At 64.8% G+C, this 44718-nt stretch carries 34 protein-coding genes, 3 pseudogenes and 2 riboswitches; of the genes and pseudogenes, 8 read left to right on the forward strand and 29 right to left on the reverse strand.

Translation table 11 applies throughout. From position 1 onward, the window contains the following. Positions 1–175: 175 nt before the first annotated feature. Positions 176–1414 (reverse strand): bifunctional glutamate N-acetyltransferase/amino-acid acetyltransferase ArgJ, encoded by a 1239-nt coding sequence (gene argJ, locus ACKOED_RS16525; RefSeq protein WP_408917727.1) that lies wholly within the window; start codon positions 1412–1414, stop codon positions 176–178. 38 nt (positions 1415–1452) lie between these two features. Then, positions 1453–2367, reverse strand: coding sequence for a peptidylprolyl isomerase (locus ACKOED_RS16530; protein WP_408917728.1), 915 nt, complete (start codon positions 2365–2367; stop codon positions 1453–1455). 415 nt (positions 2368–2782) lie between these two features. On the opposite strand from ACKOED_RS16530, the gene secA reads away from it, so the two are divergent. Continuing rightward, a complete protein-coding gene (secA, locus tag ACKOED_RS16535) occupies positions 2783–5506 on the forward strand; it encodes a preprotein translocase subunit SecA (RefSeq protein WP_408917729.1) in 2724 nt (907 codons plus the stop codon). 33 nt (positions 5507–5539) lie between these two features. On the opposite strand, the gene rnhA is transcribed toward secA, so the two are convergent. Beyond that, on the reverse strand, positions 5540–5995 hold the full coding sequence (gene rnhA / locus ACKOED_RS16540; protein WP_408917730.1) for a ribonuclease HI: 456 nt from the start codon (positions 5993–5995) through the stop codon (positions 5540–5542). Then, positions 5992–6954 carry a 4-hydroxy-3-methylbut-2-enyl diphosphate reductase gene (ispH, locus tag ACKOED_RS16545; RefSeq protein ID WP_408917731.1) on the reverse strand — a complete coding sequence of 321 codons (963 nt, stop codon included), beginning with the start codon at positions 6952–6954 and terminating at the stop codon, positions 5992–5994. The genes rnhA and ispH overlap by 4 nt, the downstream gene beginning before the upstream one ends. Before the next feature lie 113 nt (positions 6955–7067). Beyond that, positions 7068–7155, forward strand: a riboswitch (glycine riboswitch). Next, positions 7156–7275, forward strand: a riboswitch (glycine riboswitch). Between the two features lie 47 nt (positions 7276–7322). Between ispH and gcvT the strand changes: the two genes are divergently transcribed. Genes gcvT through gcvP form a run of 3 tightly spaced genes read left to right on the forward strand, consistent with a single transcriptional unit; the run spans position 7323 to position 11732 of the window. Further along, positions 7323–8441 (forward strand): glycine cleavage system aminomethyltransferase GcvT, encoded by a 1119-nt coding sequence (gene gcvT / locus ACKOED_RS16550; protein ID WP_408917732.1) that lies wholly within the window; start codon positions 7323–7325, stop codon positions 8439–8441. A 9-nt stretch (positions 8442–8450) separates the two neighbouring features. Beyond that, positions 8451–8819 (forward strand): glycine cleavage system protein GcvH, encoded by a 369-nt coding sequence (gene gcvH / locus ACKOED_RS16555; protein ID WP_408917733.1) that lies wholly within the window; start codon positions 8451–8453, stop codon positions 8817–8819. Between the two features lie 9 nt (positions 8820–8828). Beyond that, complete coding sequence (gene gcvP / locus ACKOED_RS16560) at positions 8829–11732, forward strand: aminomethyl-transferring glycine dehydrogenase (protein ID WP_408917734.1); 2904 nt, start codon at positions 8829–8831, stop codon at positions 11730–11732. 91 nt (positions 11733–11823) lie between these two features. Here the strand turns inward: gcvP and ACKOED_RS16565 are convergent. The 13 genes and pseudogenes from ACKOED_RS16565 to ACKOED_RS16625 all read right to left on the reverse strand — a co-directional run bounded on the left by ACKOED_RS16565 (position 11824) and on the right by ACKOED_RS16625 (position 28677). Continuing rightward, positions 11824–12995, reverse strand: a pseudogene (locus ACKOED_RS16565) (Gfo/Idh/MocA family protein). A gap of 22 nt (positions 12996–13017) precedes the next feature. After that, positions 13018–14076, reverse strand: coding sequence for a sugar phosphate isomerase/epimerase family protein (locus ACKOED_RS16570; RefSeq protein ID WP_408917735.1), 1059 nt, complete (start codon positions 14074–14076; stop codon positions 13018–13020). A 25-nt stretch (positions 14077–14101) separates the two neighbouring features. Further along, positions 14102–15418, reverse strand: coding sequence for a xylose isomerase (xylA, locus tag ACKOED_RS16575; RefSeq protein WP_408917758.1), 1317 nt, complete (start codon positions 15416–15418; stop codon positions 14102–14104). Continuing rightward, a complete protein-coding gene (gene xylB / locus ACKOED_RS16580; protein ID WP_408917736.1) occupies positions 15415–16872 on the reverse strand; it encodes a xylulokinase in 1458 nt (485 codons plus the stop codon). The genes xylA and xylB overlap by 4 nt, the downstream gene beginning before the upstream one ends. 76 nt (positions 16873–16948) lie before the next feature. Further along, on the reverse strand, positions 16949–18274 hold the full coding sequence (locus ACKOED_RS16585; protein WP_408917737.1) for a flavin reductase: 1326 nt from the start codon (positions 18272–18274) through the stop codon (positions 16949–16951). Between the two features lie 12 nt (positions 18275–18286). Continuing rightward, on the reverse strand, positions 18287–19927 hold the full coding sequence (locus ACKOED_RS16590; RefSeq protein WP_408917738.1) for an ABC transporter ATP-binding protein: 1641 nt from the start codon (positions 19925–19927) through the stop codon (positions 18287–18289). Beyond that, positions 19917–20819 carry an ABC transporter permease gene (locus tag ACKOED_RS16595; protein WP_408917739.1) on the reverse strand — a complete coding sequence of 301 codons (903 nt, stop codon included), beginning with the start codon at positions 20817–20819 and terminating at the stop codon, positions 19917–19919. The genes ACKOED_RS16590 and ACKOED_RS16595 overlap by 11 nt, the downstream gene beginning before the upstream one ends. Beyond that, a complete protein-coding gene (locus ACKOED_RS16600; protein ID WP_408917740.1) occupies positions 20816–21787 on the reverse strand; it encodes an ABC transporter permease in 972 nt (323 codons plus the stop codon). The genes ACKOED_RS16595 and ACKOED_RS16600 overlap by 4 nt, the downstream gene beginning before the upstream one ends. Before the next feature lie 137 nt (positions 21788–21924). Further along, complete coding sequence (locus ACKOED_RS16605; RefSeq protein WP_408917741.1) at positions 21925–23529, reverse strand: ABC transporter substrate-binding protein; 1605 nt, start codon at positions 23527–23529, stop codon at positions 21925–21927. A 210-nt stretch (positions 23530–23739) separates the two neighbouring features. Further along, entirely contained in the window at positions 23740–25335 is a 1596-nt protein-coding gene (locus tag ACKOED_RS16610) for an ABC transporter substrate-binding protein (RefSeq protein ID WP_408917742.1), read from the reverse strand. A 266-nt stretch (positions 25336–25601) separates the two neighbouring features. Continuing rightward, positions 25602–26552, reverse strand: coding sequence for an Hsp33 family molecular chaperone (locus ACKOED_RS16615; protein ID WP_408917743.1), 951 nt, complete (start codon positions 26550–26552; stop codon positions 25602–25604). Beyond that, a complete protein-coding gene (gene argF / locus ACKOED_RS16620; RefSeq protein WP_408917744.1) occupies positions 26552–27481 on the reverse strand; it encodes an ornithine carbamoyltransferase in 930 nt (309 codons plus the stop codon). The genes ACKOED_RS16615 and argF overlap by 1 nt, the downstream gene beginning before the upstream one ends. Before the next feature lie 11 nt (positions 27482–27492). Then, positions 27493–28677, reverse strand: coding sequence for an aspartate aminotransferase family protein (locus tag ACKOED_RS16625; RefSeq protein ID WP_408917745.1), 1185 nt, complete (start codon positions 28675–28677; stop codon positions 27493–27495). Between the two features lie 423 nt (positions 28678–29100). Between ACKOED_RS16625 and ACKOED_RS16630 the strand changes: the two genes are divergently transcribed. After that, positions 29101–29634: a GcrA family cell cycle regulator gene (locus ACKOED_RS16630; RefSeq protein WP_408917759.1), complete on the forward strand. Its 534-nt coding sequence runs from the start codon at positions 29101–29103 to the stop codon at positions 29632–29634. A gap of 5 nt (positions 29635–29639) precedes the next feature. Here the strand turns inward: ACKOED_RS16630 and phoB are convergent, their stop codons facing one another. From phoB to ACKOED_RS16675, 9 genes and pseudogenes are all read right to left on the reverse strand, one after another. Continuing rightward, the gene (phoB, locus tag ACKOED_RS16635) at positions 29640–30338 is read right to left on the reverse strand and encodes a phosphate regulon transcriptional regulator PhoB (RefSeq protein ID WP_408917746.1); all 699 of its coding nucleotides are present in this window, start codon (positions 30336–30338) and stop codon (positions 29640–29642) included. A 4-nt stretch (positions 30339–30342) separates the two neighbouring features. Beyond that, positions 30343–31065 carry a phosphate signaling complex protein PhoU gene (gene phoU / locus ACKOED_RS16640; RefSeq protein WP_408917747.1) on the reverse strand — a complete coding sequence of 241 codons (723 nt, stop codon included), beginning with the start codon at positions 31063–31065 and terminating at the stop codon, positions 30343–30345. 16 nt (positions 31066–31081) lie between these two features. Continuing rightward, positions 31082–31849: a phosphate ABC transporter ATP-binding protein PstB gene (pstB, locus tag ACKOED_RS16645; protein WP_408917760.1), complete on the reverse strand. Its 768-nt coding sequence runs from the start codon at positions 31847–31849 to the stop codon at positions 31082–31084. A gap of 72 nt (positions 31850–31921) precedes the next feature. Continuing rightward, positions 31922–32737, reverse strand: a pseudogene (gene pstA, locus ACKOED_RS16650) (phosphate ABC transporter permease PstA); the annotation flags it as partial. Between the two features lie 525 nt (positions 32738–33262). Beyond that, positions 33263–33745: pseudogene (locus ACKOED_RS16655) on the reverse strand (DUF3333 domain-containing protein); the annotation flags it as partial. Then, positions 33738–35105, reverse strand: a complete 1368-nt coding sequence (pstC, locus tag ACKOED_RS16660; protein WP_408917748.1) for a phosphate ABC transporter permease subunit PstC — start codon at positions 35103–35105, stop codon at positions 33738–33740. The gene pstC and the pseudogene ACKOED_RS16655, both read right to left, overlap by 8 nt. A gap of 91 nt (positions 35106–35196) precedes the next feature. Continuing rightward, complete coding sequence (locus ACKOED_RS16665; RefSeq protein ID WP_408917749.1) at positions 35197–36237, reverse strand: substrate-binding domain-containing protein; 1041 nt, start codon at positions 36235–36237, stop codon at positions 35197–35199. A gap of 102 nt (positions 36238–36339) precedes the next feature. After that, a complete protein-coding gene (locus ACKOED_RS16670; protein ID WP_408917750.1) occupies positions 36340–37428 on the reverse strand; it encodes a sensor histidine kinase in 1089 nt (362 codons plus the stop codon). A gap of 79 nt (positions 37429–37507) precedes the next feature. Continuing rightward, positions 37508–38116 (reverse strand): L,D-transpeptidase, encoded by a 609-nt coding sequence (locus ACKOED_RS16675; RefSeq protein WP_408917751.1) that lies wholly within the window; start codon positions 38114–38116, stop codon positions 37508–37510. A gap of 171 nt (positions 38117–38287) precedes the next feature. Between ACKOED_RS16675 and ACKOED_RS16680 the strand changes: the two genes are divergently transcribed. Further along, a complete protein-coding gene (locus tag ACKOED_RS16680) occupies positions 38288–40306 on the forward strand; it encodes a CocE/NonD family hydrolase (protein ID WP_408917752.1) in 2019 nt (672 codons plus the stop codon). A gap of 75 nt (positions 40307–40381) precedes the next feature. Here the strand turns inward: ACKOED_RS16680 and argE are convergent, their stop codons facing one another. Then, positions 40382–41539 carry an acetylornithine deacetylase gene (gene argE, locus ACKOED_RS16685; RefSeq protein ID WP_408917753.1) on the reverse strand — a complete coding sequence of 386 codons (1158 nt, stop codon included), beginning with the start codon at positions 41537–41539 and terminating at the stop codon, positions 40382–40384. Between the two features lie 6 nt (positions 41540–41545). Next, positions 41546–41938 (reverse strand): Co2+/Mg2+ efflux protein ApaG, encoded by a 393-nt coding sequence (gene apaG, locus ACKOED_RS16690; protein WP_408917754.1) that lies wholly within the window; start codon positions 41936–41938, stop codon positions 41546–41548. A gap of 79 nt (positions 41939–42017) precedes the next feature. On the opposite strand from apaG, the gene ACKOED_RS16695 reads away from it, so the two are divergent. Further along, on the forward strand, positions 42018–43130 hold the full coding sequence (locus ACKOED_RS16695; protein WP_408917755.1) for a 2'-deoxycytidine 5'-triphosphate deaminase: 1113 nt from the start codon (positions 42018–42020) through the stop codon (positions 43128–43130). Positions 43131–43386: 256 nt separating this feature from the next. On the opposite strand, the gene ACKOED_RS16700 is transcribed toward ACKOED_RS16695, so the two are convergent. Further along, entirely contained in the window at positions 43387–43758 is a 372-nt protein-coding gene (locus tag ACKOED_RS16700) for a GFA family protein (protein ID WP_408917756.1), read from the reverse strand. Between the two features lie 132 nt (positions 43759–43890). Between ACKOED_RS16700 and ACKOED_RS16705 the strand changes: the two genes are divergently transcribed. After that, positions 43891–44718, forward strand: an 828-nt coding sequence (locus ACKOED_RS16705) for a transporter (RefSeq protein WP_408917757.1), incomplete at its 3' end; no start/stop codon positions are given.

A 44718-nucleotide genomic window follows, 5' to 3' on the forward strand; every position in this document is an offset into this window, starting at 1 on the left:
GAGAGGATGGGGCCCCCAGGATGTGGGGGGAGGTGCGGGCGCCGGGAGGCAGCAGGAGAAGTGTCCCCTCCTCTGCCCCATTGCTTCGCAATGGGTCCCCGTCTTCTCCCGCAAGCGGGAGAAGACATAGGGGCCGTGAGAAGTAGAACCGCAAGTTCAACTCACCGCCCACAGCTCAGCTGCGGTAGGAGCCGTTGATATCGATGTAGCGGTGGGTGAGATCGCAGGTCCACACCCGGGCCTTGCCCTTGCCGACGCCAACATCGGCCTCGATCACCACGTGGCGGCCCTTTATGTGCGGCATGATGTCCGCCTCGCGGTAGCTGGGATCGCGCATGCCATTGCGCGCCACGGTGACGCCGCCGATCCTGATCCTCAGACGGTCGCGGATGGCTTTCTCGCCAGCCTTGCCGATGGCCATGACCACCCGGCCCCAATTGGCGTCCTCGCCGGCCACCGCCGTTTTGACCAGCGGCGAGTTGGCGATGGTCATGGCGATGCGGTGCGCCGCCTTGTCATTCTCGGCGCCGGTGACGGCGATTTCGATCAGCTTCTCGGCGCCCTCGCCGTCCCGCGCCACCTGCTGGGCGAGGTCCAGGCACAGGGCATCGAGCGCCCTGGCGAAGGGTTGAAGCCGCGGATCGGCGGCGCCGCGCAAGCCCGTGAGAGCGCCGCCGGCCGCCCCGGTGGCGAACATCAGCACCGTATCCGAGGTCGAGGTATCGCCGTCGACGGTGACGCAATTGAAACTCCGGTCCACGGCCTGCGACAGCAGCTTCTGCAGAATGCGATGCGGCAGCGCCGCGTCGGTGAAGATGAACGAGAGCATCGTCGCCATGTCCGGCGCAATCATGCCGGAGCCCTTGGCGATGCCGTTGATGGTGACCGTCTTGCCACCCAGTTTCACCCTGGCGGTCGCCACCTTTGGAAATGTGTCGGTGGTCATGATGGCACGGGCAGCCATCGCCCAGCGGTCCGCCCCGGCCTCGGCGGCAAGCTGCGGCAGCGCCCCGGTGATGAAGGACGGATCCAGCGGTTCGCCGATCACGCCTGTCGAGGCCTGGAAGATTTCGCCGGGCTTGCAGGAGAGGAGCTTGGCTGCCGCCTTCGCAACGGCCGTTACCGTTGCAACGCCAGCCTTGCCGGTGAAGGCGTTGGCGTTTCCGGCGTTGATCACCACCGCCCGCGCCGTGCCGCCCCAGAGATGCGCCGCGCACCAGTCAACGGGCGCGGAGCGCGACTTGGAGCGGGTGAAGGTTCCGGCGACCGTGGTGCCCGGCGGCATCACCGCCAGCAGCACGTCCGGCCGGTTCTTGTAGCGGATGCCGGTCTCGGCCGCCGCCAGCGCGACGCCACCCACCGGCGGCAGTTCGGGAAACGCTTGCGGCGCCAAGGGCGATACCCGATGTGCCATGATCTGACCCCTCCGCCCGTCCGGTGTGCCCTGCTTTGTTACTGTGCGGGAAGCTGCAGGTCGCCCTTGCCATCGCCCGCGGCGCCGCCGCCGGACCCATCCATAACAGAGCCGTCGGACTGGTCGAGCGTCTTCTGCTGTTTTTCCTGGAAAGTCTTGGCGGCCTTGGCGGCCTCTTCGGCATACGTCTTCAGATCAGGATCGACAATTTCGACCTTGGAGGCCGCACGCAGCTTCTCCATCACATCGCCAACCTTGCGGCGCAGCAGGACGTTGCGGATCGCCGGCTTCACCTGATCATAAGGCTGCGCCACGCCCTGTTTGCGGTCGTCAACACGGATGATGTACCAGCCCAGGTCGGTCTTCACCGGCGGCGAAACCTCGCCCAGCTTCAGCGCGAAGGCGGCCTTGGAGAATTCCGGCACCATGTCTTCGGCGGTAAAATAGCCCAGATCGCCGCCCGCTTCCTTCGACCCGTCGAGGCTATATTTCTTTGCCAGATCCTCGAAGGTTTCGCCTTTGGCAAGGCGGTTCAGGATGTCATTGGCCTCCTGCTCGGTGGCGACCTGGATCACCCGGGCGCGGATGCGCTCGGTTTGCTGCAGTTTCGCCGCCTCTTCGTCATAAACCTTGCGGATCTCCTCTTCCGTCACCATCGGCCTGATTTTCTGGAAGAAGTAAGCGTCGCGCAGCGCCTTGGCCTGGTAAAGCGCCAGGCGGCGCTTGTATTCCTCAGTGTCGGCAATCCCTTCCTTCACCGCATACTGGGCCAGCAAGTGGCGCTCGATCAGATATTCGACAACATAGGGAAAGCGCACCTTCGGCGGCAGGTTGGGCAGCTGGCCGATAATGTCTTCGGTGGCCATCTGGACTTCGGAGACCCGTATCTCATGACCATTGACGATGGCCACAACCTTGTCTTCCTTGCCGGCGGCCTCTTCTTCCTGCGCCATGACAGGCACAGACAGCGCCAGGCCGAGTATTGCTGTCGCAACGCAACTCTTTAAAATCATTCGAGAAACTGACATGAATTCCATCGTTCCAGAGCCTTTGCCCCGCCCTGGCTCCCACAGGCTTCGGGCTTGCTCATTGTCCTCGAAACAAGGCAAGAATAAGCCTTTTGCTCCGCCCGCCGGGCGATCACATTGAAAAATCACTTTGATCCGGGCATGATCAGGTTGCAAGTGGGCCTTCCACAGTTTGGCGCCTCTGTTGCGCATTGGCCACACATTGAAAAGCCGTGGCCGGGAAACCATTTGCCTGTTGCCCGGAAAATGATTTCGTCTGCGCGTTGCTCCGGCGCGGCAAACTGATTAGAACGCGCCTCGACCGGAGGCTTCTCCGGCCTGCGCCTGAAGGAACGAATCAATGCTCGGATTGCGCGGCCTCGCCGCAAAGATTTTTGGCTCCAGCAACGACCGCCGGATTTCCAAGTACCGCAGCCGCGTCGACGCCATCAACGCGCTGGAGCCTGAACTGGAAGGCCTTTCCGACGAGGCACTGCGGGCGCGTACGGATCTGTTCCGGAACGAAGTGGCGGGCGGCAAGGACCTTGACGATCTCCTGGTGCCGGCCTTCGCCACGGTGCGCGAGGCAGCCAAGCGAACGCTGGGCCAGCGCCATTTCGATGTGCAGCTGATCGGCGGCATGGTGCTGCATGAGGGCCGCATCGCCGAAATGAAGACCGGTGAAGGCAAGACCCTGGTCGCCACCCTTCCCGTCTATCTCAACGCGCTCGCCGGCAAAGGCGTGCATGTGGTGACCGTCAACGACTATCTGGCCCGCCGCGACGCCGCCTGGATGGGTCAGATCTATTCCTTCCTGGGCTTGAAGACCGGCGTGATTGTGCACGGGCTCAGCGACGAGCAGCGCCGCCAGGCCTATGGCTCCGACGTCACCTATGCCACCAACAATGAGCTGGGCTTCGACTATCTGCGCGATAACATGAAGTATCATCTGGCCGAGATGGTGCAGCGCGGCCACAATTACGCGATCGTCGACGAGGTGGACTCGATACTGATCGACGAGGCGCGCACGCCGCTCATCATCTCAGGGCCGGTGGACGACAAGTCCGACCTCTACAATGCCGTGAACCAGTACATACCGGCGCTGACGCCGGAGGACTTTGAACTCGACGAAAAGCAGCGTTCGGTGACCCTCACCGAAAAGGGCAACGAGCATCTGGAGCAGGTGCTGGGCGGCGCCGGGCTGCTGCGCGGCACCAACCTTTATGACGCCGAGAACGTCACCATCGTGCATCATGTGCAGCAGGCGCTCCGGGCGCACAAGCTCTTCCAGCGCGACAAGGACTATATCGTCAAGGACGGGCAGGTCGTCATCATCGACGAGTTCACCGGCCGCATGATGCCGGGGCGGCGCTACTCGGAAGGCCTGCACCAGGCGCTCGAGGCGAAGGAGCATGTGGCGATCCAGCCGGAGAACGTGACCCTCGCCTCGATCACCTTCCAGAACTATTTCCGCCTCTACGCCAAGCTGGCCGGCATGACCGGCACGGCGGCCACCGAGGCCGAGGAGTTCATGGACATCTACAAGCTCGAGGTGCTCGACATTCCCACCAACGTGCCGGTGGCGCGCAAGGACGAGGATGACCAGGTCTACCGCACCGCGAAGGAAAAATACGCGGCCATCATCGAAACCATCGAGGAGGCCCGCGGCCGGGCCCAGCCGGTGCTCGTCGGCACTACGTCGATTGAAAAGTCGGAAGTGCTGTCCTCGCTGCTCAAGGCAAAAGGCATCCCGCACAGCGTGCTCAATGCCCGCTACCACGAGCAGGAAGCGGCGATCGTGGCGCAAGCGGGCGCCGCCGGCGCCGTGACCATCGCCACCAACATGGCCGGCCGCGGCACCGACATCAAGCTGGGCGGCAATCCGGACATGCGGATCGCGGTTGAACTCGCCGGCGTTCCGGACGGGCCAGAGCGCGAGGCCCGCATCCGGGCGATCCGCGAGGAGACCGAAACCGACAAACAGAAGGTGCTGGACGCGGGCGGGCTCTTTGTGATCGGCACCGAGCGCCACGAAAGCCGCCGCATCGATAACCAGCTGCGCGGCCGCTCCGGCCGCCAGGGCGACCCCGGACGCTCGCTGTTCTATCTCTCGCTCGAAGACGATCTGATGCGGATCTTCGGTTCCGAGCGGCTGAACACCATGCTGACGATCAGCGGCCTCAAGGAGGGCGAGGCGATCGTGCATCCGTGGATCAACAAGGCGCTGGAGAAGGCCCAGCAGAAGGTCGAGGCGCGCAACTTCGACATCCGCAAGAACCTGCTCAAGTTCGACAATGTGATGAACGACCAGCGCAAGGTGATCTTCGACCAGCGCATCGGCATCATGAAGGGCGAGGAGGTGTCGGAGACCATCGACGACATGCGCAAGACGACCGTCGACGATCTGGTCAAGAAGCATATTCCGCCGGGCTCCTATGCCGAGCAGTGGGATGCCGCGGCCTTGCGTGAGCGGCTGCAGGAGGTTCTGGGCCTTGATTTCCCGGTCGAAGACTGGGCCAGGGAAGAAGGCATCGCCGAGGAGGAAATCCTCGAGCGCGTGGAACAGGCGGCCGACAAGCACTATGCGGAAAAGCGCGCCAAATACGGGCCGGAGATCATGGGCCAGGTGGAGAAGACCTTCCTCCTGCGAACTCTTGACCAGCTGTGGCGTGACCACATCATCACGGTCGAGCAGCTGCGCCAGGTGATCCATCTTCGCGGTTATGCGCAGCGCGACCCGCTCAACGAATACAAGACCGAGGGCTATAATCTCTTCGAGAGCATGGTGAACAAGCTGCGCGAGAACGTGACCGCGCAGGTGATGCGCGTCGAGGTGCAGATGCGCGATGCCTCGGAACTGACCGAGCTGCCGGATGAAGACGAGCTGCCGCAGATGGAGGCTCACCACATTGATCCGGTGACCGGCGAGGACGAACTCTCGGCGCTGGCCAGCACAATGATGGCGGTACAGAAGCCGGGCCCCGACCCGAAGGACCCCAAGAGCTGGGGCAAGGTCGGCCGTAACGACCCCTGCCCCTGCGGCTCCGGCAAGCGCTACAAGCACTGCCACGGGAAGTATGCCTGACCGTGCGCAGCTACCGTCTGTCGTGCTGGACGTTCAAGTGCGGCTATTCCGCCTGAACGGCGCCATGCCTTCGCGGGCCAGCTCGTCGGCGCGCTCGTTGTCGTCGTGGCCGGCATGGCCCTTCACCCAGTGCCATGACACCTGGTGACGGGCCAGCGCCGCGTCCAGCCGCTGCCAGAGCTCGACATTTTTCACGGGCTTCCTGTCGGCGGTTTTCCAGCCGTTCTTCTTCCAGCCGTGAATCCATTTGGTGATGCCGTCCTTCACATAGCTCGAATCGACATGCATCGCCACCGCGCAGGGCCGGGTCAGCGCCTCGAGCGCCATGATGGCGGCCATCAGCTCCATGCGGTTGTTGGTGGTCTCGGCTTCGCCGCCTGAAAGCTCTTTGCGCGTGCCGTTATAATCAAGGATGGCGCCCCAGCCGCCCGGGCCAGGGTTGCCGGAACAGGCGCCATCGGTATGCACGACGACCTTCTGTGCGCTCATGCCTGGGCTGGCGCATCGCGCAATTCGCGCGGCAGCTTGAAGGCGACGTTCTCCTCGCGCAGCGTCACGGTTTCCACCGTCACGCTGTAATGGGCGCGGAAGGCATCGACGATTTCATTGACGAGGAGCTCCGGCGCCGAGGCCCCGGCGGTGACGCCGATCACCGACAGGCCCTGAAGCGACGGCCAGTCGAGATCGCCGGCGCGCTGCACCAGCAGGCTGCGCGGCGCGCCATATCGCTCACCCACTTCAACGAGCCGCCGCGAATTGGAGGAGTTGGGCGCACCGACCACCAGCAAGAGCTCGATGCGCGGCGCAATCGCCTTCACCGCGTCCTGGCGGTTGGTGGTGGCGTAGCAGATGTCTTCCTTGTAGGGGCCCTTGATGTCCGGGAAGCGGCGGCGCAGCGCTGCGATCACATCCTGCGTGTCATCCACCGACAGCGTGGTCTGGGTGATATAGGCAAGTTTGGCTGGGTCGCGCACCGCGATCGCCTCGGCGTCCTCCACGGTCTCGATCAGGCGCACCGCACCCTCGGGCAGCTGGCCCATGGTGCCGATCACCTCGGGGTGGCCGTGATGGCCGATCAGGATGATCTCAAAACCCTCGGCATGATGGCGCTGCGCCTCCATATGCACCTTGGTGACCAGCGGGCAGGTCGCGTCGAGCTGGAACATATGGCGGGCGGCGGCCGCGGCCGGCACCGATTTCGGCACGCCATGGGCCGAAAACACCACCGGCCGGCTGGCGTCCGGAATGTCATCGAGCTCCTCGACGAAAACGGCACCCTTGGCCCTGAGATCGTCGACCACGAATTTGTTATGCACGATCTCATGGCGCACATAGACCGGCGCCCCATACAGGGCGAGCGCGCGTTCCACGATGTCAATGGCGCGCACCACCCCGGCGCAGAAACCGCGGGGGGCGGCCAGCAGAATGGTGAGAGGTGGCTTGGCCATGCGAAAGAGATGCGGGGCGCGGCGGCGCTTGTCAACAAGGGCTTGGTAACCGCTCTGTCAGCCCCGCTTGACTTGGGCCGCGATCGGCCTAGTGTGCGAAACAGTTCAGCACAGCGCCCAGCGCGGAAGAGACCGGTTGAAGCCGGCGCCGAAGGAGCAACCGCCCCGGAAACTCTCAGGCAAAAGTACCGCCTGGGCGTGAGTCAGAACTCTGGAGAGCAGCAGGCTTGTAACGAAGCCCGCTCACCGAAGGAGCCAAGCGGGCCCGTGCCGGAGTGACGGCCCCGCGAAATCTCTCAGGTCTCGTACAGAGGGGGCAGATTCGGCAGCCGCCGGGTCTGGCCCAGCTTTGTCCGGAGACCGGTATTTTGAACGATGACACCCCCAAACGAACCCCGCTCCATGCCGAGCATGTGAAGTTCGGCGCCCGCATGGTGCCCTTCGCCGGCTATGACATGCCGGTGCAATACCCCACCGGCATCATTGCCGAGCACAACTGGACGCGCGCCAGCGCCGGGCTGTTCGATGTTTCGCACATGGGCCAATGCGTGATCGCCGGGCCTGATTTCGAGACCACGGCCCGGGCCATGGAACGCCTCGTTCCGGCGGATGTGCTGGGCCTCAAGCCAGGCCAGCAGCGCTATTCGCAGCTTCTGTCGGAAACCGGCGGCACGCTCGATGACCTGATGATCACCCGCCACCGCCAGGACGGGCTGCTCTATGTGGTGGTCAATGCCGGCCGCAATGAACATGACTATGACTGGATCGATGCCCGCCTGTCGCGCGGCGTCAGCCTCAGGCGGCTCGATGGGCTGGCGCTGGCAGCGCTGCAGGGCCCCAAAGCCGAGGAGGTTCTGGCCCAGCATGTGCCGGACATCGGCGGGCTTTCCTTCATGCATTACCGCGATGCCGCCCTGGGGCCGGTCCGCGCCCAAGTCTCGCGCTCCGGCTACACCGGCGAGGATGGATTCGAAATCTCGGTGGCCAGCGCGGATGCGCCGCGGCTATGGAACCTGCTGCTCGCCGACCCGCTGGTGAAGCCCATAGGGCTGGGGGCGCGCGATTCGCTCCGTCTCGAGGCCGGGCTTTGCCTTTATGGCCATGAGCTTGATGAGACCATCTCGCCGGTCGAGGCCGGCCTCCTATGGTCGATCGGCAAGCGCCGCCGCACCGAGGGTGGCTTTACCGGCGCGGCGCGGGTCCAGGCGGAACTCGCCGATGGCCCGCCCCGGCGGCGGGTCGGCATCAGGCCCGAGGGCCGCGCCCCGGCGCGTGAGGGCGCGCCCATCACGGATGCGGAAGGCCAGGAGATCGGCAAGGTCACCTCGGGCGGTTTCGGCCCCACCGCCGGCGGCCCCATCGCCATGGGCTATGTGACGCCGGCATCCGCCGCGCCAGGAACCAAAGTCAACCTGATCGTGCGTGGAGCGCCGCTTGCCGCCACGATCGTCCCGCTTCCCTTCGTTGCCAACCGCTTCAAACGCTAGGAGACCGCCATGACCGTCAAATACAGCAAGGACCACGAGTGGGTGAAAGTCGAGAACGGCATCGCCACCGTGGGCATCACCAACCACGCGCAGGAGCAGCTGGGCGATGTGGTGTTCGTGGAGCTTCCCGCCATCGGCAAGACGGTGACGCAGCACGGCCAGGCGGCGGTCGTTGAAAGCGTGAAGGCCGCAAGCGAGGTCTATGCCCCGGTGTCCGGCGAGGTCGTGGACGTCAACAAGGATCTGGAGGGCGACCCCGCGATGGTCAACCGCGCCGCCGAGGGCGAAGCGTGGTTCATGAAAGTGAAGCTCACCAATCCTTCGGAACTCGATGGCCTGATGGACAAGGCCGCCTACGACAAGTTCATCAGCGGATAAGGACCTGACATGACCCACCGCCCCAGCTTCGCCGAGCTTGAACCCGGCGCCAATTTCATCGCCCGCCACATCGGGCCGGACCCCGCCGACACCGCCGAGATGCTGCGCAGCCTCGGTTCCTCTTCGCTTGAGGATTTCATCGCCCGCGTGGTGCCGGAACCGATCCGCGCCAAGCGGCCGCTGGAACTGCGCAAGCCAATGCCGGAGCGCACCGCGCTCTCCTATCTGCGCAAGATGGCGGACCGCAACGACGTGTTCGTGTCGATGATCGGCATGGGCTATTACGGCACCGTCACGCCCAAGGTGATCCTGCGCAACATTCTCGAAAATCCCGGCTGGTACACCGCCTACACGCCCTACCAGGCGGAGGTGAGCCAGGGCCGCCTCGAGGCGCTGCTCAATTTCCAGCAGATGGTCATCGACATGACCGGGCTGGAAATCGCCAATGCCTCGCTGCTCGACGAGGGCACGGCGGCCGCCGAGGCCATGGCCATGGCGCGGCGCGTGGTGAAGACCAGCTCCAACACCTTCTTCGTCGACCGCGACACCCACCCGCAGACCATCGGCGTGATCGCCACCCGCGCCAGGGCCTTCGGCTACGATCTGGTGATCGGCGATCCCGCCACTGATCTGAAACCTGAGTCGGTGTTTGCCGCGCTGTTCTCCTATCCCGGTTCTTCGGGAGAGGTGCGCGACTGGCGCGGCCTGATCTCGAAGCTGCACGGCGCGGGCGCGCTGGCCATCATGGCCACCGACCTTCTGGCGCTGGCGCTGCTGACGCCGCCCGGCGAGCTTGGCGCCGACCTCGCCATCGGTTCGGCCCAGCGCTTCGGCGTGCCGATGGGCTATGGCGGGCCGCATGCCGCCTTCTTCGCAACACGGGACGAATACAAGCGCGCCATGCCGGGCCGGGTGATCGGCGTGTCGGTCGATGCCGAGGGCCACCGGGCGCTGCGCATGGCGCTGCAGACCCGCGAGCAGCACATCCGCCGCGAGAAGGCGACCAGCAATATCTGCACCGCGCAGGTGCTGCTGGCCGTGATCGCCTCGATGTTCGCCGTCTACAACGGCCCCAAGGGCATCCAGAAGATGGCCGAGCGCACCCACCGCATGGCGCAGATCTTCGCCGCCGCAGTGACCGGCTTCGGCTATGAGGTGCCGACAAAGTCGTTCTTCGACACGGTGACGGTCACCGCGCCGGGCCGCGCCCATGCGCTGTGGGCGCGCGCCAAGGAGCAGCGCATCAACCTGCGCTTTGTCGACGCCGATCATCTGGGCGTCTCCTTCGACCAGTCGGTGCGGCGCGAAGAGCTCGAACGCCTGCTCAGCGTGTTCAAGACCGACGCGCTGGAGCGGATATCGATCGACGCCGTGGACCGCCAGGTGAAGGACAACATCCCCGAGCCGTTGCGCCGCACGTCCAGCTATCTCACCCATCCGGTGTTCTCGATGTATCACTCGGAAACCGAGATGCTGCGCTATCTCCGGCACTTGCAGGTGAAGGACATCGCGCTCGACCAGTCGATGATCGCGCTGGGCTCCTGCACCATGAAGCTCAACGCCACGACCGAGATGATCCCGGTCACCTGGCGGTCGTTCTCGATGCTGCATCCCTTCGCGCCGCTCGAGCAGGCGCAGGGCTACATGCAGCTGTTCGAGGAGCTGGAGGACATGCTGGCCGAGATCACCGGTTTCGACGCGGTGTCGCTGCAGCCCAATGCCGGAAGCCAGGGCGAGTATGCCGGGCTTCTCGCCATCCGCGGCTATCATGAATCGCGCGGGGACACGCAGCGCGACGTCTGCCTGATCCCGGTTTCGGCGCATGGCACCAATCCGGCCTCCGCCATCATGGCCGGCATGAAGGTGGTGGCGGTGGCCTGCGACGCGCACGGCAACGTCGATGTGGGCGATCTCGCCAAGAAGGCGGTGGAGCATGCGCCGCATCTGGCGGCGCTGATGATCACCTATCCGTCCACCCACGGCGTGTTCGAGGTGGCGGTGAAGGAGATCTGCGCCATCGTGCATGCGCATGGCGGCCAGGTCTATCTCGACGGCGCCAACCTCAACGCCCAGGTCGGGCTGGTGCGGCCGGCGGAGCTCGGCGCCGACGTCTGCCACATGAACCTGCACAAGACCTTCTGCATCCCGCATGGCGGCGGCGGCCCGGGCATGGGGCCGATCGGCGTCAAGGCGCATCTGGCGCCGTTCCTGCCGGGGCACTCCGTGGTGACCGGCGTCAACCCGGCGGCGGGCCGCGACCAGTCGCAGGGCGCGGTGTCGGCCGCACCCTGGGGCTCGGCGTCGATCCTGCCCATTTCATGGACCTACATCGCCATGATGGGCGGCGACGGCCTGCGCAAGGCAACGATCATGGCCATCCTCAACGCCAATTACATCGCCAAACGCCTCGATCCGCATTTTCCGGTGCTCTACAAGGGGCCGGGCGGCTTCGTCGCGCATGAATGCATCATCGACCTGCGCTGGCTCAAGGAGCGCACGGGTCTCGGTGTGGAGGATGTGGCCAAGCGGCTGGTGGATTATGGCTTCCACGCCCCCACCATGTCGTTCCCCGTGGCGGACACGCTGATGATCGAGCCCACCGAATCGGAATCGAAGCGCGAGCTCGACCGCTTTTGCGACGCGATGATCGAGATCAGGCGTGAGATCGCCGAAGTGGAGGAGGGCAAGGCGGACCGGCTGGACAATGTGCTGAAGAACGCCCCGCACACCCACCGCCTGCTGCTCGGCGACTGGAAGCACCCTTATTCGAAAGAGAAGGCGTTCTTCCCGCTCAAAGGCTATCCCAACAGCAAATACTGGCCGCCGGTGGCGCGCGTCGACAATGTGTTCGGCGACCGCAACCTGGTCTGCACCTGCCCGCCAATGGCGAACTACATGGAGGCGGCGGAGTAGGCAGACGCGCCCCGCCGCCTCTCCAGCGCCGTATGCAAGATGCCGCGGTCAAGCCGTCGGATGATGAAACGTTGAGTTATGTGGCGCCCAGTCAGGCGAGCTTCACCCATTTGCCGTTCTTCGCCGCGGATGCAACGCAGGCCTCGATGAAGGCCATGCCCGCTACGCCGTCGGCGATGCCGGGGAAGGTCACGTCCTTCTCCGGCTTCTTGCCGGCGCGCTTCGCCTTGATGGCGCGGGCCACCTCCGAATAGATATTGGCGAGCCCTCGAGATAGCCTTCCGGATGGCCTGGCGGCACGCGCGTCATGCGGCCCGCCGCGGCGTTCGCGCCGGCGCCGCCGCGGGTGATCAGCCGCTTCGGCTCGCCAAACGGCGTGAACCACAGATAATTCGGGTCTTCCTGCTTCCATTCAAGTCCGCCCCTGGTGCCGTAGATGCGGATCTTGAGGCCGTTCTCATTGCCGGGCGCCACCTGGCTGGCCCAGATCATGCCCCTGGCGCCGCCCTTGAAGCGCAGCATCACATGGGCATTGTCATCCAGCACCCGGCCCTTCACGAAGCTGGTGAGATCGGCCGCCAGTTCAGCGCCGGAAAGGCCCGATACATCGCATAGCAACTGATAGGTATGGGTACCGATGTCACCCACTGAGCCGCCAGCGCCTGAGCGTTTGGGATCGGTGCGCCAGGCCGCTTGTTTCTGGCCGGTCTTTTCCAGCGCGGTGGTAAGCCAGTCCTGCGGGTATTCGCCCTGCAGCACGCGGATGTCGCCAAGCTCGCCCGCGGCGATCATCGCCTTGGCGTGGCGGATCATCGGATAGCCGGAATAATTGTGGGTGAGCGCAAAGATCACATCCTTGCGCCTGGCCAAAAGCTTCTCCAGCGCCTTCGCCTCCTTGAGGCTGAGTGCCAGCGGCTTGTCACAGATCACATGGATGCCAGCCTCGATGAAAGCCATGGCGGCCGGCACATGCACATGGTTCGGCGTGACGATGGCCACCGCCTCGATGCCATCGGCGCGCTTTGCCTCGGCCCGCGCCATCTCGCGGAAATCAGCGTAGACGCGGTCCGGCGCAAGCCCAAGCTCCGCGCCCGAGGCCCTGGCCCTGGCGGGGTCCGCCGAGAGTGCGCCCGCCACCAGCTCATACTGGTCATCCATCCGTGCCGCGAGGCGGTGCACGGCGCCGATGAAGGCTCCCTGGCCACCGCCCACCATGCCAAGCCTGATGCGGCCCGTGTTCGCATCGCTCCGTCCCGAAACCATGTGCTGTCTCTCTCCCTGAGCGTTACTTGATGCCGAGGATGCGGCGAATCTTCGCCTTGTCCGCCGAACCGGCCACGAAATCATCGAAGCTCTTCGCGGTCGTCTTGATGATGTGGCTTTCGATGAAGGGTGCGCCTTCGATGGCGCCCTGCACCGAGTCCTTGATGCAGCATTCCCATTCCAGCACCGCCCAGCTGTCATAGTCGTAGGCGGCGAGCTTGGAGAAGATGGCCCCGAAATCGACCTGCCCGTCACCCAGCGAGCGGAAGCGGCCGGCGCGGCTGATCCACGGCTGGAACCCGGAATAGACGCCCTGCTTGCCGGTGGGGTTGAACTCCGCGTCCTTCACATGGAAGGCGCAGATGCGCTCATGATAGATGTCGATGAAATCGAGATAGTCGAGCTGCTGCAGCACGAAATGCGACGGATCGTAATTGATCATGCAGCGCGGATGATTGTTGAGGCGCCGGAGAAACATCTCGAAGGTCGCCCCGTCCATCACGTCCTCGCCGGGGTGCAGTTCGAAGCCGCAATCGACGCCATTTTCCTCGAACACATCAAGCAGGGGTTTCCAGCGCCGCGCCAGCTCGTCGAAGCCTTCCTCGATGAGGCCCGGAGGGCGCGGCGGCCAGCCATAAAGGAACGGCCAGCACAGCGCGCCCGGGAACGACACATGTGAATCAAGCCCCAGGTTGCGCGAGGCCTTGGCGGCGTATTTCACCTGCTGCACCGCCCATTTCTGGCGTTCCTTCGGCTTGCCGTGGAACTCCGCAGGCGCGAAGGCGTCAAACGCCTCGTCATAAGCCGGATGCACCGCCACCAGCTGGCCCTGAAGATGGGTCGAAAGCTCGGTGATCTCCACGCCATTGGCCTTGGCTGTGCCCTTGATCTCGTCGCAATAGGTTTTCGACGAGGCGGCTTTCTTGACGTCGAACAGCCGCCCGTCCCAGCTTGGAATCTGAACGCCCTTGTAGCCCAGCGAGGCGGCCCATTTGGTGATCGCGTCCCAGGAGTTGAAGGGCGCGGCATCGCCCGCGAATTGCGCCAGGAATATCGCCGGGCCCTTGATGTTTGTCGGCATGGTTGGTCCTCCCTTGTCGAGTTTTCTAGAGATAGGAATTGATGAGGTTTTCGAGGCGTTCCTGGCGGCCCGATCTGGGCGTGGGCTCAAGGCCCTCGGCATGAACGCGCGCCGCGATCTGCTCCAGCGTCTGCTTGCCCTCCAGCATCGCCCGGTTCGCGGGCTCGCTCCACTTGCCGTAGCGCTCCGCCACCACCGCCGCCAGCTTGCCGTCCTCGATGATCTTCGCCGCCGCCAGAAGGGCGCGCGCGCAGGCGTCGATCGAGCCTACATGGGCGTGGAGAATATCGTCAGGATCGATCGACTGACGCCTGATCTTGGCGTCGAAGTTGAGCCCGCCGGTGGTGAAGCCGCCGGCTTTCAGGATTTCAAGAAAGGCAAGCGTCATCTCCGGCACATTCATGGCGAACTGGTCGGTGTCCCAGCCGGATTGATAATCGCCGCGGTTGATGTCGATTCCGCCGAAAATGCCGAGCGCCGAGGCAAGCGCGATCTCATGCTCGAAACTGTGCCCCGCCAGGATGGCGTGGTTCTGCTCGATATTGACCTTCACATCCTTCTGCAGCCCGAGCGAGGAGATGGTGGCATAGACGGTGGCCACGTCGTAATCATACTGGTGCTTGGTGGGCTCCTGCGGCTTGGGCTCGATCAGGATCGGGCCCTTGAAGCCGATCTTGTGCTTGTAATCCACCACCAGCGACAGGAAGCGCCTGGCCTGTTCCAGCTCATGGCCGATGTTGGTGTTGAGCAGCGTTTCATAGCCTTCGCGGCCGCCCCACATCACATAGTTTGCGCCGTCCAGGTCCTTGGTCACGTCCATGCAGTGCTTCACCTGCGCGGCGCAATAGGCGAACACATCCGGATCGGGGTTGGTGGCGGCCCCCGCCATGAAGCGGCGGTTGGAGAACATGTTGGCCGTGCCCCACAGCAGCTTCTTGTTGCCGGCCGCCATCTTCTTCTCGAAGATGCGGGCGATCGCGCTGACATTGGCATTGAACTCCTTCAGCGAGTTGCCTTCGGGCGCGATGTCGAGATCATGGAAGCAGAAGAAATCGACGCCGAGCAGATCGAGCGTCTCGAACATCACGTCGGCCTTGAGGCGGGCGGCGGCCATGCCGTCGGCCATGTGGTGCCATGCGCGCTGAAACGTGTCGCCGCCGAACGGGTCGGTGCCGGGCCAGCACAGCGTGTGCCAATAGGCCAAGGCGAAGCGCAGCTGTTCGCGCATCGGCTTGCCGAGCACCATCCGGTCTGGGTTGTACCAGCGATAGGCCAGCTCGCTGGTGCTGGCGGGGCCTTCATATCTGACCGGCTCGCGGCGCGAATAAAACTGCGGCATCAGCGGTAAATCTCCTTGATGGCGGGATAGATTTTCGCATAGCGGCGGTAGTGTTCCTCATAGGCCTCGCGGGCGCGGGCTTCCGGCCTGATGGTGCGGGCGGTCTTGGGCGCGGTCAGCACTTTCCGGAAATCAGCTCCCGTCGCGGCGATAAGGCCGAGCCGCGCCGCGCCGAACGCGCCGCCCACGTCGCCGGCCGCCGGCAGGTCCACCGGCACGCCCAGCACCGTGGCGATGATCTTGAGCCAGAGCTCCGACTTGGAGCCGCCCCCCACCGCGGTGACGCGCTTCACCTCGGTTCCCGCACCTTTCAGCGCCTCGAGCGAATCGCGGAAGGCGAAGGCCACCGCGTCGAGCGCGGCATGGGTCAGCGTCTTGTGATCGCTCTCATGGCCCAGCCCCATGATGAGGCCCCTGACCTGCGCATCGCCCACCGGCGTGCGCTCGCCCGAGAGATAGGGCAGGAACAGCGCCGGCGATGGACCGGTCAGCGTCTTGCCCAGCGCCGCCGTGAGCTTGGGCGCGGGCGCGCCGAGAATGCCGGCCAGCCATTCGAGGCTCGCCGCTGCCGACAGGATCACGCCCATCTGGTGCCAGGTTCCCGGCACGGCGTGGCAGAAGGCATGCACCATGCGCCCGGCATTGGGGCGGAACTGGTCGTTGGACACGAACATCACGCCCGACGTGCCGATCGACACCAGCGCCGCATTGTCGGTGACCGCGCCGATGCCGCAGGCGGCGGATGCATTGTCGCCGCCACCGCCCGCCACCACGGGCCGCTTCGGCATGCCCCAGGCCTTGGTGACCTGCGCGGTGAGGCGGCCGGTGGCGTCGGTGCCCTCATAGAGCTTCGGCATCTGGTCGATCGACATATCAGAAGCATCGAGCAGCGTTTTCGACCAGTCGCGCCTGGCGATGTCGAGCCAGAAGGTGCCGGATGCGTCCGACATGTCGGAGGCGTATTCGCCGGTCATGCGGAACCGGATATAGTCCTTGGGCAGCAGCACCTTGGCGACCCTGGCGAAGGTCTTGGGCTCATGCTTCTTCACCCAGACGAGTTTCGGCGCGGTGTAGCCGGCCAGCGGGATATTGCCGGCCACGGCCACCGCCCTGGGCTCCCGGTTCATGATGTCGTCGCATTCCCGGAAGGAGCGGGCATCGTTCCACAGGATGCAGGGGCGGAGCACCTTGCCGTCCTTGTCGAGCAGCGTGGCGCCATGCTGCTGGCCGGAAAGCCCGATGCCTTCGACGGCGGCCACCGCCTTGGGCTTCAGCTTGCCCAAGGTTTTCACCACCGTGTTGCAGGCCTTCCACCAATCCTCGGGGTTCTGCTCCGACCAGCCGGGATGCGGCCGCGAGACCTTCAGCGGCGCGCTGGCGCTGGCGAGGATCTTTTGGCGGGCATCTATCAGCACGCCCTTGACCGATGAAGTTCCGAAATCCAGTCCGAGATACATGCGTCCCCCCGGTATGTTCCGTATTGGCGGATATTGGCCGCGTGAGCAAATATCAAAGCCCGGTCTCGATTTCCCGTCAATCGACGGCTTTCACCGTGCCCTGGCGGTGGTCGCCGGAATAGACCTTGAAGCGCCCGATCTTGCGTTCGGCGGCGAAGCGGCGGAGCATCGAGCGGGTGGCCTCGTCGGGAAGCCGGTCCCAGGGAATGTCCTCGAAATCAGCCAGCACAGTGCGGCCACGGGCATGCAGCAGCGCCTCGCCGCGGTAATAGATGCACTGCTCGCGCGTTTCCGGATTTTCGAACACCGCGAACAGAAAGCCAAGCGTGGCGTCCATGCCCTCGCGTACCAGCAAATGATGCAGCTGCGAGGCGCTGCCGTTGGGGCCGGTGCGGCCGGCCTCCGGCAGGATGAGCCCATCGGGCCGCGCCGGATCGGGGAGCAGCACCAGCCGCCCGTCGCTTTCGAGAATGGCCCCCACCACGGTGCGGCTCGCCGAGGACGCGGCATTGACCGCCGCCTGTTCAAGCCCCAGCGTGATGTAATGCCCGCGCGCATAGCCCAGCGGATTGGCATCGGTATAGGCGAAGGCCTCGACATGGCCCATCAGGATGATGTGATCGCCGGCGTCGATCACCTGATAGCGCGCGCAATCGAACCAGGCGGCGGAGCCCTCGATCAGCGGATTGCCGAACGGGCCTGGCCGCCAGCGCGCCGCCTCGAATTTGTCCGGCCGCTTGGAGGCGAACAGCACCGAGGTGTCTTTCTGCTCCTCCGACAGAATGTTGACGGCGAAACCGGCGGCATGGCGGAACACATCGACGCTTGCCGCCGCCTTGCCCACGCAGATCAGCAGCAAGGGCGGCTCCAGCGACACGGAGGTGAAGCTGTTGGCGGTGAAGCCGCGCGGCTGGCCATCCACGCCGGCAGTGGTCACGATGGTGACCCCGGTGATAAAGCTGCCGAAAGCGCTGCGCAGTTCGCGATTGTCGAAACGGCTCAGCCGTTGGCCGAGAAAGCCCGCAAGGGCGCCATTGATCGCCTCTGGACCGCCGTCCGCGCGGGTGCGCAGCACCGGGCACAGCAGCCGGGTGTTTTCGGGTGGCTCGAAATCGACAAAGGCCACGCGCCGCACCCGCTGCGGATGCGCCGCCGCGAGGTCCAGGGCGATGAGGCCGTCATCGCCACAGGCCACCACATTGACCGAAGGGATGGCGAGATCATCGAGGAGCCGCCGCGCCTCCGCCACCGGATCATCGCCCTCGACATCGAGCGCCACGACGCGGTGGGTAGCTGCAAGAATTTCGATCTGCGGCGCCCAGAGGCGGGCGGCCTGCCGCTTGCCGCGGATGAACAGGATGGCCTCGCCGGTGGCGCGCGGCCCGTGACCTTCTGACGCCATGAACCGCGGCCCTCAGGCCTTTGCCCTGGCGCCGGTGCGCTGGGCCAGGAGATTGGTCAGCCAGTCCGGATCCATCTGCGGCACCGAGGACAGCAGCAGCTCGGTGTAGGGCGGATAGGGCGGGTTCAGCACCTGGGACTTCAGCCCCTGCTGCACCACCTTGCCCTGATGCATGACCACGATCTCATCAGCGATTGCCCGTACCGTGGCGATGTCATGGGTGATGAACAGGTAGGAGACGTTGGTATCCTTCTGCAGCTTCATCAGAAGCTTCAGGATTTCCTCCTGCACGATCTGGTCCAGTGCTGAGGTGACTTCGTCGCAGATGATGATGTCGGGCTCGGCGGCGAGCGCGCGCGCAATGGCGATGCGCTGCTTCTGGCCGCCTGAAAGCTCGGTGGGAAGCCGGTCGATGTAGCTTTCATCGAGCTCAATGGCGGTGAGCAGGTCCGCCACCCGCCGGTCACGCGCCGCGCCCGAGACGCCATGATAAAATTCCAGCGGGCGGCCAATGATGTCGCGGATCGTCTGGCGCGGGTTGAGCGCGGTGTCGGCGGACTGGTAGATCATCTGGATGCGGCGCAGCGTATCCTTGTCGCGGTCCTTGAGTGCCGGCGGCAGTGGCTGGCCGTTGAACAGGATGTCGCCGCGGCTCGGCGGCAAGAGACCGGTGATGACGCGCGCCAGCGTCGATTTGCCCGAACCCGACTCGCCCACCACCGCCACGGTGCGGCCGCGCGGCAGGATGACCGAAACATTGTCCAGCACCTTGACCACGCCGGAATAGCTGGCGTCTGCATGGCGGACATTCAACACCGTTTCGCTGCCGGCTTGTTCCGGCTTGGCCAGCTTGCGCACCGCCCACAGCGTCTTGGTGTAGTCCTGCTTCGGCTCCTTCAGCATGACGCGGGTGGGCGCTTCTTCCACTTCGCGCCCGTGGCGCAGCACCATGATGCGGTCAGCCATCTGCGCCACCACGGCGAGGTCATGGGTGATGTAGATCGCGGCGGTGTGGAATTGCTCGACGATGTTGCGCATGGCCGCCAGCACCTCGACCTGGGTGGTAACGTCAAGCGCGGTGGTGGGTTCGTCGAAGATGATCAGGTCTGGCCGGCAGGACATGGCCATGGCAGTCATGGCGCGCTGCAATTGCCCGCCTGACACCTGGTGCGGATAGCGCTCGCCGATGTGGGCAGGGTCTGGAAGCTGCAGGCGGCGGTAAAGCTCGATGGCGTCGGAAACCGCCTGGTCGCGATCCATGACGCCGCGGCGCACCGCCGTCTCGACCGTCTGGTCGATCAGCTTATGGGCGGGGTTGAAGGCCGCCGCGGCGCTCTGCGCCACATAGGCGATGCGCGAGCCCCAGAGCAGGCGTTTTTCTTCTTCGCTTGCGGCGCGCAGGTCGATGCCGTCGAACATGATGCTGCCATGGGTGATGCGGCAGCCCGGCCTGGCGAAGCCCATGGCGGCAAGCCCGATCGTCGATTTGCCGGCGCCCGATTCCCCGATCAGCCCCAGCACCTCGCCGCGCTTCAGGCTGAGGTCGACGCCCTTGACGATGGGGTGCCAGACGCCGTCCGAATTGCCCTCGATCTTGAGGCCGCGGATTTCGAGAAGGGTTTCGCCCTTGATGCGCTGCTTGTCACTTTTCATCGCGCAGCCCGCTGGTCTTGTGAAGGAACCAGTCCACCACGAAATTGATGGCCACCGTCAGCAGCGCGATGGCGATGGCCGGGTAGAAGGGCGCTGGTATCCACGGGAATTTCGCCACCGGGAAGGTGATCAGCGTCTTGCTTTCGGCCACCATCGAGCCCCAGTCAGCGGTGGGCGGCTGGATGCCGACGCCGAGGAAGGACAGCGCGGCGATGGTCAGGAACACGAAGCAGAACCTGAGGCCGAATTCGGTGATGAGCGGCGGCAGGATGTTGGGCAGGATTTCGCGGAAAATGATCCAGCCCGTGCCCTCGCCGCGCAGCCTGGCGGCTTCGACATAGTCCATCACCACAACATCGAGCGCCGTGGCCCGCGCCAGGCGGTACACGCGGGTCGAATCGAGCAGAGCGAGGATCAGGATCAGGTTGACGATGCCCTTGCCGAACACCGCGAGCAGCATCAGCGCGAAGATCAGCACCGGTATGGCCAGGAAGGCGTCGACCAGGCGCGACAGGATCTGGTCAAGCCAGCCGCGCCGCAACGCCGTGAACACACCCAGCGTGCCGCCGAAGATGAATGACAGGAGCGTGGTGAAAAAGGCGATGCCGATGGTGTTGCGCGCGCCATAGATCAGGCGCGAAAACAGGTCTCGTCCGATCTGGTCGGTACCGAGCCAGAACTCCGCACCCGCCGGCTGATAGGCCTTGCCGACGATTTCCGCTTCGCCAAAAGGCGCGATCAGCGGCGCGAATACCGCGGCGATGACGTAAATCAGGATCACGACCATGCCGAACCAGGCGCTGAGTGGCGCGGTGGCCAGTGCGCGCCGGGTGTTTTCCCAGAGCGTTCTCCGGGCGCGGATGTTCCTGATGTCCGGTGCCTGGGCGGTCATTTGGGGTGCAAGAGCCGCGGATTGGTGATGATCGACACGATGTCGGCCGTCAGATTGAGCAGGATATAGGTGGCCGCGAAGATCAGCGCGCAGGCCTGCACCACCGGCATGTCGCGGCTGGAGACCGAGTCCACCATCAGCTGCCCGATGCCGGGATAGACGAAGACGACTTCCACCACCACCACGCCCACCACCAGATAGGCGAGGTTGAAGGCGATCACCGTGGCGATCGGCGCCCAGGCATTGGGCAGCGCGTGCTTGATGATCGCCTCGCGCCGTGGAACGCCCTTGAGCTGGGCCATTTCCATATAGGGGCTGGCGAGCAAATTGATCAGTGCCGCCCTGGTCATGCGCATCATATGCGCCACGATCACCAGTGTCAGGGTGATGGCGGGGAGCGCCGCGCGATAGACGTGTTCGATGAAGCTTGTTGTGTCGGATACGGTCGACAGCGTCGGAAACCACTTCAGCTTAAGCGCGAAGAAGAACATCAGGAGATAGGCGATGAAAAACTCCGGCGTGGCGATGGTGGTCAGCGTCACGGAGTTGACGATCCGGTCATACCAGCTGTTCCGGTAAAGCGCCGCCATAATGCCAAGAAACAGCGACAGCGGCACCGCGATGATCGCCGTCATAATGGCCAGGAAGAAGGTGTTGTAGAGCCGCGGCGCGATCAGATCCGTGACGCTGCGCTTGATCGAGCCGCCGAGGCCTGCGTAGGAATAACCGAAATCGCCGTGAAAAATATTTGCGATCCATTCGACGTAACGCACGGTGGCCGGACGGTCGAGGCCGATCTCGCGGTTGAAGGCCGCCACGGTTTCCGGCGTGGCGCTCTGGCCCAGAATGGCTTCGGCAAAGCCGCCCGGCAGCATTTCAAGCGACGCAAAAATAACGACCGACACCACGAACAGCGTCAGCAGTCCCAGCCCCAAGCGCTGCAGAACGGTTCTGAGAACCGGATGCATGAAACTCCCCGTTGAGCCTCTTTGCGGGCTCCGACTGTCCATAGCCGCCGCCGCGGCCGCATTCCACCCTAAAGTGCCAGGGACGGGGCCACGGCGGCGCGGCCCCGTCCCTGGGCAGTCATGTATTCGTCAGATCATTACGTGAACCACCAGCGCTCGGCGATGCGCATGCCATCCAGCTGCCAGTTGGCCGCCACCTTGCCATGGCCCATGTTCGCGGCGTGCGCCTCGACATAGGAGTTGAACAGCATGTTCACCAGGCCGCCGTCATCATGCAGGATCTGCTGCATCTCGGCATACATGGCGGCGCGCTTGGCTTCGTCGGTTTCGGACCGCGCGGCGACGAGCAGCTCGTTGAAGCGCGGGTTCTTCCAGAAGGTGTCGTTCCAGGCGGCATCCGCGGCATAGGCGGTGGTCATCATCCAGTCGACGGTCGGGCGGCCGCTCCAGTAGGAAGCGACGAACGGCTTCTTCAGCCACACATTGTCCCAGTAGCCGTCATCGGGCTCCCTGATGACATTGATGTCGATGTTGCAGGCCTTGGCATGCTCCTTCCACAGCAGGGCGGAGTCGACGGCGCCCGAGAAGGCGGCATCCGCCACCGAGAGATCGAAGGAGAGGCTGTCGAGCCCGGCCTTCTTGAGAAATTCCTTGGCCTTGTCCGGGTTGTAGCTGTGGCGCGGCTGCGGATCGACGGCGAATTTCACCGTGGGCGCGATCGGGTTGTCGTTGCCCACCGTGCCATGACCCAGGACTACCTTCTCGAGCACTTCGTCGCGGTTCATCGAGTGCTTGATGGCGAGCCGCACATTAACGTCGTCGAAGGGCTTGGCGGTGACGTTCATCACATAGATGTAGTGGCCGTAGCCGGTGATCTCTGAAACATTGATGGCCGGATTGGACTTCAGCATGTCGAGGGTCTTGAGATCGCAGCGGTCCATATAGTGGATCTCGCCCGAGAGCAGCGCATTGGTGCGCGCCGCCACATCCTTGATCGAATAGAATTCGACCCGGTCGAACCAGCCCTTGCCGGGCTTGTAGTAGTTCTCGTTCCTGGTGAAGCTTGCCTTCACGCCGGGCTCGAACTTCTCCAGCTTGTAGGCGCCGGTGCGGATGCCCGATTCCCAGTCGACCGAGCCGTCGTCCTTCTTGGGCATGATCGGCATATGATAGTCGGACACCGTGTAGGGGAAGTCGGCGTTGCCGCCGGAGAGTTCGAACACCACCGTGTCCGGACCGTCGGCCTTGAGGCTCACGATTTCCTTGAGCAGCGACTTGGCGGCCGACTTGGACTCCTCGCCGCGGTGATGCTGGAGCGAGGCCACCACGTCATCGGCGGTCACCGTGCGGCCGTCATGGAAGGTGATGCCCTTGCGCACCTTGAACACCCACTTCTTGGCGCCGTCCGAGGCCTCGAAGCTCTCGGCCACGTCACCGACCACATTGCCGTCGGCGTCGATCTCGGTGAGGCTGTTGGCGAGCGTGCCCCACAGCGCGGTGCCGGTGAACTGGTCCGGGTAGGTGCCGGGGTCCATCGAGTCGGTGGTGGCGCCATGTCCGACGCCGATCTTGAAGGTGCCGCCCTTCTTGGGCTCATCCGCATAGGCCTTGGTCAGCATGCCGTTGGCGGCAGCGAGGCTCACGCCGGAGGCCAGCGCCAGCTGGGTGAATTCGCGCCGCGAGATGCGGCCGCGCACCGCCTGTTTCAACGCTGCCTGCAGCTTAACCTGAGTGTCTTGCATCGTCTCTACTCCCTGATGCCGGCGGTGCCGGTCATGATTTGTATGTGGCCACTGTGCGGCGATCGCCGGTTCCGGTCGCGCGTACCTCAAAGTTTTATTCGTGGCACGGGCGGAAGCTCTACTGGCCAGATTAAGGTTCCCACGGAGAAAGGGCCCCGTCAATCCTTGACGGGGCCCTCAAGCACAAAATTACCTAATGGGTTGGCGCGATCACGCCATCCACCAGCGCTCATACATGAAGCCGCCGTCGTGGTCGAAATCGGAGTTGAAGTCGCCGTGGCCGATCTTGTTCGAGAGCGCGCCGACATAGTTGTTGAACATCAGCACGATCTGGCCGCCATCGTCATGGACGAGTTGCTGGCACTCGGCGTACATGGCCTGGCGCTTGGCTTCGTCGGTCTCGGCGCGCGCCGCGACGAGCAGCTCGTTGAAGCGCGGGTTCTTCCACCGTGTGTCGTTCCACGCCGCATCAGCCGCGAGCGAGATCGACAGGAACGCATCCGCCGTCGGGCGGCCGCCCCAGTAGCACAGGGACCACGGCTTCTTGAGCCACACATTGTCCCAGTAGCCGTCGTTGGGCTCGCGGATCACGTTGATCTCGATGCCCGCCGCCCTGGCGTGTTCGGCCATCAGCAGCGCCGCATCGACACCGCCCGGGAAGGCTGCGTCCGCGGCCGAGAGGTCGACCTTCAGGTTTTCCATGCCGGCCTTCTTGAGCAGCGACTTGGCCCTTTCCGGATCGTAGCTGTAGACCGGCTCGGCATTGATCGCATACTTGAGCGCCGGAGACAGCGGGTTATCGTTGCCCGGCGAGCCGTAGCCATAGACGATCTTGTCCACCAGATCCTGGCGGTTGATCGCCCACTTCAGCGCCTGGCGCACCTCGACCTTGTCGAACGGCGCCGTGTCGCAGTGCATCGGCGCCGTGTAATGCGCGAAACCGGAGACGTTGTAGAGGCCGGTGTCGGGCGCACTCTTCAGCATGTCGATGGTCTTGACGTCGGCGCGGTCGATGAAGTGCACCTCGCCCGAAAGATAGGCGTTGGTGCGGGCCGCCACGTCGAGGATCGACAGCACCTCGATGCCATCGAACCAGGTGGTGCCGAAGTAGTTCGGGTTGCGCTCGGCAACCAGTTTGACGCCCGGCTCAAGCGACTTCAGCACATAGGGGCCGGCGCCGATGCCCTTCTCCCACTGGATCTTGCCGCCCTCGGACGGGTACATCGCCAGGTGATAGTCGGAGAGAAGGTAGGGGAAGTCGGCGTTGCCGCCGTTGAGTTCGAAGATCACCGTGTCAGGGCCATCGGACTTGACCGCGGTGACGTTGGACAGCACGCCCTTGACCGGCGACTTGGAGTCGGGCCCGATGTGATAGTTGATGGTGGCCACCACGTCGTCGGCGGTCAGCGTCTTGCCGTTGTGGAAGGTGATGCCCTTGCGCAGCTTGACGATCCACTTCTTGGCGCCATCGGCTGGCTCGAAGCTCTCGGCCACATGGGGAACGACTTCGTTCTTCTGGTTGATCTGCACCAGCGGCGCGCCCATCACGGACTTGCCCCAGGAGAAGGTGAAACCGTTCGACCAGGTGGCGGGATCAAGCGAGTCGGTGGTCTGGCCATGGCCGACAGCGGCCTTGAACACGCCGCCCTTCTTCGGCTCGGCGCGGGCCGCGGTGGCGAACAGCGCGCTCGCCGCCGGCAGGGTCATGCCAGCCGCCAGCGCGAACTGGATGAAATCGCGGCGCGACAGCTTGCCGAGCCCCACGGCCTTCTGGGCCGCTTTCATCTTCATGTCGAATTCGGTCATGTGTCTTTCTCCTTCAGTGACCGGTGAAATCGTTGTGGAGACTGGGCATGCCGATGACGGAACTGTCCAGTTCGCTCCGCTCTCCGTTCCGCGCCAGCGTTTCCACGTCCGTTGTTTTTGCCAGGGCGCAAGCGCCTAACTGGAATTTCCGTGAAACTGTCACGGGGGCTTTTCTCCGTCAACAACTCTTGCACGGGCCGGAGCACGCCACCACTAACGAATTAGACAGGTTTGCGCAGGAATACGACAGGCCGGCGGCGACCGCGTCACATTCCCAGATCTTCGGGGCGGAGCCGATAGACACTTGAGCAAAACTCACAAGTTACTGTTATTTCACCATTTTCTGTCATTTCATCACGGTCGGCGGCGGGAAAGCGCCGCAGCATGCGGGCGATCCCGTCCTGCGAACAGCTGCAATAGCGGTGAACCGGGGTTGCCGGGTAGGCGGTCACCCCGTCCTCGTGGAACAGCCGGTAGAGCAATTGCTCGGCGGAAAGCCGCGGGTCCAGCAGTTCGTGGTCTTCCACGGTGTCGAGCAACAGCCGGGCCTTGACCCAGTCATCATGCTCCTCGGGCGGGGCATCGCCGCCGTCGGGGGCATCGCCCGCGTGGCTCGGAAGCGGGCTCGACCCGCCCTCCCGCGGCAGGTGCTGCACCATGATGGCCCCGGCCCGCCAGGCCTCTGGCCTTCCGCCCCGCTGCATGAGCGGACCCGCCGCCAGGCGGATGCGGCTGGGGATCTGCTCGGATTTCTCGAAGTATTCATGGGCGGCGGCCGTGAGGCTGGAGGCCTGCAGCGGCACGATGCCCTGGTAGCGCTCCATGTCAGGGCCCTGGTCCACCGTCATGGCCAGATAGCCGTTGCCGAGCAGCGCCGCCTGGGTGGGGTTTGCCTCCGCCGTCAGCCGCGCCGCGTCGAAGCGCGCATAGCCCCTGATCTTGCCCGGCGCCACGTAATCGGCAACCAGCATGTCAACGGGTCCGTCGGTCTTGGTCTGCAGGATGAACTTGCCGTCGAATTTGAGCATCGCCCCCAGCATGGCGGCAAGCGCCACCGCCTCCGCCAGCAGGGCGGACACGGGAGGCGGATAGGCGTGGCGGTGCACGATGTCGTCGGCCGCCGCGCCAAGGCGCACCAGACGGCCCCTCACCCCCAGCGGCTTGACCTCGAACGGCAGAACCAGATCGTCACCCGCGAGGCCGGGAATGTCCGTCATCATGCCCCCAGGCAGTGGAGCAGGATGCTCTTCTGCACATGCAGCCGGTTTTCAGCCTCGTCGAACACCAGCGAGGCCGGCCCGTCCATCACCTCATCCGTCACTTCCTCGCCGCGGTGGGCGGGCAGGCAGTGCATGAAGCGCGCGCCGGGCTTGGCCATGCCCATCAGCCTATCGTTCACCTGATAGGGACGGAGCAGATTATGGCGGCTGGCGGCATCGGTGTCATGCATCGACACCCAGGCATCGGTGATCACGCAATCAGCGCCGCGCACCGCCTCCTCGGGCGATTCCATAACTTCGACGGCGGCGCCCTGTGATCTGGCCCAGGCAAGAACCTCCGGCGCTGGCCGCAACGGCCGTGGCGCCCCGATCCGCAGCCTTCCCCCGAGCCGGCCGGTGGCATGTATCCACGACGCGGCGACATTGTTGCCATCGCCCACCCAGCTCACTGTGAGGTCCTTCAGCGGCCCGGCATGCTCCTCCAGCGTCATCAGATCGGCCATCACCTGGCAGGGGTGGGAGAGATCGGTGAGGCCGTTGATCACCGGCACGCTGGCCGCCGCCGCCAGCTCCGAGAGGTTGGAATGGCGCGACGCGCGGATCATGATGGCGTCGACATAGCGCGACAGCACCCGTGCCGTGTCGGCGATGGTTTCGCCGCGGCCCAGCTGCATGTCATTCGCCGTCAGCACCAGCGTTTCGCCGCCCAGCTGCCGCATGGCGACTTCGAAAGACACGCGCGTGCGCGTCGAGGGCCGCTCGAAGATCAGCGCCAGCATGCGGCCCTTCAAGGGTTCGCCCGCTTCGCGCTGGCCGCGCGGCTGGCCCTTGCGGCCATCCTTCATGGCGCGCGCCCGGGCGATGATGGCGTTGAGCGACGCGGAATCAAAATCGCAAATATCGAGAAAATGCCTCGGGCTCGTCATGTCGCGCGTCCTCAGGCTGCGGACTTGGCTGCGATCGCCCGGCAGGCGCGGTCGAGCTTGTCCACGGCCTCGGCGATGTCGGCGTCGCTCACGATCAGCGGCGGCAGCAGGCGTACCACATTGTCGCCCGCGCCGATCACCAGCAGATGCTGGTCGAGCGCCGCCTGCTGGAGCGCGGTGTTGGGCACCTTGCATTTGAGGCCCATCATCAGCCCCTCGCCGCGCACCTCCGCGATGACTTCCGGGTGGCGGTCCTTGAGCGAAGCGAGCTTCTGTTTCAGGGTCAGCGCGCGCTGCTGCACGCTCTCAAGGAAACCCGGCGCGAGCATCACGTCCAGCACCGCATTGGCCACCGCGGTCCCCAGCGGATTGCCGCCGAAGGTGGAGCCATGGGTTCCCGCCGTCATGCCCTGCGCCGCTTTTTCAGTGGCGAGGCAGGCGCCGATCGGAAAACCGCCGCCAATGCCTTTGGCGATCGCCATGATATCGGGCTGTGCTCCGGACCATTCATAGGCGAACAGCTTGCCGGTGCGGCCGATACCGCATTGCACTTCGTCATAGATAAGCAGCAGCCCATGCGCGTCGCACAGCGCGCGCAGGCCGCGCAGGCATTGCGGCGGCACCGGGCGGATGCCGCCTTCGCCCTGAACCGGCTCGATCAGTATCCCCGCGGTGGCGGGCCCGATCGCCGCCTTGAGCGCCTCATGGTCGCCAAACGGCACCTGGTCAAAACCATCGACCTTGGGTCCGAAGCCTTCAAGATATTTTGCTTGGCCGCCAGCTGCGATGGTGGCCAGCGTCCGGCCATGAAAGGCGCCCTCGAAGGTGATCAGGCGGTATCTCTCCGGGTGCCCGATGGCCGATTGATATTTGCGCGCCATCTTGATCGAACACTCCAGCGCTTCGGCGCCGGAATTGGTGAAGAACACCGTATCGGCGAAGCTGTGCTCGATCAGCCGCCTGGCAAGCTTTTCCTGGCCCGGCATCTGGTAGAGGTTCGAGGTGTGCCAGATCTTGCTGGCCTGTTCGGTGAGTGCCGCCACCAGATGCGGGTGGCAGTGGCCGCAGCTGGTCACCGCGACGCCGGCGCCGAAATCGAGATAGCTTTCGCCCTCCGCCGTGTAGACGCGCGTCCCCTCGCCCCGCTCGAAAGCGACTTTGGCCCTGGCATAGGTGGGCAGAACCGGAGAGATCATGGCGGCAATCCTGGCTGTCGAAATCAAAAGGCGCCCGCCGCGAAGGACGGGCGCCTGAGCGCTGTCATCTTATACTTCCGGCCTCGCCCTGCGTCAACCATGCCGCGCCAACCTCATGATTCACGGAATGATTCACGCTTATCCACCCTGAGTCAAAACAGCGCATGGACGCTGGATTCCTCGCCTTGATAAGGTTTTGTTAACCATGAGTAAGGCGCGGGAAACTGGGGAAAACGCATCCGCGCATGGTTTGGACGGTTGCGGGCCTACCACCGCGTATTGTAGTTTCCGCGCCATTGGCTACGAGATGTAGCGTCCAACAGTCAGTGTTGCGGCTTAACACGGCGGACAAATCGTGAGTCCGGCGGCAGATGAGGGATTCGATTGTTCGAAGCCATGGAAGACGACCGGGGAGGGGCGAAATTGTTCTGGACAGACGAACGCGTCGAGATGCTCAGGAAGCTCTGGGCCGAAGGGTTGAGCGCCAGCCAGATCGCCGCCCGGCTAGGTGCCGGCGTCACCCGCAACGCGGTGATCGGCAAGGTCCACCGTCTCGGTCTTGCGGGCCGCGGCCAGCCGCAGCGCAGCTCAGAGCCGCGCGCCCCGCGGAAGCAGCGCGAGCCCAGCCTCGCCCCGCGGGCGGGAGGCAGCCTGCCGCGGCTTCCCAGCGCCGGCAACACCGCCCTGAAGCCGATGATGCGCGCCGCGCCACAGCCGCGGCCGCAGGCGGTGCCGGAACCGCAACCGCTGCGCATTGTCGATCCCTCGCAGGATGGCCGCGTCACCATCCTGCATCTCTCCGACAAGACCTGCAAATGGCCGATCGGCGATCCGGGCAGCGAGGAGTTCTGCTTCTGCGGCCACAACCCGCGCGACGGCTCGCCTTATTGCGAGTATCACGCCCGGCTCGCCTACCAGCCGGTCCAGGACCGCCGTCACCGCAAGATCGCGATGTGAGCTGATCAGGGCTTCCCGAAGCGTTCGTCGAAAGAATAGCCCATGCCGCGCACCGTGCGGATGGGATCGGCCTCGCGGCCGCGGCTCAGCGATTTGCGCAGCCGCCCGACATGCACGTCCACGGTGCGCTCGTCGACATAGACGTCATGGCCCCACACCGTGTCGAGCAGCTGGGCGCGCGAATAGACCCGGCCCGGATTCTGCATCAGGTGCTCGAGCAGGCGGAATTCGGTGGGCGAGAGATTGATGTCGCGGGTCGCCCGTGTCACCCGCCTGGTCTTGCGGTCGAGCGAGAGATCGCCGGCTTTCAGCTGTTCGGCCACCGCTTCCGGATTGACCCGGCGCAGGATGGTGCGGATACGGGCCAGGAGCTCCGGCACCGAGAACGGCTTCACCATGTAATCATCAGCGCCCGTGGCGAGCCCGCGCACCCGTTCCGCCTCTTCGCTCCGCGCGGTGAGCATGATCACCGGAATATCCCGCGTCTCGGGCCTGGTGCGCAGCAGGCGGCAGACCTCGATTCCGGAAATGCCGGGCAGCATCCAGTCGAGCAGGATCAGGTCAGGCCGCTCTTCGCCGATCAGCTGCATGACGGCCTCGCCCTCGGCGCTGTGGCGCACCCGGTAGCCCTCCGATTCCAGATTGTAGCTCAGCAGGATCTGGATCGGTTCTTCGTCTTCGACGATGAGGATGGAGGCGCTCATGGCTCTATTCGTCCGAGGGATTGATGCCTTCGATGCGCAGCGAGCTGGTCATGTCCTTCTTCGGGCGGCCCTCGGCCAGCGGCTTGCCATGAACCAGATAATGGATGTTCTCGGCGATGTTGGTGGCGTGGTCGCCGATGCGTTCCATATTCTTGGCGCCGAAAAGTAGATGCGTGCACAGGCTGATGTTGCGCGGGTCTTCCATCATGTAGGTGAGAAGTTCGCGGAAGATGGAATTGTAGAGCGCGTCGAGGTCTTCGTCGGAGCGCCACACCTCCAGCGCCATGGCGGCGTCGGACCGGGCATAGGCGTCGAGGATGTTCTTGAGCTCGGCCTGGGCCATGCGGCCCATGCGGGTGACACCCGCCATCAGCTTGCGCGGCAGTTGCTCGGACATGGCATGGGCGCGCTTCGCGGTGTTCTTGGCGAGGTCACCGATGCGCTCAAGGTCGGAGGCGACGCGGATCGCCACCATGATCTCGCGCAGGTCGCGCGCCATGGGCTGGCGCTTGGCGATGGTGAGGATCGCCTTCTCCTCGATCTGGTGCTCCAGCGCGTCAACGCGCTCGTCGTTGTGGATGACCACGTCGGCAAGCGCGGTGTCGCGCCGTGAGAGCGCGTCGATGGCGTCGTCGAGCTGCTGCTCGACGAGCCCGCCCATCTGCGCCAGCATCGTCTTGATCTGCGCCAGATCCTCGTCATAGGACTTCACGATATGCTCAGACATGGGTGCCTCCCGGGGCTCAGCCGAAGCGGCCCGTAATATAGTCCTGTGTGCGCTTTTCCTGGGGCGCGGTGAACATCTCGTCGGTGTCGCCATATTCGACGAGCGTGCCGAGATGGAAGAAAGCCGTGAGCTGCGACACCCGCGCCGCCTGCTGCATCGAATGCGTGACGATCACGATGCAGTAGTTCTGGCGAAGCTCGTCGATCAGCTCCTCGATCCTCGCGGTGGCGATCGGGTCGAGCGCCGAGCACGGCTCATCCATCAGGATCACTTCCGGATTGACGGCGATGGCGCGCGCGATGCACAGCCGCTGCTGCTGGCCGCCCGACAGGCTGGTTCCGGGCTGGGCGAGGCGGTCCTTCACCTCCTCCCAAAGTCCGGCCTTGCGCAGACTCTTTTCGACAATCACGTCAAGCTCGGCCTTGTTTTTCGCCATGCCGTGGATGCGCGGGCCATAGGCCACATTCTCGTAGATCGCCTTGGGAAACGGGTTGGGCTTCTGGAACACCATGCCGACCCTGGCCCGAAGCTGCACCACGTCGAGCCTGGGGTCGTAGATGTCCTCGCCGTCGATCACGATGCCGCCGCTCACGCGCGCCGTGGGGATCGTGTCGTTCATGCGGTTGATGACGCGGAGGAAGGTGGACTTGCCGCAGCCCGACGGCCCGATGAAGGCCGAGACGGCGCGGTCCGGAATGTCGATCGACAGCTGCTTGATGGCGTGCTTGTCGCCGTAGAACACGTCAACGCCGTGTGCCGCGATCTTCACGGGCCGCTCCGCCATGATGCGCGGATTGGGCGGGGTGACAATGGTCTCGAAGGCGGTGGGGGCGTTCATGCTCTCATTTCCTTGTGGTCACCAGCGGCGCTCGAAGCGCTTGCGGGTATAGATGGCGAGGGCGTTCATGACGAACAGGAATGCCAGCAGCACGATGATCGCCGCCGCGGTCTTGGCCTGGAAGGCGAGTTCCGGCAGATCGGACCACAGATAAATCTGCACTGGCATCACGGTTGCGGCATCGGTGATCGCCTGCGGCACGTCGACGATGAAGGCCACCATGCCGATCATCAGCAGCGGCGCGGTTTCGCCCAGCGCATGCGCCATGCCGATGATGGTGCCGGTCATGATGCCGGGTACGGCGAGTGGCAGTACGTGGTGGAAGATCGCCTGCTGGTGGGAAGCGCCGACGCCGAGCGCTGCCTCCTTGATCGAGGGCGGCACCGCCTTGAGCGCGGCGCGCGAGGCAATGATGATGGTGGGCAGCACGAGCAGCGCCAGAACCAGTCCGCCCACCACCGGCGCCGAGCGCGGCATGCCGAAGAAATTGAGGAACATGGCGAGGCCGAGGAGACCGAAGACGATCGACGGCACGGCCGCCAGATTGTTGATGTTGATCTCGATGATATCGGTGAAGCGGTTCTTGGGCGCAAACTCTTCAAGATAGATCGCCGCGCCCACCCCCAGCGGCAGGCAGATGATCAGCGTCACCAGGAGGGTGAGCGCCGAACCGACCAGAGCGCCCTTGATGCCGGCCAGTTCCGCCTCGCGTGAATCCCCCGAGGTGAAGAACCGCCAGGCGAAGCCGCTCTCGACCATGCCCTGGGCCTTGAGGGCTTCAAGCCAGATCGCCTCGCGGTCGGAGGTGCGGCGGCTCGACTCGGGGGTGGCGAGCATCAGCAGCGTCCAGTTGCTCGCTGAAGTGGCGGTGGGCGGGATCACCGCCTCGGCCAGCGCGCCGCCCTCGGCGATCTCGGTGATCCGGAAGGCGCCGCCCGCCGCCTCGACGATCAGGCTCGGCAAATTGGCGTCCAAGGCTTGTGGCCCGGCCGCGGCGTCCAGCCGGACGGCCAGCGCGTCAAGCTTGGCCTTGAGCGCGTCACGCTTCGCGGTCAGGCCGGCAAGATCGCCGTCGAGCTTGGCGATATCGGCGGTGGCCGCCGCCGCGGCCTCGCCATCGCTTCCGGCGGCGGCGAGCCGCTGCGCCGCCAAGTCCTTGTTGCGGGTGGCGTCGCTCAGCGCCTGATCAAGACGGGTCAGTTCCGGCTGGCCCCACTCCAGTTCGCGGCTGGCGTAGCGGCGCACCAGCTCCAGCGCCGGCGCGAAGGATTGCCCCTGCGCCGAAAGCCGGAACAGATCGCCTTCGGGCGCGATGGCCAGAGGACTGTCGATGGCCCGGCGCTCGATCCGGGACTGGTAGCCTTTCAGAAACTGGTCAGCGTCGTCCGAGAGCAGCGCGGTGATTTTCACATTCTTGCCGATCAGCGCCGGGTCGGCCACGATCAGATTGCGGAAGTCATCGGCGGCGCCGGCGCTGAGCAGGCCGTTCAGCAGCTTGCGATCGGCGCGGGTGCTGACGCTGGGAAGGGCAGCGCGCAGCGCATCGCGGATCAGCCCGTCATAGTCGCCGGCGCGGATTTTCGCGGGCTCGCCGCTGTTGCCCGGGTCCAGCGCTTCCGCCGCGGCGTTGACATCGAGCACCAGCCGGTATTCGAAAAATCCGGGCAACCCCTTGATCACGATGTTGATGAGCAGAGCGGCGACGAACAGCGCCGTCGCCAGGATGGCCGCCAGCCCGTAGAGCCGGAACCGGCGTTCCGCGGCGTAGCGTTTTGCAATGCGCGGATCCCGGGTTCTTGTGCTGGCTGAACTGGCGGCGCTGGTTGCGCTGATGTCAGTCATATTGCTCCCTGTACCGCTGCACGATGCGGAGCGCGATGAAGTTGAGGATAAGTGTGAAGAAGAACAGAACGAACCCCAGCGCGAAGGCGGAGAGCGTCTTGGCCGAGTCGAATTCCTGATCGCCCACCAGAATGGTCTTGATCTGGACCGTGATGGTGGTCACCGCTTCCAGCGGATTAAACGTGAGGTTGGCGGCGAGCCCCGCGGCCATGACCACGATCATGGTTTCGCCCACGGCGCGAGAAACCGCCAGCATGAAGGCAGAGACGATTCCGGGCAGCGCCGCCGGCAGCACCACCCGCTTGATGGTTTCCGACTTGGTGGCTCCCAGCGCGTAGGAGCCATCGCGCAACGATTGCGGCACGGCGTTGATCACGTCATCCGACAGCGAGGATACGAAGGGGATGATCATCATGCCCATGACGAGGCCGGCCGCCAGCGCTGACTCGGAGGCCACCGAAAGCCCCAACGCCTCGCCCCAGCCGCGGATCAGCGGCGCCATGGTCAGCGCCGCGAAGAAGCCCAGCACGACGGTCGGGATGCCGGCCAGAATCTCCAGCACCGGCTTGGCCCAGGCGCGCACCCGCTCGGAGGCGTATTCGGCCATGTAGATGGCGGCCAAAAGGCCGATCGGCCCCGCCACCAGCATGGCGATGACAGTGATCAGGAAGGTGCCGGCCAGCAGCGGAACGATGCCGAAGGCGCCGGAGGATCCAACCTGATCGGCCCGGATCGCTGTCTGCGGCGACCATTGCAGCCCGAACAGAAAGTCGGTGACAGGAACTTTGCTGAAGAACCGCAGCGTCTCGAACAAGACCGAGAACACAATGCCGATGGTGGTCAGCACCGCAACGCCCGAACAGGCGAGCAGCACGATCGCCGTGATGCGCTCAAAGCTGTTTCGGGCGCGGAAATCGCGGCTGATGCGGCGGAGCGCCAGGGAAAGCCCGCCCAGTCCGGCGGCAACCCCCAGCAGCAACAGGCCCCAGGAGCTGACGGAGCGCGCGGAGGACATGGCCTGAGCCGAGGCGGCGAGTTCCGGGGCTGGCGTCCCGGAATACTGGCCAGCCATCAGATTCTGCACGTCGCGCAGCGCCGCCGCGCGCTGCAGCGGATCCGCGATGGCGGCCGCGTTAAAGCCGGAGAGCCCCGCCGTCTCCACGTATCGCGCCGCCAGCGGACTTCCGACAGCGACTACCGCCAGCATCGGAAACAGCACGAGGCTGGCGGCGAACAGACCGTGATATGCGGGTAGCGAGTGAAGCTGAGACTGGCCGCCAACGCCCGCGGCGCGCGACTTGCCGGTGAAGAAGGCGGCGGCGGTAAGCACGGCGAGCAGGAGAAAGTAGATCGCGGTCATGCGTGCCCCGTGGGTCCTGGCCTTCCAGAATTCTTGACCGGGGCGGGCCGGTACATCCGCGGCTCCGCCCCAGCCTGTGATGGACGAGAGCTTACTTGAGCCCTTCGCCCGTCATGGGTGTCATCGCCGCGACGGCGGCGGCCATCTCCTTGTGCCGGTCGGCGGGAAGCGGCACCAGGCCCTTGTCGCCAAGGTAGCCGTCCTCGCCGGTGGCGGCGTCGGAAACATATTCGGCCGCGAATTCGGCAAGCCCCGGAATCACGCCAACATGCTGCTTCTTGAGGTAGACGAACATCGGACGCGAGGCCTTGTAGTCGCCGCTGGCAATGGTCTCGAAGGTCGGCGCGACACCGCCCAGCTCCACGCCCACCAGCTTCGCGGCGTTCTCCTCGAGGAACGAGAAACCGAAGATGCCAAATGCGCTCGGGTTGGATTCCAGCTTCTGCACGATCACGTTGTCATTCTCGCCGGCTTCCACATAGGCGCCGTCCTCGCGCACCGACTTCCACACCTTTTCAAAGGCCTTGGCGTCATCCTTCTTGAGCTTGGCGAGCGACTCGATCTCGAGCGCGCCGCGCTCCATCATCAGTTCGTGAAAGGAGTCGCGCGTTCCGGAGGTGGGCGGCGGCCCCAGCACTTCGATCTTCACGGCGGGCAGCGACGGGTCGATCTCGTTCCAGTTCTTGTAGGGATTGGGGATCAGCGCGCCGTCCGGGCCCGGAACATCCTTGGCAAGTGCCAGGAAAATGTTCTTGAAAGAGGTGTTCATCGGCGTGCCGGCCTTGGAATGGGCCAGCGTCAGGCCGTCGAAGCCGATCTGGATTTCGACGATTTCGGTCACGCCATTCTTGTTGCAATCCTCGAATTCGCCCTTCTTGATGCGGCGCGAGGCGTTGGAGGCGTCAGGCGTCGCTTCGCCAACGCCTTCACAGAACATCTTCATGCCGCCGCCGGTGCCGGTCGACTCGACGACCGGGGTCTTCATGCCGGTCTTCTTGCCGAACTGCTCGGCCACCGCGGTGGTGAAGGGATAAACCGTCGAGGAACCGACGATGCGGATCTGGTCGCGCGCGGCGAGGGCCGGCACGGCGGTGAGCGCCACGAGGCTGGCGGCGACAAGCAAGCGTTTCATAAGATGTCTCCTGTTTGAGGGCAGGCGCACGCTAGGGAGTTGGCAAAACGCTTATGTGACGTTGATATTACAGAATTATGACAAGTTAAGAATTTGAAATATCTATGATTTTAATGGGAGTCTGATCGAAAACTCACTGCCCAGGCCAGGTTCTGAGACAATCGTGAGCTTGCCCCTGTGACGGTTGACGATGTGCTTGACGATGGCCAGCCCCAGCCCGGTTCCGCCGCGCGAACGGCTTTCCTGCACATTCACACGGTAAAACCGCTCGGTGAGGCGCGGCAGATGCTCCTCGGCGATGCCGGGGCCATGGTCGCGCACGCTGAGCTCGGCGGCGTCGTGCTGGCGGCGGAGTGTGATGTCAACGCGCTTTCCGGAACTGCCGTATTTCAGGGCGTTCTCGAGCAGGTTCTGCATGACCTGCACGAGTTCGTCACGGCTGCCGGTGACCATGAGCGAGCCGGGGCCGTCGAGCACAACCTCGCAGTCGAAGTCCCGCGCCATGCCGGAAAGCACGTCGCGCACATGGCCGGCCACCTGCACCAGGTCCACCTCGCCGGAAGGCCGCAGGTGCTCGTTCATCTCGATACGCGACAAGGAGAGCAGATCATCGATCAGTCGGCGCATGCGGTCAGCCTGGCTGCGCATCAGGCCGAGAAACTTGGTTTGCGCCTTCTCATCGTGCCGCGCCGCGCCCATGATGGTGTCGAGAAAGCCCGACAGGGCGGCCAGCGGCGTGCGCAGCTCATGGCTGGCATTGGCCACGAAATCGGCGCGCATGCGTTCGATCTGCTGTTCGCGCGTCAGGTCGCGCAGCACGAGGAGCGCGCCCTTGCCGGGACCGAGGCTGGAAACATGGGCGCGGAAGGAGCGCGGCACCGGCACGCGGATTTCATAATCGACACTGGCCCCTTCTTCGCCGCGCGCCGCGGCGGCAACCGCCTCAAGCACCGCGGGCACCCGGATCGCCGACGACAGGTGCCGCCCCGCTGGCTCAGCCTCAAGAATTTCAGCGGCCTGGGCATTGGCGGCCACCACCACGCCCTGGCCATCCACCGCCAGCGCCGGATCGGGCAGCGCATTAATGACCTCGGTCAGCGCCGGCGCCAGCGGCGCTTCGGCAACAGCGGTTTCCTGCGGTTCCTGCGGAACCGGGGTTTTGAAGAAGGGCCACATGAACGTGTTGGTCATACGGGGGATTGGGCAACAAAGATCTCAAAACCGTATGACAGATTTATCGGGCCTTCACCAGCCGCGAGGCCCGTTGCTGTCACAGCACCGTGACACGCGCACCGATCTTCACATGCGGGTAGAGCTCGCTCACGTCCTCGTTCAGCATCCGGATGCAGCCCGAGGAAGCGGCCTTGCCGATCGAGTCTGGCTCATTGGTGCCATGGATGCGGTAGATCGACGAGCCGAGGTAAAGCGCCCGCGCGCCCAGCGGGTTGTCCGGTCCGCCGGCCATATAGGCGGGCAACGCGGGCTTCCGCTTCCGCATGGACTGCGGCGGGCGCCAGGACGGCCACTTGGCCTTGGCCGTCACCTCATGCGCGCCCCGCCACGTGAAGCCCTTGCGGGCGGTGGCCACGCGGTAGCTGACCGCCTTGCCATCGCCCAGCACGAAATAGAGCCGGTTCTCGGCCGTATTGACGATGATGTCTCCGGCCGGGGCCGTGGTTTCGAAGTCGACGATCTCGCCGCGGGTGAAGCCGGGGCGCTCCTCCAGTTCTTCGGCGTAAGAGGCCGAGGCTGGCACGATGACCATGCCGGTGGACGGCGACCCCTCCTGGCTGGGCGCCAGCGATCCGGCGCTGGCCGCGGTGCAGAGCAGGCCGAGGCCCAGGGCGCTGGTGGCAAGAAACTGGAACATCTTGTTCATGGCCGTTTTCCCCAATCAAGGTGATGATGCGGCCGTTATGGGCTCTGGCGTTTGAACATGGCCTGAGCGGCGCGTTTATCCGCCGTTCATCTTTGCTTTCGGCGGTCCGCCGGGTAACGTGGGCCGCGCCGGCGCCTGCCGGCATTTGTTCCGGATTTGCGGAGGCCCGCCATGAGCATCACCACGGTTACGGATTTCCCGCGCAAGGTGACGGAAATCGAGAATGTCTGGATTCCGCTGTCCGACGGCACCAGGCTCGCGGCCCGCATGTGGCTTCCCGAGGATGCCAAGGAAAAGCCGGTTCCCGCCCTGCTCGAATACCTTCCCTACCGCAAGCGCGATGGCACCCATGTGCGCGATGCCCTCACCCACCCCTATTTCGCCGGCCATGGCTATGCCTCGATCCGGGTTGACATGCGCGGCAACGGCGAATCCGACGGGCTGATGACCGATGAATACGCCAGGCAGGAACAGGACGACGCGCTGGAGGTGATCGCCTGGATCGCCAAGCAGAAATGGTGCACCGGCAAGGTGGGCATGTTCGGCATTTCCTGGGGCGGCTTCAACGCGCTGCAGGTGGCGGCGCGGAAGCCCGCGGCGCTGAAGGCGATTGTCACCATCTGCTCCACCGACGACCGCTACGAGGACGACGTCCACTACAAGGGCGGCACGGTGATCAACGAGATGCTGGGCTGGGCGGCCACCATGCTGGCCTATTCCTCGCGCCCGCCGGACCCCAAGATCGTCGGCAACCGCTGGCGCAAGATGTGGATGAACCGGCTGGAGAACGAGCCGTTCCTGGTGATCCCATGGCTGTCGCATCCGCACCGCGACGCCTATTGGAAGCACGGCTCGGTATGCGAGGACTTCGCGGCCGTCGAGGCGCCCGCCCTGATCGTGGGCGGCTGGAACGACGCCTATTCCAACGCCGTGCCGCGGCTGATGAAGGGCCTGCGCACCACCCGCAAGGCGATCATCGGGCCGTGGGCCCACAAATACCCGCATTTTGCCGTGCCGGAGCCGCGCATCGGCTTCCTGCAGGAGGCGCTGCGCTGGTGGGACCAGTGGCTCAAAGGCGAGAACACCGGCGTCTCCCGCGATCCCGACTACCGCTATTATGTGATGGAGCCGTGGACGCCCGGCTCTTTTCCCGAGCGCATCAATGGCCGCTGGCTGGGCGACAGTTTCTGGGGCTTCGGCCATGTTGAGACCAAGAAATGGTGGCTCAACTCCGGCGGCATCGGCCCCACGGCGGGAACCGAAACGCCGCTCTCCGTGTGCTCGAAACAGACGGCCGGCGCTGACGGCGGCGAATACTGCATCATCTGGCTGGGGCCGGAATTCCCCGGCGACCAGCGGCGCGACGACGCCCAGTCGCTGGTCTTCGAGACGCCGGCGCTGGTCACCGACATCGACATCGTGGGCCAGCCCGCGGTGGAACTGGAGTTCTCGGTGGACAAGCCGGTCGCACATATCGCCGTTCGCCTCAATGACGTGTGGCCGGCGGGCGAGGTGTCGCGCATCACCTATCACCTGCAGAACCTGTGCATGCGTGACAGCCGGGAAAACCCGATGCCGCTGGAGCCCGGCAAGCGCTACCGCATGAAGATCAAGCTCGATGACATCGCCTGGCGGCTGCCCAAGGGCCACAAGCTGCGGGTTGCGATCTCCACCGCCTATTTCCCGCTGATGTGGCCGGCACCCGAGCCGGTGACGCTCACCGTCTATGCGGGGAAGTCGCAGCTGCACCTGCCGCTGCGCAAGGAGGTGGCGGGCGAGGCGCCGCTCTCGTGGAAGGGTGCGGAGGCCGCACCACCCGCCGACATGACGGAACTGAAGAAGCCCTGGAACCGGCGCGAAACGATCATCGATGAGAAGACCGGCGCGCTCCGGCTCGAGATCGAGGATGATTTCGGCGAATATGAACTTCATCCGCATGGGCTGATCGTCCGCAGCGCCGGGCGCGAGACCCATTCGATCCTGCCGGACGACCCCTTGTCGGCGAAGATGGAAACCCACTGGACGGAGGAACGCCGGCGCGGGACATGGCACACCCGCACCGAAACCTATGGCCGCATGACGGCCACCAAAACGCATTGGGTGATCTGGGGCAGGATCGAGGCCTATGAGGGCAAGAAGAAGGTGTTCGAGAAGGAATTCAACGAGGAGATCCCGCGGCTCCTGCAGTGAGGGGAATTTACAAAGGAATTTTATCCTTGACTTTTATTCCTATTCCGTGCTAGGCCTTGCCCCATGTGGAAGGGGCTAGACCATCTGCTGAACGAGCCGGGCCATGAAGGCCTCGCATTTGCGCAGCTCGGAGGTTTCGATGAATTCGTCGGGCTTATGCGCCTGTTCGATGGAGCCCGGCCCGCAGATCACCGCCGGAATGCCGATCTGCTGGAACAGCCCCGCCTCGGTGCAATAGCTGACCGCATGGGTGGCGTTGGCGTTGGCGAGTCTCAGGGCCAGAAGCTCGGCCGGCGAATCCTTCTCCGGCGCCAGGCCCGGCACCAGATTGACGGCCTCGGTGGCGATGCCGGTTTCCGGCGCCACCGCCTGCATCGCTGGCTCGAGGCGTTTCGCAAAGGCCTCGAAGCGGCGCGGCACCTCATCGGGATCGGCGGTGGGCAGCAGCCGCGTTTCCCACTGGAAGGCGCAGCGCCGCGGAATGATGTTCTTGGCGGTGCCGCCCTCGATCACCCCCACATGCACGGTGGAATAGGGCGGGTCGAAGCGCTGCGTGGGGTCGCCACGGGCGATCAGGTCCTCGCGGATGCGGGAAATTTCGGAGAGCAGCTCGCCCGCCACCAGGATGGCGTTGACGCCGTGATGGGTGAGGCTCGAATGCGCCTCATGGCCGGTGACCTCGGTGGCGAAGGTGACGGCGCTCTTGTGGGCATTGACCACTTTCATCGAGGTGGGCTCGCCGACGATCACCGCGCCGGGCCTGGGCAGCCGGTCACGGATGTGGGCAACCAGCGGGCGCACGCCCTTGCAGCCCACTTCCTCATCGCAGGACAGGGCCAGGTGAATGGGCCGTTTGAGCCCGGCCCTGAGGAAGTTCGGCACCTCAGCGAGGCAGACGGCGAGGAAGCCCTTCATGTCACAGGTGCCGCGTCCGAACAGGCGCTCGCCGCGCTGGACGAGCGTGAAGGGATCGCTGGTCCACGGCTGGCCATCGACCGGCACCACGTCGGTGTGGCCCGACAGCACCACGCCGCCGGCGATGGCGGGCCCTATCGTGGCGAACAGGTTGGTCTTCTTGTTCGCCTCATAGTCGACGCGGAAATGCGGCACGCCCCAGCCATCGAGATAATCCTCGACGAAGGCGATGAGCGGCAGGTTGCCGTCGCGGCTCGTGGTGTCGAAACCGATGAGCTGCGCCAGCATCTCCTCGGCGGAATAGGTGCGTCCGGTCATGATGCCTCAGTTGATGGCGTGTTTCTCGTGCGGGCTGTCGAGCGAGAAGGCCGGGATCTCGACATTGATGAATTCGCCGGAAGCGAGCTGCATCTGATAGGCGCCCACCATGAAGCCCGACGAGGTTTTGAGCGGGCAGCCCGAGGTGTAGCTGTAGCTGTCGCCGGGCTTCAGCGTCGGCTGCTCGCCGACCACGCCCGCCCCGCGCACCTCCTGCACCTGGCCATGGGCGTCGGTGATCTTCCAGTAGCGGGTGCGCAATGTCAGCGTATCGCGGCCGTGATTCTCGATGGTGATGGTGTAGGCCCAGACATAATGCCCCTCCTCCGGCTGCGACTGGCCGTCGAGATATTGCGGGCGGACGATGACCTTCACGCCGCGGGTGATGCGCTCATACATGAAGCCATTTTAGCCCATCCGCCGGGGTTTTCCACAGCGAAGCTTGCCAAGGGCGCGGGCTTTCCGCCATGTGGGCGGTATGGACACTGTTTCCGGACCGCACGGCATTCTGCCGGCCCGCGCCATTGCCGCCTATTGCGAGGCCGGCATGATCCGCCTGGCGAGGCCCGCCGATGCCGACCAGATCCAGCCGGCGAGCCTCGATTTGCGGCTGGGGTCCTGGGCCTACCGGGTGCGGGCCTCGTTCCTGCCGGGCAAGCGCGCCACGGTGGCCGAGCGGGTGAAGGAGCTGGCGCTGCACAGGGTGCCGCTGGCCGACGGCGCGGTGCTGGAGACGGGCTGCGTCTATATCGTGCCGCTGCTCGAACAGCTGGCGCTGCCCCGGGGTGTCGCGGCCACCGCCAACCCCAAGAGTTCCACCGGGCGGCTCGACATCTTCACCCGGGTGATCGCCGATCACGCGCAGGAATTCGATACGGTGCCGGAAGCCTATCACGGCCCGCTCTATGCCGAAATCTCGCCGCGCACCTTCCCGGTGCTGGTGCGCGAAGGCTCCCGGCTGTCGCAGATCCGCTTCCGGCAGGGCCCGCCGCTCGCCTCCGACCAGCTGATCCGCGAGCTCCACGCCAGGGAAGGGCTGATCGCTTCGGGCGAGGCCAATATCGACAATGGCCTGGCGCTGTCCGTCGATCTCTCGACACTGGCGGAGGCAGGCCCGGTGGGTTTCCGCGCCAAGCGCCACGCCGGGCTGATCGACGTCGACCGCAAGGCGGCGCTCGACGTGCTCGATTACTGGGAGCCGATCTGGCAGCGCGGCTCGCTGGTGCTGGACCCTGGCCAGTTTTACATCCTCGCCTCGAAAGAGGCGGTGCGGGTGCCGCCCGCCTATGCCGCCGAGATGGTGCCGTTCAACCCGCTGGTTGGCGAGTTCCGGGTGCATTACGCGGGCTTCTTCGACCCCGGCTTCGGCCACAGCGCGGGGCATGGCGAGGGCGCGCGCGCCGTGCTGGAGGTGCGCAGCCATGAGGTGCCGTTCATCCTCGAGGACGGGCAGATCATCGGACGGCTGGTCTATGAGCCGCTGACCGAGGCGCCGGAGCGCGTCTATGGCCAGGGCATCGGCTCCAACTATCAGCGGCAGGGGCTGAAACTGTCCAAGCACTTCCGGGATTTCGACCCGTCACGCCGGTGACGGCCGGCCAAAGCATCGTCCGGACAATTCAACACGTCGGCCTTCGTCCTCTCCCGCCCGCGGGAGAGAAAGGGGCCCCAACGAAGTTGGGGGAGGTGAGGGAGGCGAGGCCTGGCGCTGGCGTCTCGTTTTCTCCGTCCCCTCATCTTCCCCATTGCTTGGCAATCGGTCCCCGTCTTCTCCCGCTGAAGAAGCGGGAGAAGACGGAAAGGCGGTGGCAGGCGCGGCAAGCGGCTTCACTTGAACCCTCGGCAGCTCACCCTTTCAGCCATTGCGGCTGCTTGCCGGCATAGGAATGGAATTCCGGGGCCAGCTCACGCCGGTTGTTGGAATCGAAACTGCCCAGCACCAGCGCCACCACCGGCTTGTCGTCGATTGCCCCCAGCGTGGAGCCGCAGGCCTTGCAGAAGCTGCGGCTTGAATAATCCGACGAACGCCAGGTGGAGGGTTTGCCGCCGGGCCCGGTCCATTTAACCTTCTCCGCCGGAAATTCGACCCAGTGCAACGTCACCGCGCCGGAATGGCGCTGGCACATCTTGCACGAGCAGCTGTGCGGCTTGAGCGGCGGCCCTTCCGCCTCGAAGCGGATGGCCCCGCACAGGCAACCGCCCCTGTAGATCCTTGCCAAGGCTTTCTCCCGATGACGGCACCCAAGCTACAGAGCCGGGCGCCGGCCGGCAAGGGCCATTGACTATTGCCAGCACAAAACTACGCTTGTGGCTGATCCTCCGTACGCTTCAGCCTGAGGAGAGAAACGCTGATGAAGAGATGGATTGCCCCGCTGGCGCTGCTGGCCGCGCTCGGCACCCCGGCCATTGCGGATGAGGGTACGGAACAACTGGCCAAGAAGCTGGCCAACCCGGTAGCGGACCTGATCAGCGTGCCGTTCCAGGGCAACTGGAACGGCGGCATCGGCCCCGCGGAGGACGGCAGCCAGACCTATGTGAATTTCCAGCCGGTGTTTCCGATCAAGGTCAACGAGGACTGGAACATCATCGCCCGCACCGTGGCGCCGGTGGTCTATCAGGAAGACGTGTTCCCCGGCGCCGGAACCCAGTTCGGCCTTGGCAACGTGCAGCAGAGCTTCTTCCTCTCGCCCAGCCTGCCCAAGAACGGTTTTCTCTGGGGCGCGGGACCCATGGTCTATCTGCCGGCCACCGATGATTTGCTGGGCCCCGAGGAATGGGGCGCCGGCATCACGGGCGCCGCGGTGTGGCAGGGCGGCCCCTGGACGGTGGGCGCGCTCGCCCACCAGCTGTGGCCGCTCCAGGACAGCGACGCCAACGACATCATCAACCAGGCCTATCTGCAGCCGTTCATCGCCTACACCATCAAGGACGCCTGGACCTTCACGCTCAACAGCGAGTCGACCTATGAGTGGCTGAGTGACGAATGGTCGGTGCCGGTCAATTTCCAGATTTCGAAGCTCACCCGCGTCGGCAAGGTGCCGGTGAGCTTCTTTGGCGGCGTCCGCTACTGGCTGGTAACGCCGGAGGACGCGGGGCCGGAGGGCTGGGGCGCGCCAGACCGTAGACGATGCCTCACCTTTTCCCCACCGGGAACAGCAGCGCGAATCCGAACCGCGCGC

It is taken from the genome of Aestuariivirga sp. (genome assembly GCF_046093005.1).
Classification (GTDB): Bacteria; Pseudomonadota; Alphaproteobacteria; order Rhizobiales; family Aestuariivirgaceae; genus Aestuariivirga.

What these genes read in the sequence shown, in the direction of transcription:
- pstB (WP_408917760.1), bottom strand. Translation starts at nt 31,849, where the DNA reads ATGGCGGAGCGGCCCGTGAAGATCGCGGCACACGGCGTTGACGTGTTC.
- ACKOED_RS16595 (WP_408917739.1), bottom strand. Translation starts at nt 20,819, where the DNA reads ATGACCGCCCAGGCACCGGACATCAGGAACATCCGCGCCCGGAGAACG.
- ACKOED_RS16585 (WP_408917737.1), bottom strand. Translation starts at nt 18,274, where the DNA reads ATGGCGTCAGAAGGTCACGGGCCGCGCGCCACCGGCGAGGCCATCCTG.
- xylB (WP_408917736.1), bottom strand. Translation starts at nt 16,872, where the DNA reads ATGTATCTCGGACTGGATTTCGGAACTTCATCGGTCAAGGGCGTGCTG.
- ACKOED_RS16590 (WP_408917738.1), bottom strand. Translation starts at nt 19,927, where the DNA reads ATGAAAAGTGACAAGCAGCGCATCAAGGGCGAAACCCTTCTCGAAATC.
- argF (WP_408917744.1), bottom strand. Translation starts at nt 27,481, where the DNA reads ATGACGAGCCCGAGGCATTTTCTCGATATTTGCGATTTTGATTCCGCG.
- ACKOED_RS16605 (WP_408917741.1), bottom strand. Translation starts at nt 23,529, where the DNA reads ATGCAAGACACTCAGGTTAAGCTGCAGGCAGCGTTGAAACAGGCGGTG.
- ispH (WP_408917731.1), bottom strand. Translation starts at nt 6,954, where the DNA reads ATGGCCAAGCCACCTCTCACCATTCTGCTGGCCGCCCCCCGCGGTTTC.
- ACKOED_RS16600 (WP_408917740.1), bottom strand. Translation starts at nt 21,787, where the DNA reads ATGCATCCGGTTCTCAGAACCGTTCTGCAGCGCTTGGGGCTGGGACTG.
- argJ (WP_408917727.1), bottom strand. Translation starts at nt 1,414, where the DNA reads ATGGCACATCGGGTATCGCCCTTGGCGCCGCAAGCGTTTCCCGAACTG.
- ACKOED_RS16530 (WP_408917728.1), bottom strand. Translation starts at nt 2,367, where the DNA reads ATGGCGCAGGAAGAAGAGGCCGCCGGCAAGGAAGACAAGGTTGTGGCC.
- phoB (WP_408917746.1), bottom strand. Translation starts at nt 30,338, where the DNA reads ATGAGCGCCTCCATCCTCATCGTCGAAGACGAAGAACCGATCCAGATC.
- ACKOED_RS16675 (WP_408917751.1), bottom strand. Translation starts at nt 38,116, where the DNA reads ATGAACAAGATGTTCCAGTTTCTTGCCACCAGCGCCCTGGGCCTCGGC.
- phoU (WP_408917747.1), bottom strand. Translation starts at nt 31,065, where the DNA reads ATGTCTGAGCATATCGTGAAGTCCTATGACGAGGATCTGGCGCAGATC.
- pstC (WP_408917748.1), bottom strand. Translation starts at nt 35,105, where the DNA reads ATGACCGCGATCTACTTTCTCCTGCTCGCCGTGCTTACCGCCGCCGCC.
- gcvH (WP_408917733.1), top strand. Translation starts at nt 8,451, where the DNA reads ATGACCGTCAAATACAGCAAGGACCACGAGTGGGTGAAAGTCGAGAAC.
- ACKOED_RS16680 (WP_408917752.1), top strand. Translation starts at nt 38,288, where the DNA reads ATGAGCATCACCACGGTTACGGATTTCCCGCGCAAGGTGACGGAAATC.
- ACKOED_RS16695 (WP_408917755.1), top strand. Translation starts at nt 42,018, where the DNA reads ATGGACACTGTTTCCGGACCGCACGGCATTCTGCCGGCCCGCGCCATT.
- apaG (WP_408917754.1), bottom strand. Translation starts at nt 41,938, where the DNA reads ATGTATGAGCGCATCACCCGCGGCGTGAAGGTCATCGTCCGCCCGCAA.
- ACKOED_RS16610 (WP_408917742.1), bottom strand. Translation starts at nt 25,335, where the DNA reads ATGACCGAATTCGACATGAAGATGAAAGCGGCCCAGAAGGCCGTGGGG.
- ACKOED_RS16670 (WP_408917750.1), bottom strand. Translation starts at nt 37,428, where the DNA reads ATGACCAACACGTTCATGTGGCCCTTCTTCAAAACCCCGGTTCCGCAG.
- ACKOED_RS16615 (WP_408917743.1), bottom strand. Translation starts at nt 26,552, where the DNA reads ATGACGGACATTCCCGGCCTCGCGGGTGACGATCTGGTTCTGCCGTTC.
- rnhA (WP_408917730.1), bottom strand. Translation starts at nt 5,995, where the DNA reads ATGAGCGCACAGAAGGTCGTCGTGCATACCGATGGCGCCTGTTCCGGC.
- gcvP (WP_408917734.1), top strand. Translation starts at nt 8,829, where the DNA reads ATGACCCACCGCCCCAGCTTCGCCGAGCTTGAACCCGGCGCCAATTTC.
- ACKOED_RS16665 (WP_408917749.1), bottom strand. Translation starts at nt 36,237, where the DNA reads ATGAAACGCTTGCTTGTCGCCGCCAGCCTCGTGGCGCTCACCGCCGTG.
- secA (WP_408917729.1), top strand. Translation starts at nt 2,783, where the DNA reads ATGCTCGGATTGCGCGGCCTCGCCGCAAAGATTTTTGGCTCCAGCAAC.
- argE (WP_408917753.1), bottom strand. Translation starts at nt 41,539, where the DNA reads ATGACCGGACGCACCTATTCCGCCGAGGAGATGCTGGCGCAGCTCATC.
- ACKOED_RS16625 (WP_408917745.1), bottom strand. Translation starts at nt 28,677, where the DNA reads ATGATCTCTCCGGTTCTGCCCACCTATGCCAGGGCCAAAGTCGCTTTC.
- ACKOED_RS16570 (WP_408917735.1), bottom strand. Translation starts at nt 14,076, where the DNA reads ATGCCGACAAACATCAAGGGCCCGGCGATATTCCTGGCGCAATTCGCG.